At 44.1% G+C, this 57,671-nt stretch carries 57 protein-coding genes and 1 pseudogene (2 of these 58 running past the window's edge); 19 read left to right on the top strand and 39 right to left on the bottom strand.

Features of this window, described 5'->3' with window-relative positions; genetic code table 11:
* A protein-coding gene (locus AB3489_RS13370) for a MarR family winged helix-turn-helix transcriptional regulator (protein WP_019224674.1) crosses the window boundary here: on the bottom strand, window positions 1-134 show its beginning. 394 nt of this gene lie to the left of the window's left edge; 134 of the gene's 528 nt are visible here — the first part of the coding sequence; its start codon is at window positions 132-134; its stop codon lies beyond the left edge, outside the window.
* Between the two features lie 187 nt (window positions 135-321).
* Here AB3489_RS13370 and AB3489_RS13375 point away from each other — a divergent pair, with 187 nt between their 5' ends.
* Complete coding sequence (locus AB3489_RS13375) at window positions 322-678, top strand: LysM peptidoglycan-binding domain-containing protein (protein ID WP_287705105.1); 357 nt, start codon at window positions 322-324, stop codon at window positions 676-678.
* A 3-nt stretch (window positions 679-681) separates the two neighbouring features.
* Here AB3489_RS13375 and AB3489_RS13380 read toward each other — a convergent pair whose 3' ends face one another.
* Window positions 682-1,350, bottom strand: a complete 669-nt coding sequence (locus AB3489_RS13380; RefSeq protein ID WP_368293279.1) for a hypothetical protein — start codon at window positions 1,348-1,350, stop codon at window positions 682-684.
* Between the two features lie 196 nt (window positions 1,351-1,546).
* Between AB3489_RS13380 and AB3489_RS13385 the strand changes: the two genes are divergently transcribed.
* Entirely contained in the window at window positions 1,547-1,696 is a 150-nt protein-coding gene (locus tag AB3489_RS13385; protein ID WP_019224671.1) for a DUF1540 domain-containing protein, read from the top strand.
* A gap of 81 nt (window positions 1,697-1,777) precedes the next feature.
* Here AB3489_RS13385 and AB3489_RS13390 read toward each other — a convergent pair whose 3' ends face one another.
* From AB3489_RS13390 to AB3489_RS13405, 4 genes are all read right to left on the bottom strand, one after another.
* Window positions 1,778-2,161 carry a PaaI family thioesterase gene (locus tag AB3489_RS13390; RefSeq protein WP_287705103.1) on the bottom strand — a complete coding sequence of 128 codons (384 nt, stop codon included), beginning with the start codon at window positions 2,159-2,161 and terminating at the stop codon, window positions 1,778-1,780.
* Complete coding sequence (locus AB3489_RS13395; protein ID WP_368293280.1) at window positions 2,146-3,765, bottom strand: ATP-binding protein; 1,620 nt, start codon at window positions 3,763-3,765, stop codon at window positions 2,146-2,148. Before AB3489_RS13395 ends, AB3489_RS13390 begins: the two co-directional genes overlap by 16 nt.
* A gap of 46 nt (window positions 3,766-3,811) precedes the next feature.
* Complete coding sequence (locus AB3489_RS13400; protein WP_368293281.1) at window positions 3,812-4,870, bottom strand: HD domain-containing phosphohydrolase; 1,059 nt, start codon at window positions 4,868-4,870, stop codon at window positions 3,812-3,814.
* A gap of 140 nt (window positions 4,871-5,010) precedes the next feature.
* Window positions 5,011-5,286, bottom strand: coding sequence for a DUF1294 domain-containing protein (locus tag AB3489_RS13405; RefSeq protein ID WP_368293282.1), 276 nt, complete (start codon window positions 5,284-5,286; stop codon window positions 5,011-5,013).
* 348 nt (window positions 5,287-5,634) lie between these two features.
* Between AB3489_RS13405 and AB3489_RS13410 the strand changes: the two genes are divergently transcribed.
* The 6 genes from AB3489_RS13410 to AB3489_RS13435 all read left to right on the top strand — a co-directional run bounded on the left by AB3489_RS13410 (window position 5,635) and on the right by AB3489_RS13435 (window position 12,045).
* Entirely contained in the window at window positions 5,635-5,934 is a 300-nt protein-coding gene (locus AB3489_RS13410; RefSeq protein ID WP_021315824.1) for a zinc-ribbon domain containing protein, read from the top strand.
* A 189-nt stretch (window positions 5,935-6,123) separates the two neighbouring features.
* Window positions 6,124-8,517, top strand: a complete 2,394-nt coding sequence (locus tag AB3489_RS13415; RefSeq protein ID WP_368293283.1) for a vitamin B12-dependent ribonucleotide reductase — start codon at window positions 6,124-6,126, stop codon at window positions 8,515-8,517.
* 127 nt (window positions 8,518-8,644) lie between these two features.
* Window positions 8,645-8,815, top strand: a complete 171-nt coding sequence (locus AB3489_RS13420) for a hypothetical protein (RefSeq protein WP_368293284.1) — start codon at window positions 8,645-8,647, stop codon at window positions 8,813-8,815.
* Between the two features lie 15 nt (window positions 8,816-8,830).
* Window positions 8,831-9,001, top strand: coding sequence for a DUF3787 domain-containing protein (locus tag AB3489_RS13425; RefSeq protein ID WP_015044768.1), 171 nt, complete (start codon window positions 8,831-8,833; stop codon window positions 8,999-9,001).
* Between the two features lie 195 nt (window positions 9,002-9,196).
* Complete coding sequence (locus AB3489_RS13430; protein ID WP_019224662.1) at window positions 9,197-9,778, top strand: TetR/AcrR family transcriptional regulator; 582 nt, start codon at window positions 9,197-9,199, stop codon at window positions 9,776-9,778.
* A 59-nt stretch (window positions 9,779-9,837) separates the two neighbouring features.
* Window positions 9,838-12,045, top strand: a complete 2,208-nt coding sequence (locus AB3489_RS13435) for a YhgE/Pip family protein (RefSeq protein WP_368293285.1) — start codon at window positions 9,838-9,840, stop codon at window positions 12,043-12,045.
* A 106-nt stretch (window positions 12,046-12,151) separates the two neighbouring features.
* Here the strand turns inward: AB3489_RS13435 and nifJ are convergent, their stop codons facing one another.
* The 7 genes from nifJ to AB3489_RS13470 form a co-directional block, all read right to left on the bottom strand.
* Window positions 12,152-15,703 carry a pyruvate:ferredoxin (flavodoxin) oxidoreductase gene (nifJ, locus tag AB3489_RS13440; RefSeq protein ID WP_368293286.1) on the bottom strand — a complete coding sequence of 1,184 codons (3,552 nt, stop codon included), beginning with the start codon at window positions 15,701-15,703 and terminating at the stop codon, window positions 12,152-12,154.
* Window positions 15,704-15,966: 263 nt separating this feature from the next.
* Window positions 15,967-16,527, bottom strand: coding sequence for a hypothetical protein (locus tag AB3489_RS13445; protein ID WP_368293287.1), 561 nt, complete (start codon window positions 16,525-16,527; stop codon window positions 15,967-15,969).
* Window positions 16,528-16,547: 20 nt separating this feature from the next.
* On the bottom strand, window positions 16,548-16,934 hold the full coding sequence (locus AB3489_RS13450) for a hypothetical protein (RefSeq protein WP_368293289.1): 387 nt from the start codon (window positions 16,932-16,934) through the stop codon (window positions 16,548-16,550).
* Window positions 16,935-17,073: 139 nt separating this feature from the next.
* A complete protein-coding gene (locus AB3489_RS13455; RefSeq protein WP_368293290.1) occupies window positions 17,074-18,480 on the bottom strand; it encodes a sensor histidine kinase in 1,407 nt (468 codons plus the stop codon).
* A complete protein-coding gene (locus AB3489_RS13460) occupies window positions 18,473-19,177 on the bottom strand; it encodes a response regulator (protein ID WP_368293291.1) in 705 nt (234 codons plus the stop codon). The genes AB3489_RS13455 and AB3489_RS13460 overlap by 8 nt, the downstream gene beginning before the upstream one ends.
* A 190-nt stretch (window positions 19,178-19,367) precedes the next feature.
* Window positions 19,368-19,532, bottom strand: coding sequence for a rubredoxin (rd, locus tag AB3489_RS13465; RefSeq protein WP_019224655.1), 165 nt, complete (start codon window positions 19,530-19,532; stop codon window positions 19,368-19,370).
* A gap of 216 nt (window positions 19,533-19,748) precedes the next feature.
* Window positions 19,749-20,480, bottom strand: coding sequence for a FadR/GntR family transcriptional regulator (locus AB3489_RS13470; RefSeq protein WP_019224654.1), 732 nt, complete (start codon window positions 20,478-20,480; stop codon window positions 19,749-19,751).
* Between the two features lie 139 nt (window positions 20,481-20,619).
* Here AB3489_RS13470 and sleB point away from each other — a divergent pair, with 139 nt between their 5' ends.
* The 8 genes from sleB (at window position 20,620) to AB3489_RS13510 (ending at window position 27,715) form a co-directional block, all read left to right on the top strand.
* Entirely contained in the window at window positions 20,620-21,315 is a 696-nt protein-coding gene (gene sleB, locus AB3489_RS13475) for a spore cortex-lytic enzyme (protein ID WP_368293292.1), read from the top strand.
* Window positions 21,316-21,325: 10 nt separating this feature from the next.
* Window positions 21,326-22,693, top strand: coding sequence for a PepSY1/2 domain-containing protein (locus AB3489_RS13480; RefSeq protein ID WP_368293293.1), 1,368 nt, complete (start codon window positions 21,326-21,328; stop codon window positions 22,691-22,693).
* Between the two features lie 53 nt (window positions 22,694-22,746).
* Window positions 22,747-22,872, top strand: a complete 126-nt coding sequence (locus tag AB3489_RS13485; RefSeq protein ID WP_368293294.1) for a hypothetical protein — start codon at window positions 22,747-22,749, stop codon at window positions 22,870-22,872.
* Window positions 22,854-23,546, top strand: coding sequence for a Crp/Fnr family transcriptional regulator (locus AB3489_RS13490; protein ID WP_368293295.1), 693 nt, complete (start codon window positions 22,854-22,856; stop codon window positions 23,544-23,546). Before AB3489_RS13485 ends, AB3489_RS13490 begins: the two co-directional genes overlap by 19 nt.
* Before the next feature lie 37 nt (window positions 23,547-23,583).
* Window positions 23,584-23,841, top strand: a complete 258-nt coding sequence (locus tag AB3489_RS13495; protein WP_368293296.1) for a hypothetical protein — start codon at window positions 23,584-23,586, stop codon at window positions 23,839-23,841.
* 209 nt (window positions 23,842-24,050) lie between these two features.
* Window positions 24,051-24,731, top strand: coding sequence for a TerC family protein (locus tag AB3489_RS13500; RefSeq protein ID WP_368293297.1), 681 nt, complete (start codon window positions 24,051-24,053; stop codon window positions 24,729-24,731).
* 133 nt (window positions 24,732-24,864) lie between these two features.
* On the top strand, window positions 24,865-26,022 hold the full coding sequence (locus AB3489_RS13505) for an ABC transporter substrate-binding protein (protein WP_368293298.1): 1,158 nt from the start codon (window positions 24,865-24,867) through the stop codon (window positions 26,020-26,022).
* A 277-nt stretch (window positions 26,023-26,299) separates the two neighbouring features.
* The gene (locus AB3489_RS13510) at window positions 26,300-27,715 is read left to right on the top strand and encodes a DEAD/DEAH box helicase (RefSeq protein WP_019224648.1); all 1,416 of its coding nucleotides are present in this window, start codon (window positions 26,300-26,302) and stop codon (window positions 27,713-27,715) included.
* A 62-nt stretch (window positions 27,716-27,777) separates the two neighbouring features.
* Here AB3489_RS13510 and AB3489_RS13515 read toward each other — a convergent pair whose 3' ends face one another.
* The 11 genes from AB3489_RS13515 to modA all read right to left on the bottom strand — a co-directional run bounded on the left by AB3489_RS13515 (window position 27,778) and on the right by modA (window position 37,379).
* Window positions 27,778-28,221: a PaaI family thioesterase gene (locus AB3489_RS13515; protein WP_368293299.1), complete on the bottom strand. Its 444-nt coding sequence runs from the start codon at window positions 28,219-28,221 to the stop codon at window positions 27,778-27,780.
* Between the two features lie 183 nt (window positions 28,222-28,404).
* Window positions 28,405-29,151, bottom strand: coding sequence for a DUF364 domain-containing protein (locus AB3489_RS13520; RefSeq protein WP_368293300.1), 747 nt, complete (start codon window positions 29,149-29,151; stop codon window positions 28,405-28,407).
* 27 nt (window positions 29,152-29,178) lie between these two features.
* Window positions 29,179-29,724 (bottom strand): FmdE family protein, encoded by a 546-nt coding sequence (locus tag AB3489_RS13525; protein ID WP_368293301.1) that lies wholly within the window; start codon window positions 29,722-29,724, stop codon window positions 29,179-29,181.
* Window positions 29,725-29,953: 229 nt separating this feature from the next.
* Window positions 29,954-30,781 (bottom strand): tRNA (N6-threonylcarbamoyladenosine(37)-N6)-methyltransferase TrmO, encoded by an 828-nt coding sequence (tsaA, locus tag AB3489_RS13530; RefSeq protein ID WP_368293302.1) that lies wholly within the window; start codon window positions 30,779-30,781, stop codon window positions 29,954-29,956.
* A 70-nt stretch (window positions 30,782-30,851) separates the two neighbouring features.
* A complete protein-coding gene (locus AB3489_RS13535) occupies window positions 30,852-31,631 on the bottom strand; it encodes an ABC transporter ATP-binding protein (protein WP_368293303.1) in 780 nt (259 codons plus the stop codon).
* Window positions 31,631-32,692, bottom strand: a complete 1,062-nt coding sequence (locus AB3489_RS13540) for a FecCD family ABC transporter permease (protein WP_368293304.1) — start codon at window positions 32,690-32,692, stop codon at window positions 31,631-31,633. Before AB3489_RS13540 ends, AB3489_RS13535 begins: the two co-directional genes overlap by 1 nt.
* On the bottom strand, window positions 32,692-33,834 hold the full coding sequence (locus AB3489_RS13545) for an ABC transporter substrate-binding protein (RefSeq protein WP_368293305.1): 1,143 nt from the start codon (window positions 33,832-33,834) through the stop codon (window positions 32,692-32,694). The genes AB3489_RS13540 and AB3489_RS13545 overlap by 1 nt, the downstream gene beginning before the upstream one ends.
* A gap of 67 nt (window positions 33,835-33,901) precedes the next feature.
* Window positions 33,902-34,507 carry a radical SAM protein gene (locus tag AB3489_RS13550; protein WP_368293306.1) on the bottom strand — a complete coding sequence of 202 codons (606 nt, stop codon included), beginning with the start codon at window positions 34,505-34,507 and terminating at the stop codon, window positions 33,902-33,904.
* Window positions 34,508-34,913: 406 nt separating this feature from the next.
* The gene (locus AB3489_RS13555) at window positions 34,914-35,612 is read right to left on the bottom strand and encodes an ABC transporter ATP-binding protein (RefSeq protein ID WP_368293307.1); all 699 of its coding nucleotides are present in this window, start codon (window positions 35,610-35,612) and stop codon (window positions 34,914-34,916) included.
* A gap of 5 nt (window positions 35,613-35,617) precedes the next feature.
* Window positions 35,618-36,310, bottom strand: a complete 693-nt coding sequence (modB, locus tag AB3489_RS13560) for a molybdate ABC transporter permease subunit (RefSeq protein ID WP_368293308.1) — start codon at window positions 36,308-36,310, stop codon at window positions 35,618-35,620.
* Window positions 36,311-36,581: 271 nt separating this feature from the next.
* Window positions 36,582-37,379 carry a molybdate ABC transporter substrate-binding protein gene (modA, locus tag AB3489_RS13565; RefSeq protein ID WP_368293309.1) on the bottom strand — a complete coding sequence of 266 codons (798 nt, stop codon included), beginning with the start codon at window positions 37,377-37,379 and terminating at the stop codon, window positions 36,582-36,584.
* Window positions 37,380-37,745: 366 nt separating this feature from the next.
* Here modA and AB3489_RS13570 point away from each other — a divergent pair, with 366 nt between their 5' ends.
* Window positions 37,746-38,705, top strand: coding sequence for a substrate-binding domain-containing protein (locus AB3489_RS13570; protein ID WP_368293310.1), 960 nt, complete (start codon window positions 37,746-37,748; stop codon window positions 38,703-38,705).
* 107 nt (window positions 38,706-38,812) lie between these two features.
* On the opposite strand, the gene AB3489_RS13575 is transcribed toward AB3489_RS13570, so the two are convergent.
* The 5 genes from AB3489_RS13575 to AB3489_RS13595 all read right to left on the bottom strand — a co-directional run bounded on the left by AB3489_RS13575 (window position 38,813) and on the right by AB3489_RS13595 (window position 43,991).
* Entirely contained in the window at window positions 38,813-39,655 is an 843-nt protein-coding gene (locus tag AB3489_RS13575) for a DegV family protein (protein WP_015044790.1), read from the bottom strand.
* Between the two features lie 317 nt (window positions 39,656-39,972).
* On the bottom strand, window positions 39,973-40,488 hold the full coding sequence (locus tag AB3489_RS13580) for a hypothetical protein (protein WP_287705085.1): 516 nt from the start codon (window positions 40,486-40,488) through the stop codon (window positions 39,973-39,975).
* A gap of 22 nt (window positions 40,489-40,510) precedes the next feature.
* Window positions 40,511-41,989 (bottom strand): cell wall metabolism sensor histidine kinase WalK, encoded by a 1,479-nt coding sequence (locus AB3489_RS13585; RefSeq protein WP_287705084.1) that lies wholly within the window; start codon window positions 41,987-41,989, stop codon window positions 40,511-40,513.
* Between the two features lie 16 nt (window positions 41,990-42,005).
* Window positions 42,006-42,680, bottom strand: coding sequence for a response regulator transcription factor (locus tag AB3489_RS13590; protein WP_019224642.1), 675 nt, complete (start codon window positions 42,678-42,680; stop codon window positions 42,006-42,008).
* A 132-nt stretch (window positions 42,681-42,812) separates the two neighbouring features.
* Window positions 42,813-43,991 (bottom strand): GGDEF domain-containing protein, encoded by a 1,179-nt coding sequence (locus AB3489_RS13595; protein ID WP_287705083.1) that lies wholly within the window; start codon window positions 43,989-43,991, stop codon window positions 42,813-42,815.
* Window positions 43,992-44,192: 201 nt separating this feature from the next.
* Here AB3489_RS13595 and AB3489_RS13600 point away from each other — a divergent pair, with 201 nt between their 5' ends.
* Entirely contained in the window at window positions 44,193-45,377 is a 1,185-nt protein-coding gene (locus AB3489_RS13600) for a pyridoxal phosphate-dependent aminotransferase (protein ID WP_287705082.1), read from the top strand.
* An 86-nt stretch (window positions 45,378-45,463) separates the two neighbouring features.
* On the opposite strand, the gene AB3489_RS13605 is transcribed toward AB3489_RS13600, so the two are convergent.
* Both AB3489_RS13605 and AB3489_RS13610 read right to left on the bottom strand, forming a co-directional pair.
* Entirely contained in the window at window positions 45,464-45,586 is a 123-nt protein-coding gene (locus AB3489_RS13605) for a hypothetical protein (RefSeq protein WP_287705081.1), read from the bottom strand.
* Window positions 45,587-45,623: 37 nt separating this feature from the next.
* Window positions 45,624-45,851: a DUF1659 domain-containing protein gene (locus AB3489_RS13610; protein ID WP_287705080.1), complete on the bottom strand. Its 228-nt coding sequence runs from the start codon at window positions 45,849-45,851 to the stop codon at window positions 45,624-45,626.
* A gap of 216 nt (window positions 45,852-46,067) precedes the next feature.
* Here AB3489_RS13610 and AB3489_RS13615 point away from each other — a divergent pair.
* Window positions 46,068-46,917, top strand: a pseudogene (locus AB3489_RS13615) (DUF3102 domain-containing protein).
* A gap of 17 nt (window positions 46,918-46,934) precedes the next feature.
* On the opposite strand, the gene AB3489_RS13620 reads toward AB3489_RS13615, so the two are convergent.
* The 8 genes from AB3489_RS13620 to AB3489_RS13655 form a co-directional block, all read right to left on the bottom strand.
* Window positions 46,935-48,155, bottom strand: a complete 1,221-nt coding sequence (locus AB3489_RS13620; RefSeq protein WP_287705077.1) for a S1C family serine protease — start codon at window positions 48,153-48,155, stop codon at window positions 46,935-46,937.
* Window positions 48,156-48,328: 173 nt separating this feature from the next.
* On the bottom strand, window positions 48,329-49,099 hold the full coding sequence (locus AB3489_RS13625; protein WP_287705076.1) for an energy-coupling factor ABC transporter ATP-binding protein: 771 nt from the start codon (window positions 49,097-49,099) through the stop codon (window positions 48,329-48,331).
* Window positions 49,100-49,870 (bottom strand): cobalt ECF transporter T component CbiQ, encoded by a 771-nt coding sequence (cbiQ, locus tag AB3489_RS13630; RefSeq protein ID WP_368294638.1) that lies wholly within the window; start codon window positions 49,868-49,870, stop codon window positions 49,100-49,102.
* Window positions 49,871-49,981: 111 nt separating this feature from the next.
* Window positions 49,982-51,040 carry an energy-coupling factor ABC transporter permease gene (locus AB3489_RS13635; RefSeq protein ID WP_287705074.1) on the bottom strand — a complete coding sequence of 353 codons (1,059 nt, stop codon included), beginning with the start codon at window positions 51,038-51,040 and terminating at the stop codon, window positions 49,982-49,984.
* Window positions 51,041-51,398: 358 nt separating this feature from the next.
* On the bottom strand, window positions 51,399-52,448 hold the full coding sequence (locus AB3489_RS13640) for a bifunctional glycosyltransferase family 2/GtrA family protein (RefSeq protein WP_287705073.1): 1,050 nt from the start codon (window positions 52,446-52,448) through the stop codon (window positions 51,399-51,401).
* A gap of 162 nt (window positions 52,449-52,610) precedes the next feature.
* Window positions 52,611-54,113, bottom strand: a complete 1,503-nt coding sequence (locus tag AB3489_RS13645; protein WP_287705072.1) for an HD domain-containing phosphohydrolase — start codon at window positions 54,111-54,113, stop codon at window positions 52,611-52,613.
* Entirely contained in the window at window positions 54,097-55,869 is a 1,773-nt protein-coding gene (locus AB3489_RS13650; protein ID WP_368293311.1) for an ATP-binding protein, read from the bottom strand. The genes AB3489_RS13645 and AB3489_RS13650 overlap by 17 nt, the downstream gene beginning before the upstream one ends.
* Before the next feature lie 266 nt (window positions 55,870-56,135).
* Window positions 56,136-57,671: the end of an amino acid adenylation domain-containing protein gene (locus tag AB3489_RS13655; protein ID WP_368293312.1), read on the bottom strand. It continues 2,775 nt past the right edge of the window; 1,536 of the gene's 4,311 nt are visible here — the last part of the coding sequence; its start codon lies off the right edge, out of view — the gene reads right to left on this strand; the stop codon is at window positions 56,136-56,138.

Raw genomic sequence — 57,671 nt, forward strand, 5'->3', positions numbered from 1 at the left:
ATTTGATTAAATGTTCCAATCAGAAGTTCATTTAAAACAGTACGAAAATTTGTTTCCAACCTTTCACTTCCTCTCAGCGCATAATCAAAGTTTACCTTATTTTTAATTTGGTTGTCAAATATTTTAGTATTCAAACCAACTTGTACATCTCCTGCTTTAATCTGAATATTTTAGAAGGATTTTCACATTCCTTTATGTATTTTCTTATTCGAACCTTTAAGGCGAAAAAAATTTGGGGTTGGGTTTGTCCTTCTGTCCGGCAGACAGGTAATCCTTTCATACAATGAGAAGAGAAAAAATATCTGCTGGGAGTGAGCTTTCATGACCTGTCCGAAAGGAACAATCTCATATCAAATCAAGCCGGGTGATACTTTTTATAGCCTTGCCCGCAAATTCAATACAACTGCAGAGGCAATTGCATCGGTGAACACAGGAGTAAACCCAAATAACCTGAAACCGGGGGTCTTGATCTGCATTCCAATCAGGAGGAGCGTTGTTTCATGTCCACCAGCGAACCGTTATGTTATCAAAGCAGGTGATACCTTTTCCAAATTGGCTGGTAAATACCACCTTTCAACAGCTTCGCTTATCTCACTGAACCCCGGAGTTGATCCCACGAACCTGCGGATCGGCCAGATGATCTGTCTTCCTGTCAAGAGACGGAGAAGGTCCCACTGAGGACTATGTGATCAAAGATATAAGAAGTGACAGAACAAATAAATTCCAGAAGGATTCCACAGCAGCCATGATTTGCGTCCCGCTTTTTTCCGGTGTCACATTAAAAGTTTCCCCCACTGAAATACTACCAATGCTTAAAGAAAGAAACGAAATAAACTGAGTTACACGCGTTTTTCCGATTGTCCCGGAAAAGGAAGACGGATAAAGCGAGTAGACCAGATTAAAGAGCAGTGCAAAAAACAAAATGACTGTTATCAGCGGAAGAATAATATCCTTTAGTTTGGCGTCTTTCCTTTCCTCGAGGGTTAACGTTTCGAAGATATAAGTCCCGGCACCCAGAGAAGCAATGATCGCATAGATATTAACAAAAAAAATAAATTTTGAATATCCTCTGCTGAAACTGCGGCCGTACAAACTAAATCCGACCGTAAGCGCGGCCGCAGCTCCAAAAATTGCCGGCGTAAGCAAAATCAGATTGGCTCTGGACGGAATCGAAGGTTCAAAGAGAGGATGGATGCCGTTATTCCAGCTATTTTGCTGCATTGGACAGCCCCAAAGCTTTCTGGGATTGCCTGGCTGCGGTTGATAATAATTTACCGGATTGCTGTGGTTTACGGCATATCTGTAATTAAAATCATTCGTGTGAGTCACCCCATTCCAAAAAATGATCATGGCAATAATAATATATGCGGCCTTCTTCAATAATTTTCCATTTATGCAAGCCTTATAAAAAAAGACGCCGAGGCGTCTTTAGAAATTTATTGATTTTGCTAACCACATAGTAAATTAATTTTTGTTCATAATAATAAGAGGTATAAACGCCAAAGCTTTAGCGTTAATAAGATACTCGCCCAAGGAGGTGAAAAAAATGGGTTCAATTAAATGTACAGTCACCGAGTGTCATTACAATAAAGATGTCATGTGCGATGCGCCGATGATTCAGGTGAATCACAGAGGGGTCAAGTATTCCCAAGGCTCGGAAGAGACACAGTGTGATACCTTCAAACCTCAGAAGTAATGAATGCCAGACGTATGAAATTCCAGAGCCCATGTTCGTACCATGTCACCGTTAGTATGGTACGAACATGAGCTTTCTATTTTATTGTTTTCTGTAAACCGTTCCCTGAAACATGGCGATGAGATTGTCTTTCTCATCCGTGACTTCAACCAGATAGGTCGCTATTTTCCGGTTTAGGGATACTTCTTTGGCCCTGGCGGTGAGTATTCCCAGACCGGCAGCTTGACAATAGGTAATACTGACATTTACGGCAATTGCCGTACCCTCCCGAGAATTCGACGCTGCAGCGAGTGTCGAATCCGCCAGCGTGAAAATGGCTCCGCCCTGAGCGATCCCAAGCGCATTTAAATGGCGCTCGTCTATCTTTAACCTGGCCTCAGCTGTTCCGGCTTCGGCTTTGAGTATTTCTATCCCAACATATTTTGCAAAAATATCCTTACCCATTTCCTCTAATATGTTATCCATATTGTCATCCTTTCTGCCGAGCCGGCATGAACCAAAGGAAGTTCAAACCAGAAATGGCTTCCCTTTCCCTCTTGACTGTCAAATCCAAGATTTCCGCCCATCAGTTCAATCAATTCTCTGGCAACCGGCAACCCAATCCCGGTACCTTCGATTAAATGGTTGATATTCGATGCCCTGAAAAAAGGATCAAATATCTTACCCTGTTCTTCCAACGGAATGCCTAAACCACTATCGATGATGCTGAACCGCAGCCACCCATCTAACTCCTGACAGCTGGATTCAATCATTCCATTATCAAAACTATATTTAATTGCATTCGAAAAAATATTCAGCAGCACTTGTTTCAAACGGATCTGATCTGCCGCCACACAATAATTTTCACACCCGGAATACGCTGCCATGATCACAATTCCTTTTAGATCAGCCAGAGGCTTGACTAAATTGATCGAAGCTTCTACGACAGGTTTTATTTCTACCGGTTTAATCACGACATCAAATTTGCCTGTTTCAATCTTCGCGAGATCAAGGACTTTATTAATCAGGTCAAGTAAGTGGTTCCCTGCTTTATAGATTTCTTTGACACTCTGCTTTTGAAATTCGTTTAAAGGAGCCTCCGTATCGATCTCCAGGAGTTGGGCAAAGCCCATAATCGCATTCAGGGGTGTTTTAAATTCGTGGCTCATACTCGAGAGGAATTCCGATTTGGCCAGGCTGGCCCGTTCAGCCTCCATCTTGGCTGAAATAAGCGAATTCTCCAGGGCCTTCCTATCGGTAATATTCCTTACGGAGATGGAAACACTATGCCTATCATTGTCAATAAGGGCTATCCGTGCCTGATACCAACGGACGCCTTTTGAAGTGTTCAGGAAATATTCAAATACCTCCGGTTCCTTGCCTTGAATAGCACGGCTGATCAAGGTCATGTTGATTTTTACGGTCTCCTCATCCATAACGGAATAAAAGGAGGAACCAATGATTTCAGCAGCCGGTCTAATCAGAATACTCTGATCATTTGTCCAAGCATTCCGAACGATTCCGGATTCATCTACTTCAAAAATAGCATCATCAATAGATTTGACCAGGGCCTGCAAATTTTCTTCCTTTTTTCTGATTTCAGACTGGTAAACTGTCAGATTGGCGTCGAGATGATACAGCCGTTTACCTAATTGTACGACTGAGACTGCAGTATCCTGCAGCTCTTCAATGAAGAAATCCGGTTGTTCCTGAAGGTACTGTCCTGTGCCGATATCAAGGACCATCTGCTTAATCCTGGCCAGAGGCTCCGAGATCGCCTTGTTTATTCGATGGGCTTTCCGGTAAAACATGATGATAAATATACTATAGAAAATAAGAAGACCTACAATGATAAAACGGCCAATACGGTACAATTGATCGCTTAACCCGTTCAGCGCGGCATAGAGCTTTTCTCCCTGATCAGCAATCGACATACCTGATACTTCTTTATGCAGCCAGAAGTGCGCGAGAATGAAAATAGCAATAAACACCAATCCCATGATAATCAATGGAATGAGTGCTTCACAAACATAGGTGCGCCAAGTCCACTGTAAAAGCGGTAGCTTTTTCTTTAACTCTTTTGACCTCATTCCAACACCGCCGTTTATTACATTCGATGACCATGGGCAGAACTTGTTATTTATAGATTTCCGTAATTTCCCTGATTACCGGCATAATTTTCAGAAAATGATCGACAAGAGAAGGATCGAAGTGTGTGCCTCTGCCTTTTTCTATCTCAGCTGAGGCTTCGTCGATTTCCCACGCCTTCTTGTAAGGACGCTCCGAAATCAAAGCATCAAACACATCACAAATGGCGGTGATTCGTCCCACCAACGGGATTTCCTCTCCTTGAAGCCCGTTCGGATAACCGTTTCCATCCCATTTTTCATGATGATACAGCGCAATCTGCTCAGCAAGCTTAATCATTTCCGCTGAACTGCCGGCCAGGATCTGAGCCCCTTTAACGGTATGGGTTTTCATTTTTTCCCAATCATCGGGAGTGAGTTTTCCTGGTGTCAGCAGTACTTCGTCGGGAATGCCAATTTTCCCAATGTCATGCAGCGTACTGGCATGAAACATTAGTTCACAGTCTTTTTCCGGCAGTCCGAAGGCTTTACCAAGTTCATACGTGTATTTGCTCATTCGCAGAATGTGATTTCCTGTCTCGCTGTCGCGAAATTCTGCGGCTCTCGCCAGCCTGTGGATCAGTTCAACCTGCAAATCTTCCAGTTCTTTTGTTCTCTCCTGGACTTTATTGACCAGTCTGCGGTTGTTCTTTTTGATTTCGTTGTTCAGTAAACGTATTTCCAGTATATTTTTGATTCGCATCAGAACTTCAGCATAATCGAAGGGCTTCCCAATAAAATCTTTGGCGCCGAGTGTCAAGGCTTTCAGTCTGTGCTCCTGATCGTTGTAAGCTGTAATGGCAATGATCGGAAGAAAGTCATCCTCTTTGACTGCATTCAACTGCTCCATTACCTCAAATCCATCAAGGTAAGGCATCCTTAAATCCATTAAAATCAGATCGGGATTATGCTCCCGATATAAGGACAGGGTTTCCCTGGAATCAGTGGTGGACATGATATTGCTGTATCCCGACATTTTTAACAGTTTTTCAAGTAACAAAATATTTACAGAATTATCGTCGACGATCAGTATTCTGGCCCTTGAAATACTATCAGTATTTATCTTCATCCGCCTCCCAATCTTTCACAAATCAACTGCTTATTAATGAGGAAATTTCCGGTCAGCCGGCCACTATATCTTAATATACCTTATTCTTATGGGAAATTCTAGATAAAAAATGTTTATCCTTGGAATCTCTACAAATTTTTTTAAAATTTTTGCAGAAAATAAACAAGAACAGATATATTCAATATGATCAGAACAGGGATACCGTATACAAAGGCCTTATGCTTGGTTTTGTGCCGAAAGAAACGCATGGCCAGATAGATCCCCGGAGCACCAAATATCAGTCCTGTAAGAAAGAAACGGCGTTCAGGGACCCGCCGGCCTCCCCGTTTGGCCTTATATTTATCCCACCCCATAACGGAAAAACCATAAATATTTACAAGGACAATGTATCCCCATATAAGCCAGATATATTCCATATCTGCAGCCTCCTTGCTCATTTAAAAACCATTTATGACCAAAATCATACCATGAATGAGACAGGAAAAAAATACGCAGAGAAATGCTTGAAAAGATATTAGGACTAAATAGGACAAAATATAAAGATATAGGACAAAACATAAAGATTAATAGAAAAAATGCTGAGAAGTTTGAAAAATTAGCCAGAATACTTTATACTTTGTTTTGACAATTTGTATTTTTTTAGTTATACTAAGTATTGCTCGTTAATATTTGAGGGATTAGAAGACCTTCTCGACTGCCTCAGGCTCAGGGAAGATGTCGAATCAACTTCCAATGAGGCGGGTAATAAATCTAGGAGGTCATTTATGTATAATGACAAAACACTAAGTTGTAAAGACTGTGGCCGTGAATTCACTTTTTCTGCATCCGAGCAGGAATTCTACGCTGAAAAAGGATTCACGAACGAACCAGGCCGCTGCCCCGAATGCCGTTCAGCAAGAAAAGCACAGAGCAGAAATGGTGGCTATTCGCGCCCTCAACGTGAAATGTTCCCTGCTGTTTGTTCTGCTTGTGGCAAAGAAACCACAGTACCTTTCCAACCTACTGGTGACAAACCTGTTTATTGCCGGGATTGCTACCAACCCCGCTCCAGAAACAACTGGTAATTTAATTGTTATCAGACCCTTCCGGGTATCTTACCCGGGGGGGTTTTTGTTTTGAGAGCCTATTTATTATGATTAATTTTTCCATTTGACCCCTTGACTACCAGATATAGTATCTGTAAACTTTATATAGCACTACTTGTAGTTTACTAACCGGATTTACAGTCCGAATGAATTTTGGAGGTATAAACGTTGCGTAACAATACGGAAGTTTGGAAAAAGTGGCCCAAAGCCAATCTTTCGCCGAATGCCAGAGTTGTCCTGGAACGGAGATATTTGAAGCAGGAAAATGACCAAAAATGCGAGACGCCGGAAGCGATGTTTTACCGGGTTGCTTCGGTCATTGCCGGCTCTGAAGAAAAGTATGGTAAGAATCCGCAGGAAATTGAGGATTTGACCAAAGAATTTTACACCGTCATGGCTAATTTGGAGTTTATGCCGAATTCGCCGACACTGATGAATGCCGGGCGTGACCTTGGACAGTTAAGTGCCTGCTTTGTTTTGCCGGTCGGGGACAGTATGGAGGATATATTTGATGCACTGAAACATGCAGCAATTATACATAAGTCAGGCGGCGGAACAGGCTTTAACTTTTCCCGGCTGCGCCAGAAGAACAGCATGGTGCGTTCCACCGGAGGGGTTGCTTCCGGTCCGGTTTCGTTTATGAAAGTCTTTAATGCCGCTACGGAGGCTGTCAAACAAGGAGGAACAAGACGCGGCGCCAACATGGGCATTCTTCGGATCGACCACCCGGATATTCTGGAATTTATCAGCTGCAAAGAAGATAACCGAGATATTAACAACTTCAATGTTTCGGTTGCTGTAACGGAATCATTTATGAAAGCTGTGGAAAATGACACGGAATATGACCTGATTGACCCTCATTCTGGAAAGTCGGCAGGCAAGCTCCCTGCCAAACAAGTCTTCGCTAAAATTGTTGACCACGCTTGGCGGAACGGCGAACCAGGCATGATCTTTATTGACCGGATGAACCGCGATAATCCGACGCCGCATATTGGCGTGATTGAGGCTACCAACCCCTGTGGCGAACAACCCTTACTCCCCAATGAAGCATGTAATCTTGGCTCCATTAATTTAAAGCTTATGGCGGCGGAAAAGGATGGAAAGACCGTAATTGACTGGGAGCGTTTAGGCTATGTCACAAGGCTCGCGACCCGTTTTCTTGATGATGTGATTGATGTCAACCAATATCCTCTTCCCGTAATCGAAGAAATGGTCAAAGGAAACCGGAAAATTGGCCTGGGTGTTATGGGTTTTGCAGATTTGATGATTCTTCTGCAGACATCCTATATTTCCGAAGAAAGTACAGCCTTCGCCGAAAAGATTATGGAATTCATCCGTACCGAATCCCGTATAGAGTCCCAGCGACTGGCCAAGGAACGCGGTACCTTTCCTAATTATCAGGGTTCCATTTATGACGGCAAGATCGAATTACGCAATGCTACACTGACTACAGTTGCCCCGACAGGGACGATATCGATGATCTGCGGTGCTTCCAGCGGCGTGGAGCCGCTCTTTGCCGTGGCCTATACTAAAACGGTCATGGACGGTACGGCACTGATTGAGGTCAACCCGCTTTTTGAAGATTATGCGCATAAGTATGGCTTTTACTCAAAGGAGCTTATGGCCAAAATTGCCGAACGAGGTAACGTCTTCGGTTTGCCGGAAGTCCCGGAATGGGTACAGAAGGTCTTTGTTACCGCGCAGGAGATCACTCCTGAATGGCATATCCGAATTCAGGCTGCTTTTCAAAAATATACGGATAATGCGGTTTCCAAAACTATTAATTTTGCAAATACAGCTACCTGCGAAGATGTTGCCGAAGCGTTTCGCCTAGCCTTTGAGCTTGGCTGCAAAGGAATTACGGTCTATCGGGACGGCAGCCGTGAACAGCAGGTGCTGTCTGCCGGAACGAAAGAAACTGCCAATCCGGCGGCTGATTTCAAAGCCACAGCTGAACCTGAGACGACTGCAAAGCCCGAGACCACCACTGAATCTGAAACAACCGCTTCTGCACCGATGCCTACCATCAAGCCGAGGCCCCGCCCGCCGGTGACTGTCGGCGTCACTGAAAAGATTAAAATTGGTTGCGGTAATCTCTATGTTAGCGTAAACGCCGATGAAACCAGTATCTGTGAAGTGTTTACCAATACGGGAAGAGCCGGTGGCTGTTCTTCCCAATCGGAAGCAACCTCCCGCCTAATCTCGATCGCGATGCGTTCGGGCATCTCTGTTGATGCTATCATAGAGCAGATCCGTGGAATCCGCTGCCCCGCCTGCATCCGAAGAGAAGGTGTCAATGTCACCTCGTGCCCGGATGCAATCTCGCGGGTAATCAAGAAGTATAAGGACATCGGCGTAAACGGTAATTCTGCGATTATCAATCGCAATAAAACGGAAGAACCTGTCCTTTCGGATGATTTGAAGAAAACTGAAAAAGCTGTAATTAAAAAAGCTCAGGCCGCCGTCGCGATCGACAATGCCTGCCCTGAATGCGGAATGCCTGTGAATCACGAAGGCGGCTGCATGGTCTGCATCCACTGCGGCTATTCCAAATGCGGGTAAAATAACGACTTTTGAAAATGCACAGTCAATGCACAGTCATCATTTTCCATTAATGACTGTGTATTTTTTTTTAATAAATATCAAAAACTACAGGCAGCAAATAATTCTTGGTGAGGTGAATCACGCGATGGCGAAAGACAGACGCAAAGTCAAAGAAGTATTGACAACCAATAACTCGCTTGCTTGGGGTCACCTGAACAACACTCATCCGATGCCGGCAGGCTCGATTGCTTTTGCCAGTCCGCAGGCGATTGGCCGGATGGCTGAAGATAGAAGACGGTCCCCGGATAAAGCGTAGCGGAGGAATAGAAAAGTGGCCAATAATAAAAAGAAGGAAACTTTTATGGCGAACCCTGTTGAGAAACATACTACCGCTGCCTGGGACAGCCGCTTTGAAACAAAGAAGCCTGTATCGAATGTAGGCATTCCCGGAGAACTTGAAGTTCGCAATGCCAAAGAATATGTGGATTCCAACGAAAAATAAACAATTTGGGTTAAGGGGCTGTTGCAAAGCGAATAATAATCATTCGCATGCAGCAGCTCCTTTCCTATTGTTAATTACTTTAATGTAGAAAAATGCTTTCTTCTTGTGAATGATAAACTTTTTCTCTTGACAAATAAATCCTTAAGGCATAGTATTTAGACTGACTAGTCAGTTTAAAATGTAAAGGAGAAAGGGATGACAAACCAAAAAGATAAAGCAATATTTCAGGCTGCACTTCAATTATTCGCTGTCAATGGGTTTGAACGAACGACAATGGAAGACATTGCCTCTCAGGCAAAAGTTGCCAAAGGGACATTATTTTACCGGCACAAAAGCAAAGAAGAATTATTTGTCAGTATGATTCGCTGGACTATCGACCAATTTGTCGCAACAGTTAAAGAATCAGCCGAAAATGTAGAAGGAGCAATCCAACAGTTAGAAAAGTTAATTGAGGTTCAAACAAAGCTTTCCTTTGAACATCCTGAGTTTGCAAAAGTACTTTTAAGCGAAGTTTGGGGAAGACAAGACAGGCAACTCCTGCTGCGTGAAAGTTTAAGAGAATATTTGCAATTCATTGAAAAAATTATTCAGGAAGGAATAGAAAAGAAGGAAATCAGGCCTTTGGGCCCGGAACTTCTGGCTGTCTCCATATTTGGCATGACAGCGGCAGCAAGTCTTCGTATCCTATTATCCAATCAGAAGATCTCTTACGAAGCCACCGTAGAAGAAATCAAAGGGTATTGGTTAACTGGGATCAAATTATCAGAAAATCTTTGAAAAAACAATAGAAGCTGCAGTAGCTAATTAGTTATAAATAGCAATTTGGAGGAAATGTCATGGCATTAGAGAAAAAACGTTGGAGAAAACGAGCAGTTATTGCAGCTGTAATCATTCTTCCCCTCATATACAGTGTATTTTTTCTTTCAGCGTTCTGGGATCCGTACAGCAAATTAGAGAAGCTTCCTGTGGCCTTTGTCAATCAGGACCAGGGCGCAGTTATCAATGGTAAGTCAAGAAATTTAGGAAATGAGATCACTGAAGAACTAAAATCCGATGAAAACATCAAATGGGTTTTGACTACGGACGCAGAAGCAAAGACAGGAATACAAAACAGAGAATATTATGCTGAAGTTTCGATACCGGCCGATTTCTCAGAAAAAATAGCTTCGGCAGATAAATCAGATAAGAATGAGGGCATCATCATCTATCAGCCGGAAGAGAAAAGAAATTTCCTTGCTGTCCAGGTTCTGAACAGAGTCATGCTCGAATTTAAAGATAAGGTTTCACAAAAGGTGACCAAAGAAATCGTCAGTGAAATGACGACCGAAATGAAAACGGTTCCTGAGGATTTAGGTGAACTGAATGATGGGCTCGGGAAAATATCTGCTGGTTCCAGTCAACTGTCAAATGAAATCAGTGTGCTGAAAAATAATCAGGAAAAACTGAATACCGGCATCATTGAACTAAATGATGGTTTAAATGCAGGCACCCTGGCGTTTAACAAATTGGCTGAGGGTTCCAACCTGTTTTATGCTAATTGGGCGCAATTTAACATTGGACTGACAACATTGAATGCAAGTCTTACACAATCACAATCAGGGCTTTCGACTTTCGCCATGAGTTCACTTAGCTTTGCTCAAGGGCTTCAACAATTTACAAGCGGTTTCGATCAAGCCAAAGCTGGTTCAGCGCAGATATACCAAGGAACAACAGATTATGCTGCAAATATGCAAAAATACGCCGATGGTATGGGCCAGTACCTGGCAAGCGTTAAAAGCTTAACATCTACCGATCAAAGTATCGCTGATTCTCTGACATCATACGTAACAGCACATCCTGAAGCATTGGCAGATAAAAATATGCAGAGTATCTTGGCAACATACAAAGAATCACAAGGCTCCCTGGATCAGCTAAACACTGCTTCTGACACACTGAAAAGCAACACCGCCACTTTAGTCAGCCGTGCCCAACAGCTGCAGGCAGGAAGTAAACAATTGAATGACGGCATCGCATTAATCGATAGCAAGTCAAAAGAACTCATGAATGGTGCAACGCAATTGGCAAGCGGGGCAAATCAGTTAGGGGCCGGCTTAAATCAGCTATCTGGTGGTGTAGGACAGTTGGCGGAAGGTTCCGCAGAATTGGCAGCTGCGTATCCACAACTAAATTCCGGTATCCAGACGGCTGCCATGGATATAGCGGCAGCTGCCCAAGGAAGCAGTGAACTGAACGCCAGTGCGGCTAAGTTTCCGGATGGCGAACAGCGGCTTCTAAACGGTAGTCAGACCTTGAATGATGGCATCAACGAGGCAAAGACTGCGGTTGCGGATTCAATCACAACAGCAAATGACAAAACGGCGAATTTTGCTGGACTCGATACCTACGCAGCAACACCTGTTGAGCTTAATCAGCTGAGCATTGATCCAGTGCCGAATTATGGAACAGCATTTTCACCGTATTTTATTTCGTTGTCATTATGGATCGGAGCAATCCTCATGCTAATTGTTATTTACCTTGATCCGGAAATCAATTTTGAACGCCGTCTTTCAAGATATCTGCCTGCGGATCCAAGGTTTATTGGATTCTCACTGGTAGCTGCAGTTCAAGCGGTGGCATTAGCTCTTGTTTTACAGAACGGATTGCATCTGGTGGTGAAGAATGTTTTCATGTTTTATGTCGTGTGCATTCTGATTGCTTTATGCTTCACCGCCATTGTGGATTTTTTGATCGCGAACCTCAAGGATGTCGGCAAATTTTTGGCACTTTTTTTACTGATCCTTCAGCTTACGGCTTGCGGAGGAACCTTCCCACTGGAGCTTGTACCGAAATTCTTTGATAACGCATATCCATATTTACCAATGACATACGCAATCAATGCACTTAAAGAAGTAATATCCGGCGTCAACTACAGCTTTCTGTATGAGAATCTGTCTATATTGGGAGGCATCACAGTTGTAATTTTTGCAGTAAATCTACTGCTGAGCATCAGAGCAACGAAAAAGCAAAGGGAAAAATCCGCTGTTGAAATGACCGTTGTTTCATAGACAGTAGGTCATCTTCTTTCAATAATCGAAGGGGCCGTTGCAGAACGAATGAAAGTAAATTCGTCTGTAACAGCCCCATATAATTCTATAGCCGAATAATTGTAGATTAGGATTGGGAGGTTGCCATCTTCCTGTAGCTCTCATAACGTTCAGCCGCATGTCTTTCCGCCAAGCTAAACATGTCTTCGGCAATCTCAGGGAAAACGTTTTTCAAAGAAGCATAACGGATCTCGCTTTCCAGGAATTCTTTAAAGTTTCCTTTGGGTTCTTTGGAATCAAGACTAAACGGATTTTTACCCTGCTGCTTAAGATCCGGATTGTACCTGTAAAGATGCCAGTATCCTGCCTCTACTGCTTTTTTTTGCTGGGCCAGGCTCATCCCCATCCCGTTCTTAAGACCATGATTGAAGCAGGTGGAATAGGCAATGATCAGGGACGGTCCGTGATATCTTTCAGCCTCTGTAATCGCTTTGATCGTCTGCATCATATTCGCTCCCATTGCAATCTGAGCGACGTAAACATAGCCATAGGATATCGCCATCATGCCAAGGTCCTTTTTCCGGATCTTTTTGCCTGCGGCGGCAAACTTGGCAATCGCGGCTGTCGGGGTCGCTTTGGAGGACTGCCCGCCTGTATTGGAATAGACCTCCGTATCCATTACAAACAGGTTGACATCGTCCCCGCTGGCCAGGACATGATCGACACCATTATACCCAATATCATACGCCCAGCCGTCCCCGCCGATTGCCCAAACTGAGCGTTTGACGAGATAGTCCTTCCTCTTCAGTATTTCACGGATGACAGGAAGACCCAAGGCAGCGTTGCCGTTCAATGCCTGAAGCACTTTGGCGGAAGCGGTCAGCGACCTTTCCCCGTCCTGGTACGCATCGAGCCATTCTCTGAAAGCTGTCTTGATTTCTTCGGACAGCTCCATCGCCAGGGCTTCCTGCATCAGGGCAGAAATTCTTTCTCTGATCTGCAAAGCGCCGAGGTACATGCCGTATCCGTACTCCGCGTTATTTTCAAAAAGTGAGTTGGCCCAGGCCGGTCCTCTGCCCTCGGCATTGGTCGTATACGGAATGGAAGGGTAACTTCCCCCCCAAATTGAGGAACAGCCTGTCGCATTGGCGATCATCATACGTTCCCCAAAGAGCTGGGTCAGCAGTTTAACATACGGCGTTTCCCCGCAGCCCGGGCAGGCACCGTTAAACTCCAGAAGTGGACGGATAAACTGGCTTCCTTTTAAGGTATTACGTTCCATACGGTCTTCCTTGGGCCGAATGGATAACGCATATTCCCAGTTTTCCGCTTCCATTTCGATTTCGTGTTCGGCCGGTTTCATGATTAATGCTTTTCCCGGAGCAGGACAAATGTCGGCACAGTTCATACAGCCTGTACAGTCCAGAGGGGCAATCTGTATACGGTAATGCAGGCCCTCCAGTCCTTTTCCGGCAGCTTCCTTCGTTATAAATGTCTCCGGTGCCTGGGCTTTTTCCTGATCATCCAATAAAAAGGGTCTGACCGTCGCATGCGGACAAATATAGGCGCACTGATTGCACTGAGTACATTTGTCTATCTGCCATTCTGGAATCTGGACTGCAATACCGCGTTTTTCATAGGCTGTTGTCCCGAGAGGCGTGCTCCCGTCCTCCATCCCCAAAAAGGTACTGACAGGAAGCTCATCTCCCTCAGAGCGCGCAATCGGCCGCTGAATTTTCTTGATAAATTCGGGTTCTTCTTTGAGCTCCGTTTTTTGATCCTGGGCACTCTCCCAGGAAGCAGGCGCCTCAATACGGATAAGCCGGCTGATGCCTTGATCTACGGCGGCTTTGTTCATTTCAACGATCTTCTGCCCTTTCCGGCCGTAGGTTTTTTCAATCGAATTTTTCAGATACCGAACGGCATCTTCAATCGGTATGACATTCGCCAGCTTAAAGAATGCGGCCTGCATCACCATATTGATCCGTCCGCCCAGGCCAATCTGCGAAGCAATATCAATTGCGTCTATGACATAGAAATGGATGTTGTTTTGAAAGATCGTTTTCTTCAGGTATGCCGGAAGATGCTCTTCAAGTTCATGAAGGCTCTTCCACGGGCAATTCAAAACAAAAGTGCCATTTTTTTTGATTCCTTTCAGGAGATCATAATGGTAAATGAACGATTGATTATGGCAGGCAATGTAATCCGCGCTGAAGACCAAATAGCGGGACTTAATCGGACTTCTGCCAAATCTGAGGTGGGAAACCGTTGTCCCTCCTGATTTTTTGCTGTCATAGGAAAAATAGGCCTGGGCGTTAAGGTCGGTATTGTCCCCTATAATCTTTACCGCCGATTTGTTTGCCCCGACAGTCCCATCGGAACCAAGCCCCCAGAACTTGCAATTGATGGTCCCTTCCGGGGTTGTATCCAGCCATTCACCCTCCGGTAAAGAAGTACCGGAGACATCATCCACAATCCCGATGGTAAAATGATTTTTTGGTTTGTCCTGTTTCAGATTCTGGTATACCGCCAGGATCTGAGAAGGCGTTGTGTCTTTGGATCCTAGCCCATACCTCCCCCCCACGATAACCGGCTGATAGGCTATTTGTTCCGGAGTCCCATCCGAGGTGTGCCTGAATAATTCTAGAATATCGAGGTAGAGCGGTTCGCCTAAAGCTCCCGGCTCCTTGGTGCGGTCCAAAACCGCGATTTTTTTGACGGAAGCGGGTAATACATTAAAGAAATATTTTGCCGAGAATGGCCGGTAAAGATGAACGATCACCATCCCGACCTTTTCCCCTCTCTTCTGCAGAACGTCAATCGTCTCTTCAACCGTGTCACAGACTGACCCCATTGCCACAATGACATTTTCAGCATCCGGTGCTCCGTAATAATTAAAAGGGTGATAGACCCGTCCTGAAATTCTTTCTATTTCCCGCAGATAGCCTTCTACAATATCCGGGACCTTCTCATAAAACGGATTGGAAACCTCCCTGAACTGAAAGTAGACATCCGGATTCTGCGTTGATCCTTTTACAACGGGGTGTTCAGGACATAAGGAATGATCCCTGAAATCCTGAAGCGCCTGATCGTCTACAATTTTTCGGATCTCTTCCTGTTCAATTAAGCTGATTTTTTGATACTCATGCGACGTACGAAATCCGTCAAAGAAATGAAGAAACGGAATTCTGGATTGGATAGCGCTCAGATGAGCAACATATCCAAAATCATGTGCTTCCTGGACGTTGGTTGATGCCAACAGCGCAAAACCTGTCTGCCTGCAGGCCATGACATCCTGATGGTCGCCGAAGATGGACAGCGCATGGGTTGCCAGTGCTCTGGCACTGACATGAAACACGGCCGGCAGCAGTTCCCCGGCAAGCTTGTACATATTCGGAATCATCAGCAGCAGCCCCTGAGAAGCGGTGTAAGTGGTGGTCAGCGCTCCTGAAGCGAGTGATCCGTGAACGGCTCCCGCAGCACCAGCCTCAGATTCCATTTCCACAACTTTTACAGGCTGCCCAAAAATATTCTTTTTGCCGTGCGCCGACCATTCATCAATACCTTCGGCCATCGGAGATGACGGAGTGATCGGAAAGATGGCGGCAACTTCAGTCAGGGCGTAGGACGCCAGCGCTGCAGCTTCATTGCCATCCATCGTGGCCGTTTTCATTGGCATCAAAAGACCTCCTTTTAGCTTAAGTTTGATCCATATTTGTGATCCATTATTAAATTGATGATCCAGTACCTCGTCAACTCGGTACTAAGCTTTATGATCTATATTATTGATACTTTCCAGCGAAAAATGCACAGAAGTGCAAACCAATCAATTTTGCAAGAATTACAAAAAAACACTGCCAATAGTGTGTTACTATTAGCAGTATCTCAAAGGCTTATTGTTAATCTCATTTTTGATCTTTCATCAGACATTACTGAGAATGTCTAATCCAGAAAATCCTCTAAATCTTCAATCGTCGCTTTCAGCGCCGTAATCCTTTGTTCTTGTGCCATAATAATATTATGCAGTGTTATTTTGGCCTGAGCAATATCCAGTTCTTTTTTTGTCTTTCTGAGATCAACGACTTGCTGCTGAACGTCGCCCAACTGGCCTTCGATCTCAGTTTTATCTTCCTTGAGCGTCTGCAAAAAGTTCTTCAGCGGAGCAAGCAGGGCTTCCATCTGTTCATCGGTCAGATTCTCATTCTGTTGTCTAAGATCATTAATCTTGGCAACTGCATTATTGCGAAGCTGAATCAATTGATTGCGCAAATGAATCGTCTCTGTTTTATTGGCACGGATTTCATCAAATAAGGGCTTGAGTTCCTTCTGCCATTGCTGGACAGTAATACCCTTATCTTCAGTATTCATCTGCTTGTTGCTTTCGGAATTCTGTTTACTTGATGTGCCATCCGTTGTTTTGTCTGTCTTGGCAAAAACCAGCGCACTGTTAAGGATTAAGCAAACACTCATAACAGCCAACAGCACAACTTTTATTCTTTTCATATTGCTTCCTCCCCACAATGTTATTTCAGATCATTTTCTTCAATATCATCCATCGCATTCACAGTGTTGATGATTTCATCAAGCTCTCTGGAAATCTCGTCCAATACAGCTTCTTTTTCTTCATCTGCCGACCGTGTACCTGATTTTGCAACCACCGAAATTTCTTGATTATCGGACTCCTTGTTTTCTGTCCCGTCTGTTTCCGTTCCGTTAATTCCCGCTCCATCGATTCCTGCTCCATCACTTTGTACCTGATCGTCTTTGTTCGCGGATTGCTGGTCTTCAGTCTGAACACCGTTTCGCGGCACTTCGGAATTCTTCGATTGATCCGTTTGGCCCGAGCAGCCGCTCAGCGTGACAAAAAAGGAAAGAATTAGGAATGTCGTTAAGAACACTCTACCTTTCATCACTACCCTCCTGGTACTTCAGGCAGGCAGACCATCGGTCTACAGCCTTATTTTAAAGAAAAAATATCAAAGCAAAACAGATGAGTTGTAAATAATACGTAAAATTATGACCGTACTTTTTAAAATTCTAGGTATTAGCTTAGCCAGGGAAAAAAATCACAATCTCCGTTCCCTGCCCATAGGTGCTGGAAGCGCTAATTCTACCGCCGTGCTGCTCAACCAGCATCTTGGTGATGTTAAGACCAAGACCGGTTCCGCCTTCCACCTCCTGCCGGGATTTATCTGCCCGGTAGAATTTCTCAAAAATAAATGGCAGATCCTGTGGTGCGATTCCCTTCCCGTTATCCTGAACACTCAATTTGATCCCGCCGTCTTCCGGCGTTACAGTCAGTTTGATTTTTCCGTTCTTTCCGGTATATTTCAGCGCATTATCCAGGATATTGATCAGGATCTGTTTAAAACGATGCTGATCCGCGTATAATTCCAGTCCGTCCGGACAATCCATCATCAGCTCTATGTTTTTAGGATTTTCCCTCATCCCTGTGCTTTCCAGAATCTCCTCCAGGGTATTCCCGACCAGGAAATACTTCCTAGCGAGTGTAATCTCCCCTGACTGAATTTTCGCTGATTCCAGGATTTCACCTGTCAGCCCCATTAAACGGTTTGTTTCCGTTTTAATAATATTCAAATACTTTGGATAGTCCTGAGGTTTTACCAATCCATCCAGCATTCCCTGGACAAAACCGTTGATCGATGTCAGCGGAGTTCTCAGATCATGAGACACACTTGCCATAAAATCCCGCCGCATATTTTCGGCCGTACTGATTTGGTTTTTCATATTATTGAAGGCTTTTGCCATCTTTTCCAGCTCATCACCTGAATGAACTGCCAAATCATTGATCTGCTCTCCGGCGGCCAGTTGTATCGCTCCCTCTTCCATGATTTTCAATGGCCTGGTAATTTTAAGGGCTGCCAGATAAATCATGATACCACTTAAGATAACTGCCGCCAGTGCAGAACACCATATGATCATATTGATCTTTTGAATATAAGCGTAGATTTCGTCAAGTGGAGCAAAAAACAAAATAGCTCCTTCAATCATATTGCCCTGGCCGTAGGGGATCCCTAAAAAGGCTACATCTGCGGCAAACCTGTCCGAGTATTGCTTTTTCCGGGAAACTTCCTTGCCCTGCAGGATGCTTTTTAAATCTTCAAACAGGTACGCATCCAGCAGTTTCTTATCCAGTACCAGATTCTTATTCGCAAGAACCTCCGGATTCAGCCGGATTGCATAAATCCGTGAACCCGTCATCGAACCCAGGATATCCAGCGAATCATTTAGTTCCGAATAGGTTATTTCGGCCTGTTCATACTTCCCAAGCAGCAGAACCGTTTCGGCTGCCGCAGCACGCATTTCTTGCTGCTTTTCCCCGAATACATAGTTGTTAAACGCATAGGAGAGAAGAACGGCAATGACAGCCATCACCGCAATGATCAAGATCAGATAGGTAAAAAACAGTTTTGAGAAAATTGTTTTCTTAACCATCAATCTCCAGCTTGTATCCTACTCCCCAGACGGTACTGATCCGGCAGTTAGAACAAACACCCTCCAGTTTTTCTCTCAGTTTGTTGATATGAACATCAACAGTCCGGGTATCTCCTTCATATGAGTAGCCCCATACTTTTTCCAGCAGCTGGTCTCTGGTAAAAACCATATTTCTGTTCTTGAGAAGGAAATACAGCAGCTGGATCTCTTTCGGCTTCAGTTCTATTTTTTCGCCTTCCAGTCTGGCCTCATAACGGTTCATATCCACCTGGATATTTCCGATATTCAGAACATTGGTTTCAGCTTGTTGATCTGCTCTATCCTTCGTTTCATATCCTTGAACGTTTTTTAGTCTGGCTTTGACCCTGGCCACTAGTTCCCTCGGTTCAAAAGGCTTCACAATATAATCATCGACACCAAGTTCAAACCCCTGAATCTTATCTTCCATCAAATCACAGGCAGTCAGCATAATGATCGGAACAGAGCTGATCTGCCTGATCATTTTACAGACTTCCCACCCGTTAATGACCGGCAGCATGATATCGAGAATCACTAAATCTGTTTTTTCTGTTCGCAGGACATCGAGCGCACTGCTTCCATCATGAACCATATAAAGCTGGTATCCCTCATTCAAAAGATAAAGTTCCAACAGCTGGCAGATATTGTGATCATCATCAACGACAAGTATGCTTGTCATCCATCGTTCACCCCCACACTTCGGAAAGGAAAAATAAGTTGCCAATAGACCAGACAACTATACCTGATGCTATTATATCAGTTTTTTTCCAATTCTGTCATGGTTTTTCAAATGAAAAGAGGATGCCGAATAACATCCTCTCTGGTCAATCTTTATTTAAAATCAAAGTGAAAAAATAATCGCAATTCTTCTATTCAACAGCAACTTCGAATTCGTCTTTCCCGGCCCCACACAAAGGACAAACCCAACTATCGGGCAGATCTTCAAAAGCTGTACCGGGAGCAATCCCACCATCCGGATCTCCTTCAGCCGGATCATAAACATAACCACATACTGTACATTCGTACTTTTGCATTCAAAGCGCCTCCTTTGTCAATTTTTTTCATTATAACCGCAGGTTTTCTTGAAAACAAGAGGCTTTCAGCTAAAATATTCACTGAATTTTCGCGGTTATTCCTGCACTCTCTTAGCTGCGCGGCGGTCCATAAATCCTGAACGATTTGCGGATACTCTTTATCCAGCTTGTAAAACAGCAGCACTACAATCAGGAAATAGATGCATACCAGGCATACTAATACTCCAGGATATCCCTAATTCTTTCAAATCTTTTCAGTTCCTGTTGGGCTTTGGAAAGATGGGCATTCATCAGCCGGTTAGCTGATTCGTTATCCTTATTCTCCACAGCCTGAAAGATCTCCAGATGTTCCTGATAAAGCATCTGTCTGTTTTCAAAATAATAGGTCCGCACCCACTGCTGATACGTCGATCGTAAAACCTGACCGGATATATCCAGAGCGGTATTGATCATTCGTTCCAGAAGCGGGTTTTTGCACATCCCGGCTAAAGCGAGATGAAAAGAGACATCATCCTTCTGGACATTTTTGCCTTCCGGCAGATCCTGTTTCATCTTTTCAAACAATATGTGCATGGCGGCAATATCGCTGTTATCCCTGTTTCGGGCAACAAGATCAACGGCTTGGGTCTCCAGAGCAATACAGATATCAATAATTTTTTCGAAATCGTTTTCCAGCAAAAAAATAAAACTTAGAGGTTCAATCACTGCATTGGATGGAGAACGTTTGACAAAAATTCCTTCTCCCTGCCGGATATCGAGAATCCCTGTCAGGCTCAGCGCTGATAATGCCTCCCTGACCGAAGTTCTGCTTACTTCAAACTTTTCGGCAAGAATACTTTCTGTCGGTAGCTTATCACCCGGATTCAGCTGACCCTGAATCATAAAGTTTTTGATCTGCTCAAGAATAATCTCTGTAGTTCTCCTGCTCTTGATCGGCTTGATATCCATGCCCATACTCCCTCACAGGTATCCGACAAAATATAGTTATACGATTGTATTATAACATATGACTTCAAAATATGGGAAAGCGGATAATATTCGGTATCTTAAGCCAGACTATGGAAAAAAAGAATCATGAGGTGGTTGTATGTCATTATCTCCCCATCCAACGTATAAAAGAATTCTTGTTGTAGTGATGACCCTCATGCTGTGTGCATCCTCCTTGAGCAATGCTGCCTTGGGAGACCGCAATCTTTCACGCGGATCCCGCGGGCCGGAGGTAGCGGAACTCCAAAAAAGACTGTCTATGCTGGGATATGTGATCGGTCCAATTGACGGAATCTATGGACGTCAAACCGAGGCCAGGGTCCGTTTGTTTCAAAAAGAACACGGACTAGGCGCAGATGGTATAGCCGGAACCAGAACCATACGTGAGCTCAAACGCTTGACAGGGGAAAGTGTGACAGTCGGCGGCACAGCGATTGGATATAAGAATTCGGATATTAATCTTTTAGCCCGTCTGGTCAGTGCCGAAGCTAAAGGAGAGCCCTATCGTGGACAAATTGCCGTTGCCTCTGTTGTGTTAAACCGTATCCAAAGCTCCTCATTTCCAAATACGATTCCAGATGTTATTTACCAACCCGGTGCTTTTTCTCCAGTAGCAGACGGGTCCATTTGGAATGAGCCTGTTCCTTCGGCCTATAACGCAGTATATGAAGCGTTACACGGAACAGACCCTGCCTACGGAGCATTATTCTTTTTTAACCCTGCCAAAACAAGCAACAATTATATCTGGTCACGACCTCAAATTATTCAAATTGGCAAACACATCTTTTGTCGTTAGGAGGAAAAATATGAAGAAAAGATTTTGGCCGTGGGCTTTAGCTGCGGGACTCGCACTCTCTCTGATCTGGGGGGTGAATCAATTCCAAAGAGCTGAAAGTTTGGACCTCGCCGCCGAGAACCAATATCAAAGATCTTTTGCCGACCTGGTGACTCACCTTGACGGTTTGGAAACCACTCTGGCTAAAAGCGGGGCTGCAGGGACCCCGACCCAGCAGGTATTGTATTTAAGCCAATCCTGGCAGCAGAGTGAAACGGCCGTGAAGGATCTCTCTCTGCTGCCGTCAGATGAATACGGGTTAAATTATGTCGATCAGTTTCTGAATCAAATCGGCGAATATGCCCATCTGATGACGCAGCAGATTGCCAAAGGTGATCAGATGAATGCTTCTCAGGAAAAAACGCTGACCAATATGCAGGAAAGGCTTATTTCTGTTAACCGGACCGTTCAAGAACTCAACGTCAGTCTTAGTACAGAAAATATTTCCTGGCTCAGTAAAAATAAGCGGAGTGCTTCAACTAATTTTTCCAATGCTGCTCCTGCCTCAGCCATTGGAGAAGAAGGTGCTGCTACAGTCCCTGACTCAGTCAGCTCTGGTCTTGAGCAGCTTGATTCCAGCCTGCAGAAATACCCCCCATATTCTTATGAGGGTCAGGCGGATACGCATTTTGTGTCGGAACCGCTTGGTCTGCCTGAAAAGACCGTAACAGAGACGGAAGCAAAAGCTGCAGCCACTGATTTTTTGCAGACCCTTGGCTATACGAACGTTGATCCGCAGTCTTCCGGCATCTCCAACGGTACTTTCAGCGTTTATGTTTTCAAATTTAGCAGCACTACGGTCGACGTGGCTAAAAAAGGCGGTGTGATCACGTACTTCCGGGATGAAAGAGCGCTTGGTCTGCAGCGATTTGATGCAGACAATACAGCATCTCGGGCCTTGAAAACTTTACAAAATCTTGGATGGAAGAATCTTGTTCAGACTTCAGTCAATGATTTTGGCGGAACGATACAGCTGGACGCAGTCGTTGAAGAACAAGGCATTCGAATCTATCCTGATAAAATCCGGCTGATTGTTGCCAAAGACAACGGCAGAATAATAGGTTATGATGCAACATCGTACTGGCTGTTTCACCATAAACGCACGCTTCTGCCTGAAATCACGATGGATCAGGCCAAATCTCGTCTTCGTTCTGACGTCTCCATCCAGGAGTACAGGCTGGTCGTCATATCCCTTCCCGGCTGGCCCGAAGCTTTCTGTTATGAATTCCGAGTAAAAAAAGGCGGGGAGGAATTCATGATCTATATCAATGCGGTCAGTGGGTACGAGGAAAAAATCCAGCGGGTTATCCAAACTCCACGAGGAGAATATCTGGAGTAAGGTAAATCACTGGAAATACACCGCCAAAAAGGTTATAATTCTTGTATAAAAAAATGCGCAAACCGGCAACCCAAAGCAAAGAATCCGCCGGTATGGTTACAGAAATCCTGACAAAAATGAAAGATGCGCTAAAGGATATCGATTCAGAGGTGTGTGGGACATGTATGAAAAATGGCTGAAGCCGTTGAGCAGCTGTGCGCTGTTTGACAAGATTGAACCCAGCGAAATTCTTGGTATTCTTCATTGTATGAATATAAAAATTCATGATTATAAAAAGAATGAATGCCTGACCTTAGCTGGGGAAACGCTCTCCAAAATTGGTGTAGTTTTGAGCGGGAATGTTTCCTCCACCAAAGAAACGGTTTCCGGGAACAGGGTTTTAATCAGTGTTCTTGGCCCCGGAGAAATGTTCGGAGAAATGGCCGCCTATTCCGGTACAAAGTCCTGGCCGGTCACAGTCATCGCCCAATCGAGCTGTACGGTGATGTTTTTTCCACAGGACAAAATTGTCGGCTGCTGTGAGAAAGTATGCATCAGCCATAAGAAATTGATCATGAATATGCTGAAGGTCTTATCGACCAGGGCATTAATGCTCAATAAAAAGGTAGAGTACCTTTCAATCAAGAGTCTCCGGGGCAAGGTCAGCACCTATTTACTCGACGAGTACGAGAAGACCGGCAATCATACCTTTCAATTAAACCTCAACCGGAATGATTTGGCCGATTTCATTAACGTCTCCCGCCCTTCCCTTTCCCGTGAACTCTGCAAAATGAGAGACGAAGGAATGATCGATTTCCACAGTACAACGGTTAAAATAAAAGATTATGAGGTTTTAAAAAAATTTAGCGAATGAAGTTGTTGATTTAAACGATACCTGAAGGAGTGTTGTGATGACGAAGGACACCTTTGCAAGAACATTTGGCTTCGAGGATTATGGCCATATGCTTGCAAGTACAACAACTGTCTTTAAGGACAACGATGCTGATACTTACTGGAATATCACCAAACTCTCGCAGGATAGATTTCTTACCTGGGATGATGCTGAAATCGGGGACGACCGGGTTGAAGTATTCTTGACAGAAAATGAAGCCCAGGCTTATCTGAAACAGCTAAGAGACAATCAAAATATTCTTGCGAATTTCAAGTAGCTTTGCTATAATAGTTTTGTTATAGGGAGTAGCTTAATACTCAAGACCGTCATTACGGACAGATGATGTCCCGGTTCTGAGGCAACTTAGTTGTTAGCGAGACTTTAACTTTGGTTAAAGTCTCTTTTTATTTTGCTTTTAAGGTTAACGAAATTGATCCCCGTGATTTTAAAGGAATTAAATAAACTAAATTGAAAGGTGTAAGATAAATGGAAATACTAGGTTTATCTATTACTCAGTTCTTAACAAGCCTATTATCTATTGTGATGATTGACCTTGTTCTAGCCGGAGACAATGCGATTGTCATTGGGCTTGCCTGTCGCAATTTACCCAAAAACATTCAAAATAAAGCGATTTTTTTGGGAACCGGGGGGGCTGTCATTATCAGAATCTTGGCTACAATCGCCATTGTATGGCTTCTTCAAATCAAAGGGCTGATGCTAGGCGGAGGTATCCTTCTGGTATTTATCGCCTTTAAACTGTTGTCCAAACAGAAAGACCACGACAAAGTAAAATGTCAGGATACTTTACTTTCGGCTGTTTGTACAATTATCATTGCCGACGCGGTCATGGGTATCGACAATGTCTTGGCAATTGCTGGAGCTTCTCATGGAAGCTATATCATGGTCGTACTTGGCTTAATGATCAGCATACCCATTATGGTATTCGGCAGCAAGTTAATTATTAAGCTGATGGACCGTTTTCCGTTTATTATTAGTCTGGGTGCAGCCGTCATTGCTTTTACTGCAGGGAAAATGATTACCAATGAGCCTTTGCTTGCAAGCTTTGTAAGCGATCCGGTACTTGAATATAGTTTAATTGCTTTGATTACTGCCGGAGTTTTGCTGGTTGGACAATGGAAAAAACAAAAAACCTGCTCGACAAAGTAATAGCTTAAATTTTGCTTGTGCGCTGAGGAACATCGCAAAAAGCAACTTCATTGTTAAAATGATTCTCTTATTGACACTTTCCTCAATAAACTATACGATTAAAATGGTTGGAAACGTAGGAGGATCAGAAGATATGAAATTTAAACAAATCTGTTCTGCCACCTTGATTACAGGACTATGTCTGATGCTTGTATCCGGCTGCAATGCTCAAAAAACAGCAAAAATAAAAATCGGCGGCAATTTTGAATTAACCGGAGAAATTGCCGAGTTTGGAATCATGGGTGAAAACGGGGCGAAGCTGGCAATCAAAGAAGCGAATGAAAATGGCGGCGTACTTAAACGTCAAATTGAATACATCAGTACCGACAACCAGTCCAATGCTGCCGAATCAACCGCAGCGACCACCAAACTGGTTACACAGGATAAAGTCATCGCGATCATCGGTCCGATGACGAATGCGAATACGCTTGCAGCAATCCCTGTTGCGTCCGCCAACAATGTACTGCTGATTACGCCGACCAGCACAGACGAAAGCATTACCGTCAGCGATGAAGGGCTGAACAAATGGGTGTTCCGGAGCTGCTTTATCAACACTTTCCAGGGGGAAATCGCTGCATCCTATATGCTGAACACACTGAATGCTTCCAAAGCCGCGCTGATTATTGATCAGAACGGCACCTATGCCAAGAGTCTGGCAGTAGGTTTTCAGGATACTTTTGAAAAAGCAGGCAAACAAATTGTCGCTTCCAAAGAATACACTTTCGGCCAGGATACAGATTTCCGGGTCATGCTTGCAGAAATTAAAGCTCAAGACCCTGATGTGATCTTTGTCCCCGGATGGGCCAATCAAGCCGGAGCCATCATAAAGCAGGCCCGTGAAATGGGACTTGACACGGTCTTCCTCGGCGGTGATGGCTGGGGAACAGGGCCGATTAGCGATATTGCCGGCAAAACCGCGCTGAACAACGCTTATTATGTAGATCAGGTCGCTTTGGATGATCCAGTCCTGGCAGACTTTGCAGCTGCTTACAAAAAGGAATACGGTCAGGATGCTGATATGTTTGCCGCACTTGGTTACGACGCTGCGAACATGATCATCACAGCCATTGAGCAGGCGAACAGCATGGATACGGAAAAGATCAGGGAAGCCCTCGAGAACCTGACAGATTTTCAAGGAATCACCGGTACAATCACCGTGAATCCTGCAACCCATAATCCTGAGAAAAGTGCTGCCATCTTGAAGTTTGTGGGAGGCCAAAAAGTATTTGCTGCTCGCGTGGATCTTCAATAAAGGAAATTTGTGAACGTAATTATAGATAGAGTAATGAAAGAAAGCAGTTCTCTATTCTTTTATACTTCTATTTTTATGTAATTCTGTTTCCTATTTCTTTCTACAGTTGTATTTAACTTCCCTGTTTTTCAGTTATGTGTTAAAATGTTTAGATAGATTTGATTAGATATTATAACGATTGCTTTTTCATTTATTATTTATAAAAATGAATAAATGATATGAAGCAGTTTTTGTCATAATAAAATAGTAAACGCGATAAAAAAGGAGAACCATTTACATGTCAAATTTCTTTGAAATAGGCCTTAGTAGTGTACTGACCAAAGCTATTTCTGAAATGGGCTTTGAAGAGACCACACCGATTCAGGAGAGAACGATTCCGCTTGTGCTGGAAGGCAAGGATATTATCGGGCAGGCTCAGACCGGAACTGGCAAGACAGCCGCTTTCGGAATTCCGATGATTGAGCGTATGAATCCTGACAGGGAAAGTATCAAAGCCCTTGTGGTCACACCAACCCGGGAACTAGCTATCCAGGTAGCTGAAGAACTGAACCGTATTGGTCAGTTTAAAGATGTCCGGTCCCTGCCAATTTACGGCGGACAGGATATTGACCGGCAGATCCGGTCTCTGCGGAACCGGCCGCAGATTATTGTGGGGACTCCCGGACGGCTGATGGACCATATGAGAAGAAGAACCATCCGTCTTCAACAGGTTGAAACGGTCGTGCTTGATGAAGCAGACGAAATGCTCAGTATGGGTTTCGTGGAAGATATTGAAAACATTCTGAAGGAAGTTCCCGAACAAAGGCAGACGCTGCTTTTCTCTGCAACGATGCCAAAATCGATTCTGGATCTGGCCCAGCGCTTTATGCAGAATCCGGAATATATCAGCATGAAAACCAAAGAGATCATAGTTCCTCAAATCGAACAGTGTTACGTGGAAGTCCAGGAAAAACAAAAGTTTGATGTACTCTGCCGCCTGTTGGATATTCAGTCTCCCGATCTGGCCATTGTCTTTGGACGGACAAAGCGGCGGGTCGATGAGCTGTTTGAGGCTTTAAGCAAAAGAGGTTATTCCGCGGAGGGAATCCACGGCGACCTGACCCAGGCCAGGCGCGATATGGTAATGCGTCATTTTAAAGAAGGTTTAACGGAGATTCTGGTTGCTACGGACGTTGCGGCCAGAGGTCTCGATATTAGCGGCGTGACGCACGTCTACAATTTTGACGTTCCCCAGGATCCAGAAAGTTATGTCCACAGAATCGGACGTACTGGCAGGGCCGGCAAAGGCGGACAGGCGATTACATTTGTTACTCCAAGAGAGATCGGCCATTTAAGACTGATTGAGCAGGTCGCCAAAAGAAGAATTACGCGCAAGCCCTTGCCAACCTTTAATGACGTACTGGTCGGTCAGCAGCGCCTGACCATGGATAAAATTCTTAAAGCGGCCGAGGACGAAGATATTTTACGCTACAAGGAAATGGCGGAGGAACTGTTAGAGGACAACGATTCCATCACTTTGTTATCCGCTGCACTGAAGCTGCTGACAAAGGAGCCAAGTACTGCTCCGATCGTGCTGACCGAGGAAGCGCCTTTGCGCAGTAGGCAGCCCCGCAGGTTTGACCAGCAGCAAGGATTCCACCGAAACCGTGATAACAGCAAATATCCTTCAAGGTTTCCGAAACGCAAATTCTAACCGAATACACCAATAAAATCCTTCCCGTTCAACCGGGAAGGATTTTTATTGTATCGTGTTGTTTAATAGTCGACAAAGTCCGGATCATTCACGGAGAGAATAACTTTCCATTCCTCTTCTGTCCCGAAATTGGCGATTTTCTCTATCGGAAGCTTCATATATTTGCCGCTAGCCGTTGCCGCAATTTCACCGTTCGGAAGCAGAATCTCTCCGGTCCCCTCAAAGATCCTGCTGGTATCCCTGGTTATACGCGCTACTACCCTGAGCTCCTGATCCAGCGGAATGGGTTTTCTGTACTTTAGGTTCAGTTCCACAGTCACACCCCATATCCCGCCATGTCTAATGTTGACGGCCCTGCCGATCGTCTCGTCCAGAACCGCCGTGGCCACTCCGCCATGCAGCCTTTCCGGATAACTTTGATGCTCTTCGAGCGGAGAGAATATCGCGATGATCTCCTCATTCTCCAATTCGTAAAAAGCAGCTTTCAGTCCATTTTCATTCTGCATTCCACATACAAAACACATCTTGCTGTTATTCTGTTTTTTTACCACCCGAAGAAACGAACTGGGCATTTCGCTCTATCATTAATATACGGATAACAGGAAAGATTACAATCCAGTAACCCATACGCTTTACAGGTAATTAAACATATAGTTCATAGCCATCATTACCTCTCTACCTCATTATCGTTATTCAAACGGCCTGTGGATTTTGACCATCCTGCAGCCTTCTTTAAATATTCTTTGCCCCATTCCTCCCTGCTGAACATACGTCCAAATTTTGTCATTCTCGACAACCGATCCCGCCAAAATATCGGCGCCTTTCTTAAATAGTACCGGATGTAGCGGCGTACTCGGTCCGACTATAACAACCCGGGCTTTCTTGCAAAGTTCAAGCAGACGAGGCAGCGTCTTGTTGATCAAGGTCGTACCAGTAATAAATACATAGTCCTGCCCAGGCAAAATATATTCACAGGCAGGATCAGGGATATCCCCTGGCTGTGGATTGCGTTCAAGCACAGAAAGTGTGCACCAGTCTCTCAATCTCTCCAAATCCGGAAAATGTCCAATCACTGCAACTTTCTTTCCTTTAATCTCCGGTCGAAAAGAATTAAAAACGTTATCTTGTTCCTGGCAGTCCAGACTTTTATTTGTCAGGCTTTCTACTCTAGCCACAGTATTTATAGCCGAATTAATAGCGGCTAAACCAAGTCCTGCCTCTAAACTATTCCAAGATTTTACATATTCAGCAATTTCTCTGACTTGTTTGCCAACAAGCGACCCGCAGTCCTTCACTGCTCCCATCCCGTTCTCCATTGTCATGGCAATCCCCGTAGTCAGAGAGCGAACCAGGATCCAATTGATTCCTACCATACAATCGGTGACTCTCAACTCAGACGGAACCGCTGCAATCAGTTCATCATAAATTTTCCACATTGTATAATTCCTGTCCTAACATTCCTTTTATCGTTTTTGGTAATAGGGCTGTTCGGCGCATCCCAAGCAAAGGGCAGTCCCTTCCTGCTTTACTTCCCGGCCATCAAGGATACTTTCTCCGCACTTGCTGCAACGAGCCTTATGCTGGGGTTTCCCGGGCAAGTCCCTCGGCATAATATCTACCGTAACGTGCTCGATCTTAAACAGTTCCTGATCTGAATACTGATCCCAAAACTGATACGGATCAGCATCGTCCGGCATTTTGATATCACTGACCGGAGAGAGGCGTACTGCTTCATTTGTCGCCAGATTCACAAACGTAGCTGCCATTTTACCGTAGTTAACCAGTTTCAGACGCTTACGTCCGAGTGTACACCCGGTAACTACGCAAACTGCGTCCGCAGCACACCGGTCGATTTCCACATAAACAATCAAATCTTTATAGGTCAGCGGTTCCTCTATTTTCAGAAGCTTTAATCCGAAACGGGACATTCTGACTCCCAAAAACATTCCTGTACACAGGTGGCCGTGATAAGCAGCTGCAGCCTTCAAATCTTCTTCATACGTTCTCATTCCTAATTCTCCTCATATAATTTTTTTAAACAAAATTTTATAAATTCCAATTTTTGTTTACTACCGTTTGATTGAGGTCAAGGGCGAACGAAGCTCGTTCACCGAGGACAAAGCCGAAGACCCTTGACATCAGTATTGAAAATATTCTTTTGCTTTCCGGTCAGATATGACCGGCTGCTCTCGGGCGAGGATGGAGTTGGTGATTATATCCCAAGATTTAAAAATAAAATCAGAAAATGAAATGCGAAGAACAGTCAATATTAAATAGCTCTTCATCCGACAGAATGTTCAGCTCTTCCTTTGTGAAGGAAGTATGCTTCGGAACAAATTTCAGTTCCCTGGCTCCCTTTTTCCATCTGACAAGCATATTATCCTCGGATTCCACGAAGTGAAACCTCGGCGGATTAGCTACTCTGGCCCGTGTCAATCCTTGGATCGTGTCGGCCAAACAGGCTGAACCGGCAACAGATACTAAAAGGTCTGGCGAATTCAGCTTGCCTAGTTCTTCTTCCACAATTAAGGCCATACGTATAGCGAGAAGCAAGCCCTCACATTCTTCCTGATGATGAAGCAGTGCTTCCGTGCGAAAGATCTGCCGACGCATTTCTTTTTGCTGGGGTCTTATATAGGGAGCCCGCGGTGAGAAAATAATATCCTGCTCATAATACGGCTTGATATCCAGTACAGGCGAACCATCAATGGCATCTAGGTTTTGGACAATTAGCTGATTCCCTTGAATCTGATCCAGTTTAACAAGGGACAATCCAATCGGGTTCGGCCTACCAGGTGTGCGAATACCAAAAACTCCGTAGACCGGTGCATTAGGATTGACCTTGCGCGGCACGGTTTCTATCACCTTTTGGTTGGCCTGATGAAACCACGACAGGATCCAGAGATGGGAGTGCTCTTCAATTCTTTTGAGTCCGCCGGCGTATTCCGGAAATATTTCAATGCTGGCCTGCTGTCCATTGATTGGCATGCCTGCTGTGTCCTGCTGCAAGGAATGAACGATTCCGATCGGATTGATTTCGATTGGATGAATATTGATAATATCCATTTCTCACTATACGCTCCTTCTGTATTTTAAAAAAATAATTATCACCATACATCCCTGATTGAACGTGCCCTTAAGGCAGAACAGGTGTGCAGGTTTTGGCCAGCCTGCCGTCGCCGGTGGGCATGCTGGTTATCTTTACGTCGACACCATACACTTCACGCAGGTTTTCTTCTGTCACAATTTCATCAGGTTCTCCAATTTCAAAACCGCCTTCATGCAACAGTACCACGCGTGAGCAGCATAAAAACGCATGGTCCGGACAATGGGAAGTCATGACGACGCCAAGACCGTTTTCTGCCAGTTTTTTAATCTTCCCCAATACCTTCATTTGATTACCGTAATCAAGGTTAGAAGTAGGCTCGTCCATAACGAGAATTTCCGGCTGCTGGGCAAGGGCTCTGGCTATAAGTACCATTTGCCGTTCGCCGCCACTTATTTCTGTATACACTCTGTCTTTTAATAAATCGATACTGAGCGTTTCCATGGACTCCACCGCAATCCTCCTGTCTTCTTTTGAAGGTGTGGAAAATGCGCCCAGGTGGGCTGTCCGCCCCATTGTAACGACATCCAGGGCAGTGAATGGAAATGGTGGTGTGTGGTTCTGCGGTACATAACCAATGACCTGGGCAAAACGTTTGCGTTTCCAATGACTGACATCCTCGCCGTCTACCCGGATGGACCCGTCTATGAGCTTAAGAAATCCGAGAATGCTTTTAAACAACGTGGTCTTCCCTACACCATTCGGTCCCAATAGGCAAAGAATCTCATGAGAGGATACTGAAAATGATATCCTGTCAATAACCTTTCTATTTTCATAACCGCAAACAGCCGAGCAAACTTCCAGTTGCATCACCACGCGCTCCTTCCTTTCAACAGCAGATAGAGAAAAAATGGTGCTCCGATAATGGCAGTGAGTATTCCGAGAGGAATTTCAGTCGCAAAGACAGTACGCGCCACGTTGTCCACGATGAGCAGAAAAGTACCTCCAATCAGTACTGAGGCAGGCATAAGTTTTTTATAATCGGGGCCAACGATCAGTCGGGCAAAATGCGGAATGATAAGCCCAACCCAGCCAACCATGCCGGCAACGGAGATAGCGGACGATGTCAGCAGCGTCGAAGCCAATATCAGGATCAAACGTACTCTTCCTGTATCCACCCCCATGGCCTTCGCCTCTTCTTCCCCGAAAGAGAGGACGTTGATCTTCCAGCGAAATAGGAAAAGCGGTATAAGACCAATCACAAACGGGACAAACATCATCAGTACCTCCCTGTTTGTAATCGAATTCAGCCCACCCATCAGCCAGAAAGTAATTTCCTGCAGCTTGTTATTCGGGTCTGCTACAAATTTTGAAATCGAGGTGAATGCCGAGAATAGACTTTGTACCACCATGCCCGTGAGTACCAAAACCAGGACGGCGTTACTATTGCGCCCAATGACGCTGCTCAGTGCATAAGTCAGGCCCACCGCAGCAAGGCCGAATATAAAGGCTGTAATTTCTATCGATATGATGTTGAAGGAATTCAGGATGGCAAAAGCTGCCCCGAAGCCGGCACCCGCAGAAGCTCCAAGGATATCAGGAGAAACCATGGGATTTTTGAAAATTCCCTGATAAGCTGCTCCCGAGCCGGCCAACGCAGCGCCAATCATAACCCCGCATAAGATACGGGGAATACGCACATTGAATAGGACTGTCTCCACCGTCCCCTGACCTGTCACGCCGAAAATCTTGGCAAAAAAGATTTGCATCAATTGCTCAAACGGAATCCCGTACCTGCCAATGGTCAGTGAAATCAAAAAAACGATAACAAGTATGAGTATAAGTGCCGTCATTACGGGGAGGCCCGGCAGCCGGTTTCTCCACCCCGTTATGGAAGGAATGCCGGCTGCCGATTTCAGAGTGTCCCGCATTATTTTCCTCCGCCTCCGTTTATCAGGGCGGTAGCCTGTTCATCAGTAATATCAACCTGATAGAAGGTCTTATAAAAGTCCTTCACATCACTCTTCAGATCGACGTTGACATAATCGGGATAAAGCGTGCTGGCAAGCCACTCTGCTCCAAGAACCCTCGCCACACATGGTGGCCGGTCAAACCAATTGAAAGGCAAGGAAGCCGGTTTGTAGATCTTCTTGTTTTTGACAGCCGAGATGCTTGACCACTTGGAATCGTTGTATACCGTTTTCAGGAAATCGTCACCGCCCATCATAGAATTGACGATAATGACATCAGGGTTCCAGTTAAGTACCTGTTCCATAGAAACCTCCGTGCCCATACCTGATGCTGATGTTTCCAGCGTGACAACGTTTGTCGCATTCACAAAGCTGAGCAATTCCGTATGCATGGAATCCGCTCCGTCAGTACTGAGTCCGTCCGCACTCTCGGCGTAGTAGACTTTAACTTTTTTGTTGTCGGGGACCTTTGCAACCATTGATTTCGTTTTGTCTAACGAATTCTTGATATAGTCGGCTAGCATATTCCCGCGTGTTGAGTCGCCGAGGATCTCGCCAAGCAGACGGTAGGACTGTTCTGTTGCGGTGATAGAATAATCAAGGTTAACAACAGGGATACCGGTCTGCTCCGATAGTTTATCAATACTGGCGACGTTCTGCCCCTGTTGGCCAACACTTAAAATGATGTCAGGTTTAAGACTAATAATATATTCCGTATTATAGGTATTTTTTCCACCCATGTTGCCGCCGAGCACAGGCAGGTCTTTATACTGAGCATTGATATACTGCATGGCGTCTTCGGTCATTTTTGAGTTCCATCCGATCAGTTTAGCAGGAGCAAGCGTATAAACCATATAAGTGCCGATAGGACTGGTACAATATACTTTCATGACTTCTGCCGGGATGCTGACTTCTTTGCCCATCATATCGGTAAACTGCCGCTTCCCGTCGACAACCTTGGTTAACTGGGTTGTCGCAGCTTGTGATGCAATCGACGGCTTGTCAGCCGAGGACGTGGTGGATGAGCAGCCTACGGCCGTTAGCAGCACAAGGACCATACAGATGCTCAACACCAAAACTTTTGTAAACTTCTTTGATCTCATTTTCTCTGATTTCTCCTTTATTTAATTATTTTATTTTATATTGCAGAAGCTTTTAACTTCTGGAATACTACCGCTGCTGAGACGGAAATATGAAGAAACCATTAGCGCCGGTCAATGAAAGGAAATTGGCATAGGCCCCGGCATTTTCCGTCGCAACGATGTTACACCCCTCATCAGCATACAGCCGTGCAATCGCCATGGCTCGTGGCCAGCAATAAGGATTCGTAGGATCCTCCGCCTGCATCCTGGTATGCGGAAACGGCACAAAAGGCTGAATGCCGATCCAATCCAAGGAAAGACCCTTCAGGAATTCCAGACCTTCTAAAAAACCTTCATCCGATAGACCGAAACCCAGCAAGAAACCGCTCCATATTTTCAACCCAGCCGTTTTTACGCACTGCAACGTCTTTCTGCGGTCACTCAGTGAATCTCCGCCCGGGCGAAAACTGCGGTAGATCCGTTCGTCCGGCGACTCCAGCCCACATTGATAGCCGTCCATGCCGGCATCTTGAAGAGCCGTTAGCGCAGTGCCGCTAATAGCTCTGAACAACCCGTATACCTCCGCGTCAAAACGGGTTTTTATTGCTCGCATATATTCACAAAACGAATCGGGGATTTCGTATCCCATCCAGCCGGAAGCAGCGAGCAGATAAGTAGCGCCTGCTTGCAGCAAGGCGAAGTCCTACAGCCTGCATCAAAGACTACAGGGGCCCAATAGACTTTTTTTTCTTGGCCCCTGACTCACTGGCCAACCGAAATAGCTCGTTATCATCGAGAACTAACAAAGAGCGAAGGTTGCTCATTCTGTCGCCTCCAGAAAATCAAAGTACACCAACAAAGATAAGCTAACATAAACTAATATAACAAAGCATAATAATTATAATATGATCAATAAATTTGTGCAATACACAATATAAACAAACATTATACAACATAAACTATGTTTATATTGTATAACTTATATTTGGCAATCACAAAAAAGCCTTGGCATAAATCCAAGACTTAATCGTATATGATAAAACAACTAGGTGTATTGACAGAAAATAGGCAAATCTAACCTGATCATGCCGGGTTTAACTTTATCCGCCAGAAATTCCGATGTTAATTACATATTTGTTCTCTGTGACTGGAGGCTTTTTCAGTGAAGCAAGTTTTCCCCTGTCTATGCGGATGATCTGATCCCCCAGCAGTTCTGCTTCAGCAAGATCATGGGTAACCAAAACAAAAGGAATTTTCCACTGGCTTTGGATTTTCTTTAGCTCCTGCTGCAGCCCGCTTCTCGTTTCCTGGTCAAGAGCTGACAAAGGCTCATCAAGCAGCATGATCTCAGGTTCGGTCATTAATGCCCTGGCCAAAGCGACCCGTTGCTTTTCTCCTCCCGAAATATGCTGAGGATAACGGTTCTGGAGGTGAAGAATACCAAGCATCTCCATCATCTCCTCAGCAGCCCGCGGTTTGGCATGACGCTTTTCCTTGCTTACTCCGTACAAGATATTTCTTCTGACCGACATATGAGGAAACAAGGCATACTCCTGGAATACGTATCCCACCCTTCTCTCTTTTGAAGGACAATTAATTTTATTCTCCGAGAAGTAGACGATACGATCGTTGATTTGAATGATCCCCTGGGAAGGAGCTTTCAGTCCGGCCAGGCATTTTAAGATCGTCGTTTTTCCCGAGCCTGAGGGTCCAACAAGGACCAGAATTTCATTTTCAGCTTCTAATTCGGCCTCAAGCTCAAAATGGCGAAGCGTTAAATTAAATTTAGCCTTTAGCATCTTACTTACTCACTCCCCTCTTCCTGAATAAATCCTTTTTGCTGCCTTTTTGACCAACGGTTCAGCCAAAAGATCACTAAGAAGCTGAATACCGTCATGATCACAACCAGAATCATCGCCGTTGCAGTATCCCCGCCTTCATTAGCCATATAAATCGCAATCGGCATGGTTTGTGTTTTTCCGGGAATATTGCCTGCGATCATTAGTGTGGCTCCGAATTCTCCAAGAGAACGCGCAAAGGATAGGATGAACCCCGAGACAATACCCGGCCAGGAAAGCGGGATCGTGATGGTAAGAAAAACGCGCAGTTCACCTGCACCCAAAGTACGGGCAGCATTCTCCAGCGTTTTGTCGACTCCCTCCATTGCCGCTTTGGCGGATTGATACATCATAGGAAATGACACCACAGCCGCAGCAATGACTGCTCCTGCCAGATTGAACACGACACTGACATGAAAAACACCGGTCAAAAATTGACCTAAAGGCCCATTCTTACCGAACAGCCAAAGCAGGATAAAGCCAACGACCGAAGGAGGAAGAACCAGCGGCAAAGTGACAAAAGCCTCTACCAGATCCTTCCCCGGAAAATTTCGTCTGGCCATATGACCGGCTAAAGGGATCCCCAACAAGACAACAATGATTACTGCTGCCGTTGCAACTTTTAGGGATAAGATAATTGGTGTGTAGTCAAAGCTCATTAGCGTCTCTCCTGATCCGTGCAGAACAAATATCCTATTTACTGTACTCTATCAAGCCAAAATATGAAATACATGACAGCAGATTTTAAGCAATACTGCGTTAACATACCGCTCCTTTACTACTAAAAATCTGCTCGCCATAATTTGATAATTTAATATGTTTATTTCGGGCATGTATTATCATACCTATTATTTAGATATAAAACAACTAAATATCAACAACTAAATATTTATCATGCTGTCAAATTCCACTGAATGTTGATGATTCTTCTTATTTGCTTATTTTGAAACCGTATTTTCCAAAAATTTGTTGAGCATCACCACTGCTTAAGTAACTTAAGAAATCCTTCACTTCAGTCAGATTCTTGGTACCGGCAATTACAGCCGCAGGATAAACAATGGTGCTATGGCTGTCAGCCGGCGCAACTGCAACGACTTTTACTTTATCAGATCCCTGAGCATCAGATTGATAGACAATACCAGCATCAACGTTCCCGCTTTCTACGTATGTCAGTACTTGTGTGACATCTTTGGCCAGAACCAATTTGGCTTGCAGCGTGTCCCATAATTTCATACTGGTTAAAGCTTCCTGAGCATATTTCCCTGCCGGTACACTGTCCGGAGTACCAATACTGATTTTGTTTGCCTTGGCAAGATCCTGAAAACTGGTAATATTTTTATTATCTTTCCCTGCAATCAGCACAAGATCGTTCCCAAGCAGGTCAATCCGGGTCTCTTCCGCTAAAAGATTCCCTTTTTCCAATGCATCCATTTGTTTTTTTCCTGCTGAAATAAATAAATCAGTCGGCGCGCCTTGCTCAATCTGCTGCTGCAAAGAACCAGATGAACCATAGTTAATCGTCAGATTAATCCCTGCGTTTTTTCCTTCGTACTGTGTTTCTATTTCCGTCATGGCATCTTTTAAACTGGCTGCTGCTGATACAAGAATCTCCACCGGAACCGTTTCTTTTTGTTCAGTACGATTTGCTGAACTACCCGAACTGCTGCAGCCAACAAGTACCAAACATGAAACCAAAACCGCAATCAGAATTCCACCCATTTTTTTCATTAAATTTTCCTCCTAAAAATAAATGATATGTTTGCTTTCCTATCTCCATCCAAGATAAACAAACATAAGCCAATTAAACTAATATAAATGATTATACAATATATAACTCGGCCCTTCAATATTAATTGAAAACCAATATAGATCAATATAATTATTTAACATAACCTAACATCCCATTGTTCCTTGTCTTATGCCGTTGTTATATTACGTTATAATGCGCCAAATTTGTATAATAGGCGTAATTTTTTTCATCTGTACGACTCTGAACTCTTCGGTGTTTAGTATTGTTTCGTTCTTTTATTTTGAGTACTGTTTTGTCCTGTGATATAATAAAACAATATTATTTTAAAATTGAGGTGACTGGCATTGCTTGAAAGCACTTCCTATACCCCTGAAGAAGTAGCCCAGAAACTTAAAATATCCAAGTATACCGTCTATGAATTGATCAAACGCGGGGATCTTGCTGCATACCGGGTTGGACGTAAGGTAAGAGTAGAGGACAAGGATATCGAAGCCTATATTCAGAAAAGCAAAGGTGCCTCAATGACGACTGACGCTTTTACTTATCCATATCCAGTCTTAGAGCGCCCTTCAGAACCCGTCCGTTCTCCGGATGTCTCTATATCGGATACGGTCGTTATTTGCGGCCAAGATATCATACTGGATATTCTAACCCGTCACCTTTTGAAACAATACCCGAATATCAAATTCTTAAGAAGCTGTATCGGCAGCATTGATGGTCTGCTGGCACTCTACAGGGGGGAAGCCAACATTGCTACTGTCCATCTCTGGGACAGTGATGCCGATGATTATAATCTTCCTTATATCCGAAGACTTATGCCCGGACACCAAACAATCGTGATTAATCTGGTCTATCGCCAGGAAGGCTTTTATATTTCCCGCGGCAATCCTAAAGATATTACATCCTGGAAAGACCTGATCAGACCGGACGTCCGGTTTATTAACCGCGAACGCGGGTCGGGAGCCCGAGTCTTGCTTGATGAAAAATTGCGTATTGAGAGTATCCCACATCACTTGATCAATGGCTACTACGATGAAGAAATGAGCCATATAGCCGTGGCCAGCAAAGTTGCGCGGGGAGAAGCCGATGTAGGGCTTGGCATTGAAAAAGCAGCTATGCAGGTGTCAGGTCTTGACTTTATTCCACTAAAAACGGAAAGATATGACCTCGTGATGCGCCAGGAAGACCTGAATAAACCACATTTCCAGGCCCTGCTGGCTATTATCCGTTCTGAAGCCTACCGCAAGGAAGTCAAGGGATTAGGCGGCTATGATGTCTCGCGGATGGGCGAAATGATGGAGTAGTCAAAACATATAAAAAAAGAGAAAAGACTTCCTGCTGCCTTTCGAAAAGGCAGCAGGAAGTCTTTTCTCTTGAAAATTTACTAAACAGATGTCGTATTGTCACCCGGTTACTCCAGCTGGATAGCTGCTCCAACTGTTCCCGGTCCTGTATGGGCACCTATTACGGCTCCAACCTGCGCAAACATCTCAGCCGGTTTTTGAAAAGCATTCTCCAGTTCTTCTTTCAAATATAGTCCTGCCTGGGGAGCCGCTCCATGCGCAACGGCAAATTTAATATTTGTCCTTTTCCCAGCGAAGTCCTGAAATGCCTTGACAATGCTTTTTAAAGCTTTCTCCTGACTCCGGACTTTGCCAAAATTCTGGTAAACTCCGTCATCACCTACCCGGATTACCGGTTTGATATTCAGCAGTGTCCCCATAAACCCTGATACCCTGCCGATTCTTCCGCCTTTTTGGAGGTATTCCAGCGTATTTAAGGTAAAAAGCGTTTCAATGCTATTTCTGGCCTGTTGAAGCTTATCCAAAACTTGAACTGATTCCAAACCCTCTTTGATAGCTTTGGATGCCTCCATTACCATCAAGCCCAGACCGAGGCTTATGGTCTTAGAATCCACTAGATGAATGGCACCTTTTATTTTCTCTTTGGCCAGATGGGCCGCGTTCAACGTACCGCTTAAGCCGGAAGAAATATGAATGGAAATAACCTCCTGATATTCTTCAAGAAGCATCGAGTATAACGAAACAAACTGTTCCGGGGAAGGCTGAGAGGTTTTCGGAAGCTCTTCTTCCTGTTCTAGACATCGATAAAATTCTTTGGGGCTAATTTCTCCATCCACAAAACTTTTTTCCCCAAATAGAATTTTAAGAGGAATAACATGGGCCAGACATTTTTTCGATAGTTCGTCCGGCAAATCCGCAGTGCTGTCAGTGACCAAAGCAATTTTTTTCATACTTCATCCTACTCTCTCTTGAAATATAATCTGTTCCAACTCTTTATATGTCTCTTCTAATATCTCTCCATATCATCCCAATATATCAATCACGGAAGATTCACTGCCGCAACATCGGATTCCCCGACCTGGGCACCTCTAAGCTCATACGTTTGTCCGTTTGTATTATTCTCTATATTCCGCCATTATCCCTTTAAAAGCAAGCAATCCGTTTGGGATAAATCGGTGTCAAAAGGGATGCATCCTTCTGATTGGATACATCCCTCAGTTTTTTGATTCAAACAAACCAAAATCCTTCTCGCAAAGCATATTCTGACTTACGTCGTTTGCTGCGACGTTAATTCCACGTATACTGCGTTGGATTCTTCTGAAGTATTCAGTTCTTTCACCCATATTCTCAGGATATCGCCTGCTTTTAAATCACTCAGATTAATGCTGGTTTCCTGAGCGCTATCTGCGCCCGCCGTTCTACTGAAAATTGGTGTATCTTTAGCAATGACAATTGTATAGTTCATTCCGGTCGCCTTATCATTCATTTCCCGTGCCGGCGAAGTTCCTGCACTCGTATCTCCTTGTTCCAGCGGAGCTGCTTTCTGTTCGCTTTGTGAAGAATCCGAAGATTGCAGTTCTGCGACGATCAGTTGTTTTTCACCCACACTGACCACTTTTCCGAGTAAATCCATCTGCCGGGTTGGCCGGACTCCCTCGGTCTGTGTGCTTTCCATCTGTGCTGTTACCGTGTCGTCCGTCGCCGTCGAAGAAGTACTTGCCGAACACCCTGTCAACACGATCAGTAAGGTAACAAGTCCCACAACCAATAACTTCTTTTTCACTCACAAATTCCTCTTTTCTTGGTTATTCCGCTAGATCTACTTCAAACCAAAACTCGACGCCATTTTCCACGTTTTGAACCCCATATGCATTACCATGCTGTTCCTGAGTGGCCCGGACGATCGACAAGCCAAGGCCTGTGCCGCCATAAGAGCGGGTTCTTGCTTTGTCCACCTTATAAAAGCTGGTCCAAATCTTATCCAGAGCTTCTTCAGGAATGGGAGTGCCGGAGTTGAAAACGCTTACTCTGGCTTTTTGTCCTGTTTTTTCGAGCTTGACATTAATTTCTTTGCGCTGGTCTGCATGATTGATCGCATTGACCAGATAGTTCACGATGATCTGTTCAATCCTGTCGATATCGGCATTAACCGTAAATTTATCCTGAATCTCCTGGGTCAGCTGAATATTTTTCTCTTTGATCAGCAGCATATTCTTTCTGAGGACAAATTCAACCAGTTCGTTTAAGTCAAAATCTGTTTTTTCCAGCCGGGTGTAGCCCGCATCGATCTGCGATAACTCCAGGAGCTGTTTGACAAGCTTATTCATCTTGGCGCTTTCATCAATGATCACATTACAATAGAAGTCTTTATCCTCTTCACTTTCATTGACATTAACCTTGAGTCCCTCGGCATAACCCTGGATCAGTGCAATCGGCGTCTTTAGTTCATGTGAAACATTGGAAATAAATTCTTTTCTCATGTCGTCTATTTTTCTTTCTCTTTCGATATCCTCCATGAGCTTTTCATTGGCCTGCCGGAGTTCATTGATCGATTTCTCCAATTGGGTGGAAAGCGAGTTAATACTTGACCCAAGTTCGCCAATTTCGTCGAAGGTCCGCACTGGGTATTTTTTGCCAAAATCCAGTTTGACCATGGCCTGGGCGATCTCATTCAGACGAAGGATGGGTTTGGTAAATCTATCTGTAAAGAAAAATACGATCAGCACCCCGATAACCATAATAAACAAACCCGTAATAAGAGAAAACTTATTGGCAATTGCCGCACTTTCCTCGATCGCGACGACCGGAGTGTTTAGGTACAGATAGTCTCCGTTATTTAACCGTCCAACCAGATTAATAAAATCGGAATTCAGTCTGCGGTCAGTGGATTTAACAATCACAGGCTGCGTGGAATTCTGGGCATCTTTAAGGATTGAAATATCAGGAATAAACGAATAATCCGAGCCTCCAGGCTTTTTGAATGGCTCATGAAAAAATTCTTCTTCTTTTAATGAAGAAATATATTTGATATACATGGATGAATCAAGAATCGTAATGTTCAGGCCCTCGGTCCTCTCAATTTTCTCCAGATTGAGTAAAATATCGAACGGCTCGCCATCATAGTTTTCATTGATCTCATGGTAGTACTCCTTCAAGGTGCTTTCCTTGTTCAAGTAGTAATACTTCGCAAGAAACTGGTCATTTAAAAACCACGAAAGCAAAACATACAATACAGTCAGACAACTTATGGCAGTGAATAGTTTTAGTTTGATTGATGATTTCATTAGAATTACCTCAAATTCAGATTATCTCAAATCTGTATCCCAGTCCTCTGACGGTTTGAATAAAGTCTCCTTTGATCCCTAATTTGTACCTTAACCGTTTGATGTGGGTGTCCACAGTTCTGGCGTCGCCATAATAATCGTAATCCCAGACTGAATTCAAGATCTGTTCCCTCGATACAGCCAGGCTTTCATTGTCTACCAGATATAAAAGCAGTTCATATTCCTTCGGGCTTAAATCTACCCGTTCTCCGTCAATACTTACAACTCGCCTGTTTTTATCAATCTCCAGGCCGTCAAGGTTTTTAACGCTAGCCTTCGGATCGCTGGTTCTGCGAAGAAGGGCCTGCACCCGCGCGACCAGGATCAGCGGACTGAAAGGTTTCGTAATATATTCATCTGCGCCCAGATCAAAACCGAACAGCTCATCCGATTCCTCAGATCTTGCCGTCAGCATGATGACCGGAGTCTGGCCGCTCTTTCGGATTTCCCTGCATACCGTCCATCCATCCGTCTCGGGCATCATGACATCCAGGATAGCCAGGCTGATATGCTGTCCAGAATGAATAATATCCAGGGCCTGTTTCCCATCTTCCGCTTCGATGACGGTATACCCTTCCTTTTTTAAAAAATCAGCAACCAGTTTCCTCATTCTGGCTTCATCGTCTGCGATAAGTATATTCCCTGCATTCATTGCCTAACCCCCTTTAGGTTTTCCCAACAGTCCATGATTCTATTTGTTTCAGGAGGGATTGTATCCCTGGATGATATTCTAAGGAATGAATGTGTACATTTCGTGAACAATCGATTAATATTCTGTGAAAATTCAGATCTTTGAGCCGACATGGCTTATTGCGTTCTTACCGACCCTTTTGGACTGATACAGGCCAGCATCGGCGGTCTCAATCAGATTCTGGACTGTCCTGCCATCTTCCGGATAAGCAGCCAATCCAATAGAAACCGAAATATCCGGTTCTTCACTGACTCTCTTTCTGAACCGTTCGGCGATAATCAGGGCATCCGTTATTTTAGTTTTCGGCAAAATGACCAGGAACTCATCTCCGCCGTAACGACCAAGTATGTCAAACTCCCTGATATTTTCCTTGGCAATACTTACGACCTTTTTGAGAACCATGTCCCCGACGACATGTCCCCGGTTATCATTAATGCTTTTAAAATTATCAATGTCAAAAAGCATGAGAGTGAATTCGCCTGTCTTGGGATCATCAATCAGGTTTTTAAAATAATTCATAATTCCCTTTTTATTATATGCATCGACCAGAGGATCTCTCTGGACCATGTTGAGCAGGTGTTCATTGTGTAATTCCATTTCCAGCATTTTTCTCTTTACTTCGTAGTTGATGGTTTTATTGATGTTCACTAGCTTCTCTTCAGCGTTCGCCAATTTTAAACGATACGGCTCCTTTAATGTTTTTTGGATATAACAGTAAAACAGCAGGTACCCGGCAAACTGACATAACGGAATCAAGAAAGAGGAATTGGTAGGAAACTCATATTGGAGCAGCTGTCCAAAACCCATAAATATGACTCCCCAGGTCAATGATATCTGCTTTTCACCGAGGAATCTATGCAGCAATATAATAATGCCGGCGGCCAGGACGACAGCCGCTCCGCCTAAGAATTCCGTCATCGTCAGAATAACCGGCAGGTGGTCCGCATTCATGACCGTGAAAAGTACCAGAAACGGGAAAATCACGCTCAAAGCCGCAGATGCAGCGTAATTCTTCCACCGCCACGATAATATCAGTATAAGCAACAAGCAGAGAAAAGCAAAATTTGTATGATGAAGCACTTTTATACGCAGTACCATATCAGGATATGCTATACTAAGCAGCGCCAAGAGAAACGGCGCAATAAAACTGAATCCAAAAAGAGCCGAAAAACTCTTCTCCTTGTTCATGGTAAATACAAATGCCAAATTCAGAAAAGAAAAACATAAAATAATAATGACTGCAGCCTGATCATTTAAATAGGCATAGAACATTTTAATCCCTCTAATCTTTTCTCGTCTGATTAACTGTAAAATTCGACATTTTCTTCTATATTCCTGTTTTCGTTTATTCTTGACATTTTTTTCATCGATACGGACATTTTGCCGGACTTCAACAAATAGACTTTTTTGTCAAGATGAAATGAGGTAAAATAATACCAGTAACAATATGAATGTCCTAAAGGAGAAATGTGCGTGTTTTCGGAAAAAGTAATCAATAATTTAAAGAATGCCTCCTGGATTAGAGCAATGTTTGAGGAAGGCGAAAGGCTCGCCAAAATTTATGGACGCGAAAACGTCTATGACTTCAGTTTGGGCAATCCCTTTTCTGAGCCGCCAGAAGAGGTCATTGAATCTCTGAAAAATTATGTCACCGGGAATTATAAAGGAATTCATAAATACATGAACAATGCCGGCTATCCCGAAGTCAGAGAAAAAATTGCTCAGTCGCTCCGGAGTGACAGCCAGATCGGACTTACACAAGATAATATCATTATGACTGTCGGGGCTGCCGGTGGGCTGAATGTTGTCCTGAAAGCACTTCTGAATCCCGGTGAAGAAGTAATTATCTTTGCACCTTATTTTGTGGAATATATTTTCTATACGGATAACCATGGTGGGAAACCTGTCATTGTGCCGCCGGATCCCCGGACACTCGAGCCGGACCTGGATGCCCTAGAAAAAGCGGTTTCGCCCAAAACAAAGGCGATCGTCATCAATACCCCGAATAATCCAACCGGCATTGTCTACAGCAAGGAGAAGCTGGAACAAATCAAAGAAATCCTGCAGAAAAAAGAAAACGAATACAGTACGATCATCTATATTATCTCCGATCAGCCCTACGACCAGATTGTCTATGACGGGATGAAAATTCCGAACATCCTGTCGATTTTTGAAAACAGCATTATTGTCAATTCCTTCAGTAAATCACTCGGCCTTGCCGGAGAGAGAATAGGATATATTGCAGCGAGCAGCAGAATTAAAGACGCTGACGTGCTGAATAACGCCTTAAGCTTTTGCAACCGAACGCTGGGGTTTGTCAATGCTCCCGGATTGTTCCAGAAAGTTATCGGTGATTCTCTGGACGTCAAAACAGATACCGCAGATTATCAAAAGAAAAGAGATTATTTATATGAGCATCTGACTGCGCTTGGTTTTGAATGTGTCAAACCACAGGGAGCCTTTTACCTTTTCCCCAAAGCACTGATTGAGGACGATGTTGAATTTGTCAAAAGAGCCGTTAAATATAATTTACTGCTTGTCCCCGGAAGCGGATTTGGCTGTCCCGGTCATATCAGGATCTCCTACTGCGTAAGTATGGATACCATTGTAAATTCCATTCCTGCGTTTGAAAAACTGGTACAGGAATTCCGATCCTGATAGCTGATCGAAACGAGCTCTTGTAAAAGAATTGCTTATTTAGGAGCATCGCTAATTACTTGAATTCGTATTCAGCGATGCTCCTTTTACAGTTGATTTGGTAACACCAGAATATCAAAAATCCTGTTTAATGCGGTCGCATCAGGGCTGGCTTTGATGCCGGCGGTGGCAAAACTTAACCTTGCCACTTTGCTTGTGGTAATGGCCATGGGCTTCTTACCCCCTCTCCCTGGATTTTCCTGCCGGTCACTCCATGATCAGCTCAAAGTTCTTGCGCAGTATCACGTCGAGCACCGGATGCAGTGACAGTCCGAATAAAGCCTGCGCAACCTCGAAAAAAAGCGCCTGTTCCGTAGCGTCGGGCCGTACATAACTCAGGCTTTTCTGCCTGCTGATCGGGGCGCCAGCGGAATTAGTACCCTCCTGGTAGGCTACGACCAGCGCCGAATTCAAAGGTACCGCTACAACTGCCATTCCTTTCGCCACCTTTCTTTCGTATGGACAAGCCGTGCTTACCGGCATGTCCCTATACTTTATGATTTTGCTTGTCCAAAAGTTACCATTAAAATGAAGCATGTCCCAAATTATTCAACGTTGAATAATTTGGGACATGCGTTGTCTGAGGTTGTCAACATTTTCGGCCGAGCCCCACATGATGTAAGCAAAGAGCAGAAAGGGCTGACAACTATCATGGTCGATTCGGTGACAGACCGGACGCCGCTCGTTATCGCGGCTGAAATCAATACGATTAAACGCCAGATGGAAAAAATTTTTCTGGTTCACGCGATCGAGATCGGGCGGCGGCTGAAGGAAGCCAAAGACCTGCTTCCGCATGGCGGATGGGGCAAGTGGCTGGAAGAGTCGGTGAGCTACTCCCAGATTACGGCTGATCGGCTTATGCGTATTTATAGCGTCTACGGGAGCAATCAGCCCTCTTTACTACGCGCAGGCGCAGGAACTGCCGAATTTGACCTCCTCTCAGGCTCTGATTCTTCTGGGACTCCCGCCGGAAAACCGGGCTCAGTTCCTTGTCGAAATGGATGCCGAAGGCCTGAGCACGCGAGCGTTAAAAAAGGCTGTTGATGACTGGAAACTAGCCCGGCAGGACAAAGACAGGGCCTTTGAGGAACGGGATCAGGCCCTACAGGAAAAAGAGGATGTCCGTCAAAAGCTGGATGACGAAAAAGGCAAGAATGTTGAGTTAACCGCAGAGCGCGACAAGTTGAAGGCTGAAACGAATCATCTGAAGCAGACCAAACAGAAACTCGAACAGGAGATTGAGAACGGGAAGGCTGCCTATGATAAGCTCAAGGAAAGGATCGGTTATAAAAATATCGAAAAAATGAGCGCTGGGCTTACGGAAGCGCATAACAAGGCGGAAGCCAACAAAATCGCATTTTTATACGACACCCTGAACAAAACATTTAAGGAACTGGCCTATGAGATGACGCGGTTTGCCGCCAAGAATCCGGACGCGCACGCCATGTATCAAGAAAAAGTGAGGGACTTTCTGCTCAAATCGATAAAAGAGAATTTGTGAAGCTTAAGGCCGGCTGCTCAGGATTTTAATTCTGCCAGTGTAACCTTAACGTCTTTTGTGTTCTCCTGACGGTAATAGGTAATGGTGACCGTATCTCCGACCTCAAATTTAAACAATTCATGGGTCATTTCAAGAGAACTGGTGATCTCAACACCATTGACTTTGGTAATGACATCTCCGGCACGAATCCCGGCTTTATAGGCAGGCCCTCCGGTTGAGACCGCTGAGATATAGGCGCCAGCAGGCCAGCTCTGCTGAGAAGCCCATTCAACAGTATACCGTTCATCGATCGAGACCAGAATGCCTGGATGAGCAGCATAGCCTTTCTTGATCAGCTGTTGGATCGTCGGCCAGGCATCCGTAATCGGAATCGCAAAGCCCATTCCTTCATAGCCGGTGTCTTGATTCTTCGCCGCATTAATGCCAACGACCTTTCCATGATAATCTACCAGCGGTCCTCCGCTGTTTCCGGGGTTGATCGCCGCATCGGTCTGAATCAGATTAAAACTTGCTTCTCCCTGCAGTTCCAAAAAACGGTTCGTCGCTGAAATCACACCCGTCGTCACAGAGCGGGCAAAATCTTCTCCACCTGGATTCCCAATCGCAACCACAGGTTCTCCGACTTGAAGTGTGCTGGAATCTCCGAGACTGACTGCAGTCAGTTTGTCGGCGGATATTTGAACAACGGCCAGATCTGTCCGCGCATCTCCTCCCACGAGTTTACCTGTGATATTACGCCCGTCAGCAAGACTTACCACCAGTTTCTCGGCGCCTTCAATAACGTGATTGTTGGTCACAATAAGCCCTTTCTGCGCATCGATAATAAAGCCCGATCCGCTGGCTACTTCGGCAAGCTCACTTGACCGGCCAAATATATTACCGCCGCTCTGGAAATTGGCAATCCCCACGACAGCCGGACCTATTTTTTTCGAAATTTCTACCACCGGATACGTGTTGCCATTACCGTCTGTACTCGTCGAAGTATTCGCGACCGCCGAGGTTGTGACGAGTGAATTCGTGTTAGCCGAACTGCCGCTCTGGTTCTGGATACTCATGATTTCCGGATAGATTACCGGGGCTAAAGTGAGAGAGGCCGTCCCGCCCAACAAGGCGCTGATGATCGCGACAACCGCAATAACCATGATCCCCGGTTTCTTTCTCTGCGGCCGCTCTCCATTGTACGGATAGTCATGATAAGCGTTATAGTCTTTATAATGGTTATTGTTGTTAAAGTCCACGTCATTCCCCACCTTTTTAAATTAAACTTACTTATGCAAAATAATCGGGTTACAGATTATTTATTATTGTAATCATTATTTATGACAATCCTGTGAACTTTTGTTTACAGAATTGTGAAAAATGGCCCCTAAAAATCCGTTCTTAATTTTTTCTGCTTACATCACATCTCATCTTATGACCTGCCCGTAAAGTACCGTTCTCCGCATTTCGGACATCTTTGCAATGAAATCGGCACCTCAAGCCCGCATTGGTTAAGCAGCTCAGCATCCGCCAATATCTCGGCAGCCTCTCCGTCGGCAGCAATTTCGCCGTCTTTGATCACGATGACTCTCTGGCTGATGTCCAGGATCATATCGAGATCGTGGCTCGTAATGATTTTGGTATGCTCAAAACAATTCAGTAGATTGATGACTCTGCGGCGGGATCTCGGGTCAAGCGATGCAGTCGGCTCGTCCATGATCAGAACATCGGGCTGCATGGAAAGAACAGACGCAATCGCCGCTGCCCTTTTTTCGCCGCCGGACAGTTTAAAAGGCGGCCGGTCTTTCAGATGTAGGATGCCGACCATTTCCAAAGCTTGAAGAACCCTGCTTTCTACTTCCTTTTCATCATAACGGTAATTCCGGGGACCAAAGGCCACATCGTCATAGACCGTCGACATAAAAAGCTGGTCATCCGGGTCCTGGAAAACCATTCCGAGTCTTTGGCGGATTAACGGCAGTGTTTTTTTGGTAATGTGAATATCGCCTACCAACACCTCTCCGCTGCTCGGAAAAAGAACGCCCATCAGTAGCATGAGTAGGGTGGATTTTCCTGCGCCGTTTGCACCGACAATGCCGACCGACTCCCCATGATGAATCGTGAACGAGATATCCTTAACCGCCTTGTTACCGTCCGGATAAACATAATTAATTGTTCTGGCCTCTAACTTATGATGGCTCATTTAGCTTATCACTCCTGATATTAATAGACCGATCATCAATGGGATATTAATCATTCTAGCAAAAATGAAAAACAACAGCCAGCCGCCAAAATAAGCTCTGTCCCTTACAGTTATCCTGATGTCGGCTCCTGCATAGTATTCTCCTGTAAAACCACGTACACACATTGCCTGATACACTCTCTCCGCCCTGTCAATGGTCCGCAGGAGCAGCTGACCAACGAGCGTTCCCCAAGCACTGGGGTGAATGCCTTTTTGTTGGGGGGCCCGAAGCTTATATGCCCTTATGCTTCTGGATACTTCTTCGATTAATACGGAAATATACCTGTATGTCAGTAGAAGCTGCAAAACAAAAAGCCGCGGAACTTTCAGCATACGCAAACCTGCAGCAAGTTTATCCATTCCTGTCGTACAAATAAGAATCAGGGCAGCTGTGATCGTTAAGAGACTCTTCAGCAGGATTGAAGCAAAAGTAATCCACCCTCTGGACAATGCAAGTCCGCCCACTGTAATGACTTGAGAATCAAAAAACGGGTTTAAAATACCGATTGCAATAATAAACGGTTCGATCAGGAGTAATCTTGCCAGCACCTGTTTGACCGGCAGCTCTGCAAGAAAAAATACTACCACCGGATAGAAAATCAAGGGCAGCAAACCGATAATTTCGTGCCTGTCATATGAGACCACGACGAATAAGTAGGCGATAGTCGTCAATATCTTAATCAGCGGATGAAGCTTATGGACAAACGTGTCCTTATAGGCCAGCTCATCCATAAGCCTCATGTTGTACAACGAACTTGTAAAGTCAGCCATTATTGCTTTTCAATCCTACTTCCGGAACAGAGTAATTCAAGGCAAGGATATCGTTCCCCGCCTCAAGATGGTTCATGCAGTAACTTTCTTCTTCCTTCTCTTCACGGAACGGATAAAGAACCCTATCATGACTGCCAATACGAGTGTCATCGCGCCGCCCACCAATCCGGATACGGTTGTTCCTGCATCTACAGCTGGCCATGCGACCTCAGCGCTTGTCTCTGAGACCTGTTCTTCGCTCACGCTGCTATCATTTTTAAAACTGTAATCCGGCAAAAATGCTGTTTTACTTTGAATATCGGCCAATATGCCATAAATTCCGCCAGACTCTGCCAGTTCCGTGATCCCGGCGGTCTTTTCCATAGACCATTCCAAGCCGTCCGGATTTGACGATGCAAACCAGGAAAGTCCTCCACCGATAATGACTGCTGCAATAGCAAGTCCGTATATAATCCTTTTCATGGAAGTATTGCCTGAGATTTTTCCCGATACCTGCTTCTCAATAAGTTCAGGCCTCGCTTTCCATACAAAAGTGAGCACTGCGGCGGTAACCAACCCTTCTACAATCCCGATTGCAAGATGAATAGGCTGCATCATAAGTACAAAAGTTGAAAACGGAAGCTCAGTCTTTCCAGAAAAAAACGTCTCCAAGACAACGCTGAAAGCTCCCAACTGAAGCCCGACAACTGCTGCAATCATCGAGCCAGCCATAATACGTTTAGCCGAAATCCCTTTCTTAATAAACCACTTGGATATCAGCGGATAAGCAATAAAACAGGTATAGAATCCCAGGTTGAATACATTGCAGCCGTAGGCCAAAAGTCCGCCATCGCCAAAAAACAAGGCCTGTATCAACAATATTGATGCCATGGCCAGGAACCCGGCGTACGGCCCAAGCATAGCAGCTAGAATCAGCCCTCCTCCAAGATGTCCGCTGGAACCCGTTCCTGGAATCGAAAAATTAATCATCTGGGCTGCAAAAACAAAAGCTCCCATAACTCCCATCAAAGGAACCTTTTTTTCCTCCATATCGTCTTGAATTTTTTTTATCGAATAAGCCGCTACCCCTGCGGTAGCAACCCACATGGTTCCACCAATAACCGGCGAAATCAAAGCATCTGCCATATGCATTCCCCAACACCTCTATATTTCTGTATATTTTTCACAGACTTTTCAACAAGGCATCAATTTCTGCTTTGTAATCGAAAAGCAATCTTGCTTAGATCAATTATAAATTACTCTTCAATTTTTACAATCCTGGTAGGGGGGATACATCGCATATCTTCTTCATCATTTATTCTATTTGTGCGTTGAACTAAGAATAAACCCTATATCCAGCTGTTCAATTAACTACGGCAGGAGGTCCTATGTTCAAACCAATGCCCATTAAGGTATCAAACCTTGCACAAAACAAAAAACCGGGCGTGGCCACGGACTTCAAAGCAAATCTTCTTTTTCCTTTTTATGAACATTCGTCAGTGGGTCAGTGTTATTTTTTATTTACCGTGATCAGGGGTTTTTTTTCCGAACTAAACACAAAGTTGCGCTGAGACCAGTAACTGAATAAGAAAAGTGTTAATTCGGTGATAATTTTGGCAAAGACTAATGGTGCGCCGATCAGAATGTGAAAGAGATACATCAGCCCGTAATTGCAGGCCATGATAAATATGACGAGTGAAAAATATTTCGGGGCGGATTTATGATGTTCCGTGCTTTTGTTCCGGGAAAAGACAAAGTAATGATTCATGCTGTAATTGAAAATAGAACTGCAGACTCTTGCCCCGACTACTGCGATCAGCAGATTTGATGTAGCGAATTGAAACAACAGCAGCAGAGCAAAGTCAAGCGCTCCGGACATCAAAGAAGAGGTACAAAATTTAAGGATCGGGTAATATACTCTGGCTGAATCTGAAAAGGTCCGAAAATGGGAAGACCTGTTTTTTTCGTCATATACTGTATTGATCCATACTTCGTAGAACGAATAGCCTGCTGCCTTCGCTTCGAGCAGAATGTTCATTTCATATTCGAATCTTTTTCCCTGGATACTGCCTAACCAGTCCAGCATATCGGCTGAATACCCTCTTAGACCTGTTTGCGTATCCGTCAAATGCGAACCCGAAGAAACAGAAAATACTGCCCGGGTTACCGTATTTCCGAAACGGCTGCGCGGAGGAACTTTGCCGCAAAACTTCCGGGAGCCAAGAACGATAAATTCGCGGCGTTCTTTGGCAACCTGGGCAACTCTGATGATATCTTCAGGCAAATGCTGTCCGTCACTGTCGGCACAGATAACCCCTTCTTTTTCACCTTTTTCCTTGATATATCGGAATCCCGTCTTCAGGGCAGCCCCTTTGCCTTCATTGGTCGGATGTGTTAATACGGTGCAGCCCAATTTGCCTGCGTCCTGGAATATCCTGCTATAAGGCTTACCGCTGCCGTCGTCTACAATCACAATCTGAAAATCGCACTTTTCTTTTATATTCTCTATCAACCTGAGAAGCCGTTCATCCGGTTCATAGGCTGGTATAAGTATCGTCATCGAATTTCCTCCTTACATTACTGCACGATTATATCTATTATTGTAAGGATTCATTATGTCCGTTTCGTGAACTTTCAATTACGGTTTTATGAATTCAAACATCAATATCATTGGTAAAACAATAGTGAACGCCATACCTTTTTCGAGTATGCTCGAATGATTTTATTCAAATGTTGAAGCAACTTCCTTAGCCATTTGTTCGAAATCAGACAGCTGGTGGATGAATTTTTCAACCACTTCCACATCGAATTGGGTCCCGGATCCCTGAATGAGCTGATTCCTAGCTTCCTCAAACTTCAGTCTGGAGCGGTAGCGGCGGTCGGAAATCATCGCATCAAAAGCATCGGCAACAGAAATAATTCTCGCCAGGAACGGGATTTCATCTTTTGTCAGCCCTTCCGGATATCCTTTGCCGTCGATGCGTTCATGGTGGCATTTGACAATCGGAACCACCTCTTTGAACATCGATACAGCCGACAGGATTCTCGCCCCTTTCAAGGGGTGTTTTTTAATTTCTTCATACTCTTTCTCGTTCAGCTTCTGGGACTTAAATAAAATATCATCTGAAGTACCGATTTTCCCCACATCATGGAAAATACCGCTGATCCGCAGCAATTCGAGCTCCTCCTTGGAGAAATGGAAAGCCTCACCGATCTTAACGGCAAAATAGGCTACTCTGTCGGAATGACCGCGGGTATAAATATCCTTTGCATCGACGACCATTCTTAGGGCTTCAATCGTATCCATGTAGGTTTCTCTGAGCTGATCATATGTTTTATTCAGCTCATCATTTTTAATATTCACCAGGGAATGCAGAAACGCATTATTGATGGATGAGGAGGCCTGGTTGGAATAGAGCTCAAGCAGTTTCAGTCCATCCTCAAGATCGTCCCCTTCTACAAAAATAATGCCAATGTCCTGAAGATATTCGTTGATCAGAGGAATAATTACTTTTTTATCAAGCTTAACGACCTTTTTATTGATCCTGGCGCTGCCGATAAACTCCATCAGTTCCGGATCAAGCATTTCCATGAAATCGGCCACTTTTTTCTTATATTTTCCGATCCCTTTAAAGATGCTGTTATTGCCGGAACTGATCCTGGTGATATCATCGATCAGAATAAAAGCATTCTTGCTGTTGACCAAAGGCAGGATTTCAGCCAGGATATCCTCCAGAATGTTATCTATCGGCTGAAGCTGATAGATTTTTGGAACAGACTGCAGAATTTTGTTCAGGCCTTCCTGGAACTTCTTGATCGTCCGCATTTGGGAAATCGATTTGATCCCGGATTCAACGAGCAGGAGCAGCTGGTCAAAGCGGTCACCTTTTTCACAGTAACCTTGGATTTCCAACGCTTTGATGGTTTCCAGCGGCGGAGCAAGATCCTTGTGTCCTGTCAGCAAAAGAATATACAGTTCGTTGTTGAATTCTCTGATTCTCTCTACGACCTTGTCTCCATGGATCGGATACATTAAATAGTCAAGAATCAACAAATCGTACTTCTCTTCACGGACTTTTTCGATAGCCTCCAGTGGATCGGTCAGTCCGACGAATTGGTAGCCGCTTCTTTTCAGGACGACGGACAGCGAATCAATGATTCCTGGTTCGTCATCAACAATTAAGATTTTGTAGTCCAGATTAACGCGATTAGTTGAACGTCTCATCGTTAGCCTCCTGTATGTGTGCGGATAGATAAGGAATCGTGATATAGAATGTAGTGCCAACGCCTTCCTGCGATTCAAACTTCATATTGCCCGAAAATCGTCCTTTAATTGTAGAATACGACATGTATAGTCCAAGACCTGTTCCATTTTTACCTTTGGTCGTAAACATTTCCTTGAACAGTCTTTTCTGCACTTCCTCAGGGATACCCTTACCATGATCGCTTAAAGCAAATTTGAGGTTATGTCTTTCTTTGTAAATGCTGAAACCGATTTCTCCGGTTTGCCCTTCATAGGCATGCATTGCGTTGATAATCAGATTGTCAAATACTTGTACCAGGCTGTTCAGTTCTCCTCGTATTTCTGTCTGCAGATCAATTTGAAAATCAGGTTTAAGCTTGCAGTGGTATTTTTTCAGCTCATGCTTCATCAAAACATCAATTCTTTTGACCAAATCTTCCACGGTAAACTTATCTGAGCCTGCGTAGTTCATCTGTACCGCCTGACCTTTAACTGCACTGATAATGTCTGTCATATAGGAACAGTATGGCTTCATCTTATCGAGCCATTCCTGCATCTCTTTCGCAATCTCATAATGATCGGCTGGTGATACAGCTTGATCTTCAATAGATTCCTTGTATTCATTCGTTAAATCCTTGAGTGCTTCGATACCTCCGGCAATCGACATGATCGGTGTTTTCAGGTTATGGGCGATTCCGCCGATCAGCTGGCCAAGCGAAGCCAGCCTCTCCTGTTCCAGAATGATAGCCTGATTTTCTTTCATCGATTCAATATTCGCTTTTTCTTTTTCCTGGATTTTATTGAAGGCAATAATCAGATCTCCAATTTCGTCATTGGAGGTGATCGCCAGCTTCTGATCGAGGTCAACGTTAACGCCATGCGAAATGTCGGAGAGGTTTTTGGCCACCCTTGAAACGTCTTCACCGAGGGACCTGGAGAAGTAGTTTAAGACGATAAAGTTTAAAATAAACAGTGCAATGAAACTAACAATAAAATAGAGTACAGTATTATTGGAAGATATATCATATTTGATCCCCAAAATATAAGATCCGTCTTGACCATTTACTTTAATAGAAGCCCCTTGGGAATCGAGTCCATAACCCTCAAATATTCTTCCGCCATACTTATCTGACACATCAATAGCATATTGAATAAAAAAGTCATTCGCGTCCATGTTGTCCAAGGAAATATATTTTCCACTCGGTGTAATCAAAAATCTGGAATCCGTTTTCTCATTTAACAGCTTGATATGACTTAAAACCTCTCTCGCCTTTGCTTCATCATAAATGCTGCTTACTTCATACTGCTGAAGCTGATCCTTATAGACATCAAAGATTAAATCGCCTTTTTCGGTTATTAATCTTGAATACCCTACCAAAGAAGTAAATAAAATAGCCAGGATAATTGTTGGTAAAACATGAAGCAGAATTTTTCCGCGGACACTTAATTTTATTCCCTGGAGTTCGTTGTACCGAGAAGTGTTTAACAATATTTTTGTAAAAATTCTTTTAGAGAATATAAACGAAAAAAGTGCAGCGAGCGTAGCAAATGAAAAACTTAAGATCAGAATCTTATAAATCATAACGGCAGGATGACTGCCGGTAAAAACTAAAATTAAGATAATAACCAGCATAGAAACCACAATTTGCCCCATATAGATGATATAGGGCAGATTTAAACACTTTTTACGAATCTTCAGCAATTTATTTTGTGAATCAGGAGAATTATCATTAAGCAAAATTGCCCATTCATCAATATCTGACAATGTTTTTTTGAGAAAAATAAAGCTTGGAACAAGAATTAAGATTGTTATTATCGAAAACTGTGCCATATAGGAGATGTAGGATACCTTTACATCAAAATTTGTATTAATTGAACCAGGTGCATAATTAAATATAAAAGGTATCAGAAAATAGATAACAATGACAGTACATAAAATAACAAAATTATAAATCAAGGTTATCTGAAGACTAATACTTTTATTAAAATATTCCCTATGTTTATTTAACATACGACATCCCTTTTACCTTGGTTTTCTTTCAAGTAATTTATTCTGAACATGTATTGCAGAATTTGGGAAATGTATTCCTTGCTGATTTCCGGCCAAGCAAAGTTCTCGTTATTCAATACTTTTTGAGTCAATTCTGATTTAACATTGACCGTTTGTGAATAAGCAGAAAATCTTCCTTTAAGCAGCTCGTTGACAGCAGGACTGATGTTATGGTCTTTCATATTCTTTTCAACGATTTGGACAAAGATATCATTCGGAACAACTTCAATATCAGTACCAAGACTGTTTAAAATCTCAACTACTTTGGCCAGACTGACAGTTTTATGATTAAACAAATGGAAAATACGTGTTCCGGCAGATAAATTGATTAACTTGGCTATCGCTTCACTGCAACAATCAACCGGAGTAAATTCCAATTGTTCATCCGCCCAGATTTCCGGAACAAAACCAAGCTCAATAATTGCTTTGATCCTCTCATAGAAACCATTTTCCTGAATGTTTTTCTGAAACTGTCCGTCATTGTAACGACCGGTCAAAACGCCGATGCGATAAACATCCGCCTTCAAACCATTTTTGACGTTCTGGTAAATGAAGCGTTCCGATTCAAACTTGCTTTTTACGTAAACATTCCCACTGTAATCCTGTCCGATATACAAGTCTGATTCTGTAAAATCTACCTTTTCCTCGTGAATATTATTTGTAAGATAATTTCCGGAGACTGTGATCGAAGATACATAGTTCAGACGAATATCCCCCTGCAGACAAAAGTCAGCTACTCTTTCTGTACCTTTAATGTTGACATCCAGATAGTCCTCATATAAACCGTAATGCTTTACGATTGCGGCTGAATGAATGACTAGATCGATCTTATCCAGAAGGTATTGATAAATATTACTATCCAGCCCCAGCTGAACCTGCGTGACGTCACCGGGAATAATGATAATCCGTTCATCTAATTCCTGACTGTATTTTCCGTTGAAATAGAAATCCAGTTGTTTGCGCAGTTTATCTTCTGCTTCACAAATCGTTTTCCCTCGCAGTAGACAGTAGATATTACAGTCTTTTTGCTTAAGAAGCTGTTCGAGCAAATGTATACCTAGAAAGCCGGTAGCTCCAGTAAGCAGGACATGTTGTGCCTTCTTTAGGCAGGGCTTAATATCATAATCAAGTGCAATATCTTTGACAGGATCATCCTTGATTTTCATGCTATCTATGGTGTTTTTAGCTGATTCCATGCCGTCAGATATTTGTCTGATCGTCTGATATTCATAAAGCTCCTGAATTCCGATATCAATTCCTTTTTTCATTAACAGGACTTGAAGCTGAACAATCGTCAGTGAGTCTCCACCTAAATCAAAGAAATTATCATCAATACCGACGGATTTTCTGCTCAACAACGAACACCATACTTTAGCGATTTTACGTTCAGTTGGATTTCTTGGTGGAACAGGTTTGACTGCTTTTTCTTCATACTCTGGCAGCGCATTTCTGTCTATCTTATTATTCGGAGTTTTAGGTATGAAATCGAC

The organism is Dehalobacter sp. TBBPA1, assembly GCF_040931655.1.
GTDB lineage: Bacteria > Bacillota > Desulfitobacteriia > Desulfitobacteriales > Syntrophobotulaceae > Dehalobacter > Dehalobacter restrictus.

Bases quoted from the DNA above. Each gene is read 5' to 3' on its own strand.
- AB3489_RS13375 (WP_287705105.1), top strand. From the start codon at position 322: ATGACCTGTCCGAAAGGAACAATCTCATATCAAATCAAGCCGGGTGAT.
- AB3489_RS13380 (WP_368293279.1), bottom strand. From the start codon at position 1,350: ATGATCATTTTTTGGAATGGGGTGACTCACACGAATGATTTTAATTAC.
- AB3489_RS13385 (WP_019224671.1), top strand. From the start codon at position 1,547: ATGGGTTCAATTAAATGTACAGTCACCGAGTGTCATTACAATAAAGAT.
- AB3489_RS13390 (WP_287705103.1), bottom strand. From the start codon at position 2,161: ATGGATAACATATTAGAGGAAATGGGTAAGGATATTTTTGCAAAATAT.
- AB3489_RS13395 (WP_368293280.1), bottom strand. From the start codon at position 3,765: ATGAGGTCAAAAGAGTTAAAGAAAAAGCTACCGCTTTTACAGTGGACT.
- AB3489_RS13400 (WP_368293281.1), bottom strand. From the start codon at position 4,870: ATGAAGATAAATACTGATAGTATTTCAAGGGCCAGAATACTGATCGTC.
- AB3489_RS13405 (WP_368293282.1), bottom strand. From the start codon at position 5,286: ATGGAATATATCTGGCTTATATGGGGATACATTGTCCTTGTAAATATT.
- AB3489_RS13410 (WP_021315824.1), top strand. From the start codon at position 5,635: ATGTATAATGACAAAACACTAAGTTGTAAAGACTGTGGCCGTGAATTC.
- AB3489_RS13420 (WP_368293284.1), top strand. From the start codon at position 8,645: ATGGCGAAAGACAGACGCAAAGTCAAAGAAGTATTGACAACCAATAAC.
- AB3489_RS13430 (WP_019224662.1), top strand. From the start codon at position 9,197: ATGACAAACCAAAAAGATAAAGCAATATTTCAGGCTGCACTTCAATTA.
- AB3489_RS13435 (WP_368293285.1), top strand. From the start codon at position 9,838: ATGGCATTAGAGAAAAAACGTTGGAGAAAACGAGCAGTTATTGCAGCT.
- nifJ (WP_368293286.1), bottom strand. From the start codon at position 15,703: ATGCCAATGAAAACGGCCACGATGGATGGCAATGAAGCTGCAGCGCTG.
- AB3489_RS13445 (WP_368293287.1), bottom strand. From the start codon at position 16,527: ATGAAAAGAATAAAAGTTGTGCTGTTGGCTGTTATGAGTGTTTGCTTA.
- AB3489_RS13450 (WP_368293289.1), bottom strand. From the start codon at position 16,934: ATGAAAGGTAGAGTGTTCTTAACGACATTCCTAATTCTTTCCTTTTTT.
- AB3489_RS13455 (WP_368293290.1), bottom strand. From the start codon at position 18,480: ATGGTTAAGAAAACAATTTTCTCAAAACTGTTTTTTACCTATCTGATC.
- AB3489_RS13460 (WP_368293291.1), bottom strand. From the start codon at position 19,177: ATGACAAGCATACTTGTCGTTGATGATGATCACAATATCTGCCAGCTG.
- rd (WP_019224655.1), bottom strand. From the start codon at position 19,532: ATGCAAAAGTACGAATGTACAGTATGTGGTTATGTTTATGATCCGGCT.
- AB3489_RS13470 (WP_019224654.1), bottom strand. From the start codon at position 20,480: ATGGATATCAAGCCGATCAAGAGCAGGAGAACTACAGAGATTATTCTT.
- sleB (WP_368293292.1), top strand. From the start codon at position 20,620: ATGTCATTATCTCCCCATCCAACGTATAAAAGAATTCTTGTTGTAGTG.
- AB3489_RS13480 (WP_368293293.1), top strand. From the start codon at position 21,326: ATGAAGAAAAGATTTTGGCCGTGGGCTTTAGCTGCGGGACTCGCACTC.
- AB3489_RS13485 (WP_368293294.1), top strand. From the start codon at position 22,747: ATGCGCAAACCGGCAACCCAAAGCAAAGAATCCGCCGGTATGGTTACA.
- AB3489_RS13490 (WP_368293295.1), top strand. From the start codon at position 22,854: ATGTATGAAAAATGGCTGAAGCCGTTGAGCAGCTGTGCGCTGTTTGAC.
- AB3489_RS13495 (WP_368293296.1), top strand. From the start codon at position 23,584: ATGACGAAGGACACCTTTGCAAGAACATTTGGCTTCGAGGATTATGGC.
- AB3489_RS13500 (WP_368293297.1), top strand. From the start codon at position 24,051: ATGGAAATACTAGGTTTATCTATTACTCAGTTCTTAACAAGCCTATTA.
- AB3489_RS13505 (WP_368293298.1), top strand. From the start codon at position 24,865: ATGAAATTTAAACAAATCTGTTCTGCCACCTTGATTACAGGACTATGT.
- AB3489_RS13510 (WP_019224648.1), top strand. From the start codon at position 26,300: ATGTCAAATTTCTTTGAAATAGGCCTTAGTAGTGTACTGACCAAAGCT.
- AB3489_RS13515 (WP_368293299.1), bottom strand. From the start codon at position 28,221: ATGCAGAATGAAAATGGACTGAAAGCTGCTTTTTACGAATTGGAGAAT.
- AB3489_RS13520 (WP_368293300.1), bottom strand. From the start codon at position 29,151: ATGTGGAAAATTTATGATGAACTGATTGCAGCGGTTCCGTCTGAGTTG.
- AB3489_RS13525 (WP_368293301.1), bottom strand. From the start codon at position 29,724: ATGAGAACGTATGAAGAAGATTTGAAGGCTGCAGCTGCTTATCACGGC.
- tsaA (WP_368293302.1), bottom strand. From the start codon at position 30,781: ATGGATATTATCAATATTCATCCAATCGAAATCAATCCGATCGGAATC.
- AB3489_RS13535 (WP_368293303.1), bottom strand. From the start codon at position 31,631: ATGCAACTGGAAGTTTGCTCGGCTGTTTGCGGTTATGAAAATAGAAAG.
- AB3489_RS13540 (WP_368293304.1), bottom strand. From the start codon at position 32,692: ATGCGGGACACTCTGAAATCGGCAGCCGGCATTCCTTCCATAACGGGG.
- AB3489_RS13545 (WP_368293305.1), bottom strand. From the start codon at position 33,834: ATGAGATCAAAGAAGTTTACAAAAGTTTTGGTGTTGAGCATCTGTATG.
- AB3489_RS13555 (WP_368293307.1), bottom strand. From the start codon at position 35,612: ATGCTAAAGGCTAAATTTAATTTAACGCTTCGCCATTTTGAGCTTGAG.
- modB (WP_368293308.1), bottom strand. From the start codon at position 36,310: ATGAGCTTTGACTACACACCAATTATCTTATCCCTAAAAGTTGCAACG.
- modA (WP_368293309.1), bottom strand. From the start codon at position 37,379: ATGAAAAAAATGGGTGGAATTCTGATTGCGGTTTTGGTTTCATGTTTG.
- AB3489_RS13575 (WP_015044790.1), bottom strand. From the start codon at position 39,655: ATGAAAAAAATTGCTTTGGTCACTGACAGCACTGCGGATTTGCCGGAC.
- AB3489_RS13585 (WP_287705084.1), bottom strand. From the start codon at position 41,989: ATGAAATCATCAATCAAACTAAAACTATTCACTGCCATAAGTTGTCTG.
- AB3489_RS13590 (WP_019224642.1), bottom strand. From the start codon at position 42,680: ATGAATGCAGGGAATATACTTATCGCAGACGATGAAGCCAGAATGAGG.
- AB3489_RS13595 (WP_287705083.1), bottom strand. From the start codon at position 43,991: ATGTTCTATGCCTATTTAAATGATCAGGCTGCAGTCATTATTATTTTA.
- AB3489_RS13605 (WP_287705081.1), bottom strand. From the start codon at position 45,586: ATGGCCATTACCACAAGCAAAGTGGCAAGGTTAAGTTTTGCCACCGCC.
- AB3489_RS13610 (WP_287705080.1), bottom strand. From the start codon at position 45,851: ATGGCAGTTGTAGCGGTACCTTTGAATTCGGCGCTGGTCGTAGCCTAC.
- AB3489_RS13625 (WP_287705076.1), bottom strand. From the start codon at position 49,099: ATGAGCCATCATAAGTTAGAGGCCAGAACAATTAATTATGTTTATCCG.
- cbiQ (WP_368294638.1), bottom strand. From the start codon at position 49,870: ATGGATGAGCTGGCCTATAAGGACACGTTTGTCCATAAGCTTCATCCG.
- AB3489_RS13635 (WP_287705074.1), bottom strand. From the start codon at position 51,040: ATGCATATGGCAGATGCTTTGATTTCGCCGGTTATTGGTGGAACCATG.
- AB3489_RS13640 (WP_287705073.1), bottom strand. From the start codon at position 52,448: ATGACGATACTTATACCAGCCTATGAACCGGATGAACGGCTTCTCAGG.
- AB3489_RS13645 (WP_287705072.1), bottom strand. From the start codon at position 54,113: ATGAGACGTTCAACTAATCGCGTTAATCTGGACTACAAAATCTTAATT.